Origin of the sequence: Dendrosporobacter sp. 1207_IL3150 (assembly GCF_036763085.1) — a bacterium.
Taxonomy (GTDB): Bacteria; Bacillota; Negativicutes; order DSM-1736; family Dendrosporobacteraceae; genus JBAIYU01.
Map to the genome: position 1 here is coordinate 173,014 of NZ_JBAIYU010000007.1, position 57,671 is coordinate 230,684.

59 protein-coding genes and 2 riboswitches (2 of these 61 only partly in view) are annotated in these 57,671 nt (G+C 39.6%); of the genes, 9 read left to right on the forward strand and 50 right to left on the reverse strand.

What is annotated here, in order from left to right; genetic code table 11:
* The 15 genes from V6C17_RS02110 to selD form a co-directional block, all read right to left on the reverse strand.
* Nucleotides 1–1,001 carry the beginning of a DHH family phosphoesterase gene (locus V6C17_RS02110; protein WP_333520889.1) on the reverse strand. The gene continues 1,006 nt to the left of window position 1, outside the view, so only the first 1,001 of its 2,007 coding nucleotides appear in the window; its start codon is at nucleotides 999–1,001; the stop codon falls past the left edge of the window.
* Between the two features lie 33 nt (nucleotides 1,002–1,034).
* On the reverse strand, nucleotides 1,035–1,988 hold the full coding sequence (locus V6C17_RS02115) for a YybS family protein (protein WP_333520890.1): 954 nt from the start codon (nucleotides 1,986–1,988) through the stop codon (nucleotides 1,035–1,037).
* 5 nt (nucleotides 1,989–1,993) lie between these two features.
* Complete coding sequence (locus V6C17_RS02120; protein ID WP_333520891.1) at nucleotides 1,994–2,302, reverse strand: MazG-like family protein; 309 nt, start codon at nucleotides 2,300–2,302, stop codon at nucleotides 1,994–1,996.
* 170 nt (nucleotides 2,303–2,472) lie between these two features.
* Nucleotides 2,473–2,703: a 30S ribosomal protein S18 gene (gene rpsR, locus V6C17_RS02125; RefSeq protein ID WP_333520892.1), complete on the reverse strand. Its 231-nt coding sequence runs from the start codon at nucleotides 2,701–2,703 to the stop codon at nucleotides 2,473–2,475.
* Between the two features lie 17 nt (nucleotides 2,704–2,720).
* Nucleotides 2,721–3,119, reverse strand: coding sequence for a single-stranded DNA-binding protein (locus V6C17_RS02130; protein WP_333520893.1), 399 nt, complete (start codon nucleotides 3,117–3,119; stop codon nucleotides 2,721–2,723).
* Nucleotides 3,120–3,136: 17 nt separating this feature from the next.
* The gene (gene rpsF / locus V6C17_RS02135) at nucleotides 3,137–3,421 is read right to left on the reverse strand and encodes a 30S ribosomal protein S6 (RefSeq protein ID WP_333520894.1); all 285 of its coding nucleotides are present in this window, start codon (nucleotides 3,419–3,421) and stop codon (nucleotides 3,137–3,139) included.
* Nucleotides 3,422–3,597: 176 nt separating this feature from the next.
* On the reverse strand, nucleotides 3,598–4,551 hold the full coding sequence (gene fliB / locus V6C17_RS02140; protein ID WP_333520895.1) for a flagellin lysine-N-methylase: 954 nt from the start codon (nucleotides 4,549–4,551) through the stop codon (nucleotides 3,598–3,600).
* Between the two features lie 422 nt (nucleotides 4,552–4,973).
* Nucleotides 4,974–6,077: a redox-regulated ATPase YchF gene (gene ychF, locus V6C17_RS02145; protein ID WP_333520896.1), complete on the reverse strand. Its 1,104-nt coding sequence runs from the start codon at nucleotides 6,075–6,077 to the stop codon at nucleotides 4,974–4,976.
* A 166-nt stretch (nucleotides 6,078–6,243) separates the two neighbouring features.
* Nucleotides 6,244–6,975 carry a pyruvate formate-lyase-activating protein gene (gene pflA / locus V6C17_RS02150; RefSeq protein ID WP_333520897.1) on the reverse strand — a complete coding sequence of 244 codons (732 nt, stop codon included), beginning with the start codon at nucleotides 6,973–6,975 and terminating at the stop codon, nucleotides 6,244–6,246.
* Nucleotide 6,976: 1 nt separating this feature from the next.
* Nucleotides 6,977–9,199 (reverse strand): formate C-acetyltransferase, encoded by a 2,223-nt coding sequence (pflB, locus tag V6C17_RS02155; protein ID WP_333520898.1) that lies wholly within the window; start codon nucleotides 9,197–9,199, stop codon nucleotides 6,977–6,979.
* A gap of 116 nt (nucleotides 9,200–9,315) precedes the next feature.
* Nucleotides 9,316–9,393, reverse strand: a riboswitch (ZMP/ZTP riboswitch).
* A 51-nt stretch (nucleotides 9,394–9,444) separates the two neighbouring features.
* Entirely contained in the window at nucleotides 9,445–9,660 is a 216-nt protein-coding gene (locus V6C17_RS02160) for a DUF951 domain-containing protein (RefSeq protein ID WP_333520899.1), read from the reverse strand.
* 15 nt (nucleotides 9,661–9,675) lie between these two features.
* Nucleotides 9,676–10,485 (reverse strand): mechanosensitive ion channel family protein, encoded by an 810-nt coding sequence (locus V6C17_RS02165; protein WP_333520900.1) that lies wholly within the window; start codon nucleotides 10,483–10,485, stop codon nucleotides 9,676–9,678.
* Nucleotides 10,486–10,508: 23 nt separating this feature from the next.
* Nucleotides 10,509–10,832, reverse strand: coding sequence for a DUF3343 domain-containing protein (locus V6C17_RS02170; protein WP_333520901.1), 324 nt, complete (start codon nucleotides 10,830–10,832; stop codon nucleotides 10,509–10,511).
* The gene (yedF, locus tag V6C17_RS02175) at nucleotides 10,795–11,385 is read right to left on the reverse strand and encodes a sulfurtransferase-like selenium metabolism protein YedF (RefSeq protein ID WP_333520902.1); all 591 of its coding nucleotides are present in this window, start codon (nucleotides 11,383–11,385) and stop codon (nucleotides 10,795–10,797) included. The genes V6C17_RS02170 and yedF overlap by 38 nt, the downstream gene beginning before the upstream one ends.
* On the reverse strand, nucleotides 11,375–12,403 hold the full coding sequence (gene selD / locus V6C17_RS02180) for a selenide, water dikinase SelD (protein ID WP_442891421.1): 1,029 nt from the start codon (nucleotides 12,401–12,403) through the stop codon (nucleotides 11,375–11,377). The genes yedF and selD overlap by 11 nt, the downstream gene beginning before the upstream one ends.
* 168 nt (nucleotides 12,404–12,571) lie before the next feature.
* Between selD and V6C17_RS02185 the strand changes: the two genes are divergently transcribed.
* Complete coding sequence (locus V6C17_RS02185; RefSeq protein WP_333520903.1) at nucleotides 12,572–13,201, forward strand: hypothetical protein; 630 nt, start codon at nucleotides 12,572–12,574, stop codon at nucleotides 13,199–13,201.
* 60 nt (nucleotides 13,202–13,261) lie between these two features.
* Here the strand turns inward: V6C17_RS02185 and V6C17_RS02190 are convergent, their stop codons facing one another.
* From V6C17_RS02190 to selA, 14 genes are all read right to left on the reverse strand, one after another.
* Nucleotides 13,262–14,188, reverse strand: coding sequence for a cation diffusion facilitator family transporter (locus V6C17_RS02190; RefSeq protein WP_333520904.1), 927 nt, complete (start codon nucleotides 14,186–14,188; stop codon nucleotides 13,262–13,264).
* Between the two features lie 95 nt (nucleotides 14,189–14,283).
* Nucleotides 14,284–14,364, reverse strand: a riboswitch (NiCo riboswitch).
* A gap of 53 nt (nucleotides 14,365–14,417) precedes the next feature.
* A complete protein-coding gene (locus V6C17_RS02195) occupies nucleotides 14,418–15,062 on the reverse strand; it encodes a CBS domain-containing protein (protein ID WP_333520905.1) in 645 nt (214 codons plus the stop codon).
* Between the two features lie 296 nt (nucleotides 15,063–15,358).
* Nucleotides 15,359–16,063, reverse strand: coding sequence for an ABC transporter ATP-binding protein (locus V6C17_RS02200; protein WP_333520906.1), 705 nt, complete (start codon nucleotides 16,061–16,063; stop codon nucleotides 15,359–15,361).
* The gene (locus V6C17_RS02205) at nucleotides 16,063–16,830 is read right to left on the reverse strand and encodes an ABC transporter ATP-binding protein (RefSeq protein WP_333520907.1); all 768 of its coding nucleotides are present in this window, start codon (nucleotides 16,828–16,830) and stop codon (nucleotides 16,063–16,065) included. Before V6C17_RS02205 ends, V6C17_RS02200 begins: the two co-directional genes overlap by 1 nt.
* Nucleotides 16,817–17,770 carry a branched-chain amino acid ABC transporter permease gene (locus V6C17_RS02210; protein WP_333520908.1) on the reverse strand — a complete coding sequence of 318 codons (954 nt, stop codon included), beginning with the start codon at nucleotides 17,768–17,770 and terminating at the stop codon, nucleotides 16,817–16,819. Before V6C17_RS02210 ends, V6C17_RS02205 begins: the two co-directional genes overlap by 14 nt.
* Before the next feature lie 10 nt (nucleotides 17,771–17,780).
* Nucleotides 17,781–18,677, reverse strand: a complete 897-nt coding sequence (locus V6C17_RS02215; RefSeq protein ID WP_333520909.1) for a branched-chain amino acid ABC transporter permease — start codon at nucleotides 18,675–18,677, stop codon at nucleotides 17,781–17,783.
* A 397-nt stretch (nucleotides 18,678–19,074) separates the two neighbouring features.
* Complete coding sequence (locus tag V6C17_RS02220) at nucleotides 19,075–20,232, reverse strand: ABC transporter substrate-binding protein (protein ID WP_442891427.1); 1,158 nt, start codon at nucleotides 20,230–20,232, stop codon at nucleotides 19,075–19,077.
* A 259-nt stretch (nucleotides 20,233–20,491) separates the two neighbouring features.
* Entirely contained in the window at nucleotides 20,492–21,661 is a 1,170-nt protein-coding gene (locus V6C17_RS02225) for an ABC transporter substrate-binding protein (RefSeq protein WP_333520911.1), read from the reverse strand.
* Nucleotides 21,662–21,898: 237 nt separating this feature from the next.
* Nucleotides 21,899–23,068, reverse strand: coding sequence for an ABC transporter substrate-binding protein (locus tag V6C17_RS02230; protein ID WP_333520913.1), 1,170 nt, complete (start codon nucleotides 23,066–23,068; stop codon nucleotides 21,899–21,901).
* Nucleotides 23,069–23,451: 383 nt separating this feature from the next.
* Nucleotides 23,452–25,779 carry an FAD-dependent oxidoreductase gene (locus V6C17_RS02235; protein ID WP_333520914.1) on the reverse strand — a complete coding sequence of 776 codons (2,328 nt, stop codon included), beginning with the start codon at nucleotides 25,777–25,779 and terminating at the stop codon, nucleotides 23,452–23,454.
* 12 nt (nucleotides 25,780–25,791) lie between these two features.
* A complete protein-coding gene (locus tag V6C17_RS02240) occupies nucleotides 25,792–27,426 on the reverse strand; it encodes a glutamate synthase-related protein (protein ID WP_333520915.1) in 1,635 nt (544 codons plus the stop codon).
* Nucleotides 27,414–28,520: a glutamate synthase gene (locus V6C17_RS02245; RefSeq protein WP_333520916.1), complete on the reverse strand. Its 1,107-nt coding sequence runs from the start codon at nucleotides 28,518–28,520 to the stop codon at nucleotides 27,414–27,416. Before V6C17_RS02245 ends, V6C17_RS02240 begins: the two co-directional genes overlap by 13 nt.
* A 427-nt stretch (nucleotides 28,521–28,947) precedes the next feature.
* Complete coding sequence (gene selB / locus V6C17_RS02250; RefSeq protein WP_333520917.1) at nucleotides 28,948–30,816, reverse strand: selenocysteine-specific translation elongation factor; 1,869 nt, start codon at nucleotides 30,814–30,816, stop codon at nucleotides 28,948–28,950.
* Nucleotides 30,813–32,213 carry an L-seryl-tRNA(Sec) selenium transferase gene (gene selA / locus V6C17_RS02255; protein ID WP_333520918.1) on the reverse strand — a complete coding sequence of 467 codons (1,401 nt, stop codon included), beginning with the start codon at nucleotides 32,211–32,213 and terminating at the stop codon, nucleotides 30,813–30,815. Before selA ends, selB begins: the two co-directional genes overlap by 4 nt.
* A gap of 199 nt (nucleotides 32,214–32,412) precedes the next feature.
* Between selA and yyaC the strand changes: the two genes are divergently transcribed.
* Entirely contained in the window at nucleotides 32,413–32,979 is a 567-nt protein-coding gene (yyaC, locus tag V6C17_RS02260) for a spore protease YyaC (RefSeq protein ID WP_333520919.1), read from the forward strand.
* Between the two features lie 56 nt (nucleotides 32,980–33,035).
* On the opposite strand, the gene V6C17_RS02265 is transcribed toward yyaC, so the two are convergent.
* From V6C17_RS02265 to V6C17_RS02320, 12 genes are all read right to left on the reverse strand, one after another.
* Nucleotides 33,036–33,272, reverse strand: a complete 237-nt coding sequence (locus V6C17_RS02265) for a YkuS family protein (RefSeq protein WP_333520920.1) — start codon at nucleotides 33,270–33,272, stop codon at nucleotides 33,036–33,038.
* Nucleotides 33,273–33,318: 46 nt separating this feature from the next.
* Nucleotides 33,319–33,555, reverse strand: a complete 237-nt coding sequence (locus tag V6C17_RS02270; protein ID WP_333520921.1) for a YkuS family protein — start codon at nucleotides 33,553–33,555, stop codon at nucleotides 33,319–33,321.
* A gap of 73 nt (nucleotides 33,556–33,628) precedes the next feature.
* Nucleotides 33,629–34,549: a M23 family metallopeptidase gene (locus V6C17_RS02275; RefSeq protein ID WP_333520922.1), complete on the reverse strand. Its 921-nt coding sequence runs from the start codon at nucleotides 34,547–34,549 to the stop codon at nucleotides 33,629–33,631.
* Between the two features lie 225 nt (nucleotides 34,550–34,774).
* Nucleotides 34,775–35,152, reverse strand: coding sequence for a bactofilin family protein (locus V6C17_RS02280; protein WP_333520923.1), 378 nt, complete (start codon nucleotides 35,150–35,152; stop codon nucleotides 34,775–34,777).
* A 56-nt stretch (nucleotides 35,153–35,208) separates the two neighbouring features.
* Entirely contained in the window at nucleotides 35,209–36,129 is a 921-nt protein-coding gene (locus V6C17_RS02285) for a M23 family metallopeptidase (protein WP_333520924.1), read from the reverse strand.
* Between the two features lie 69 nt (nucleotides 36,130–36,198).
* On the reverse strand, nucleotides 36,199–36,726 hold the full coding sequence (locus tag V6C17_RS02290) for a DUF4446 family protein (protein WP_333520925.1): 528 nt from the start codon (nucleotides 36,724–36,726) through the stop codon (nucleotides 36,199–36,201).
* Between the two features lie 26 nt (nucleotides 36,727–36,752).
* Nucleotides 36,753–37,433, reverse strand: coding sequence for a DUF554 domain-containing protein (locus V6C17_RS02295; protein ID WP_333520926.1), 681 nt, complete (start codon nucleotides 37,431–37,433; stop codon nucleotides 36,753–36,755).
* Nucleotides 37,430–38,581: an aminotransferase class V-fold PLP-dependent enzyme gene (locus tag V6C17_RS02300; protein WP_333520927.1), complete on the reverse strand. Its 1,152-nt coding sequence runs from the start codon at nucleotides 38,579–38,581 to the stop codon at nucleotides 37,430–37,432. Before V6C17_RS02300 ends, V6C17_RS02295 begins: the two co-directional genes overlap by 4 nt.
* A 17-nt stretch (nucleotides 38,582–38,598) precedes the next feature.
* Nucleotides 38,599–39,825: a [FeFe] hydrogenase H-cluster maturation GTPase HydF gene (gene hydF / locus V6C17_RS02305; protein WP_333520928.1), complete on the reverse strand. Its 1,227-nt coding sequence runs from the start codon at nucleotides 39,823–39,825 to the stop codon at nucleotides 38,599–38,601.
* Nucleotides 39,826–39,855: 30 nt separating this feature from the next.
* Complete coding sequence (locus tag V6C17_RS02310) at nucleotides 39,856–41,238, reverse strand: aspartate ammonia-lyase (RefSeq protein WP_333520929.1); 1,383 nt, start codon at nucleotides 41,236–41,238, stop codon at nucleotides 39,856–39,858.
* Between the two features lie 61 nt (nucleotides 41,239–41,299).
* A complete protein-coding gene (locus tag V6C17_RS02315) occupies nucleotides 41,300–42,202 on the reverse strand; it encodes a ParB/RepB/Spo0J family partition protein (protein WP_333520930.1) in 903 nt (300 codons plus the stop codon).
* Nucleotides 42,195–42,965: a ParA family protein gene (locus V6C17_RS02320; protein ID WP_333520931.1), complete on the reverse strand. Its 771-nt coding sequence runs from the start codon at nucleotides 42,963–42,965 to the stop codon at nucleotides 42,195–42,197. Before V6C17_RS02320 ends, V6C17_RS02315 begins: the two co-directional genes overlap by 8 nt.
* A gap of 275 nt (nucleotides 42,966–43,240) precedes the next feature.
* On the opposite strand from V6C17_RS02320, the gene V6C17_RS02325 reads away from it, so the two are divergent.
* The 3 genes from V6C17_RS02325 to V6C17_RS02335 all read left to right on the forward strand — a co-directional run bounded on the left by V6C17_RS02325 (nucleotide 43,241) and on the right by V6C17_RS02335 (nucleotide 46,748).
* Nucleotides 43,241–43,936: a methionine synthase gene (locus tag V6C17_RS02325; protein WP_333520933.1), complete on the forward strand. Its 696-nt coding sequence runs from the start codon at nucleotides 43,241–43,243 to the stop codon at nucleotides 43,934–43,936.
* The gene (locus V6C17_RS02330) at nucleotides 43,920–46,292 is read left to right on the forward strand and encodes a homocysteine S-methyltransferase family protein (RefSeq protein WP_333520934.1); all 2,373 of its coding nucleotides are present in this window, start codon (nucleotides 43,920–43,922) and stop codon (nucleotides 46,290–46,292) included. The genes V6C17_RS02325 and V6C17_RS02330 overlap by 17 nt, the downstream gene beginning before the upstream one ends.
* Nucleotides 46,293–46,415: 123 nt before the next feature.
* On the forward strand, nucleotides 46,416–46,748 hold the full coding sequence (locus tag V6C17_RS02335; protein WP_333520936.1) for a DMT family transporter: 333 nt from the start codon (nucleotides 46,416–46,418) through the stop codon (nucleotides 46,746–46,748).
* A 107-nt stretch (nucleotides 46,749–46,855) separates the two neighbouring features.
* Here V6C17_RS02335 and noc read toward each other — a convergent pair whose 3' ends face one another.
* The 9 genes from noc to rpmH all read right to left on the reverse strand — a co-directional run bounded on the left by noc (nucleotide 46,856) and on the right by rpmH (nucleotide 54,016).
* Nucleotides 46,856–47,764 carry a nucleoid occlusion protein gene (gene noc, locus V6C17_RS02340; protein ID WP_333520937.1) on the reverse strand — a complete coding sequence of 303 codons (909 nt, stop codon included), beginning with the start codon at nucleotides 47,762–47,764 and terminating at the stop codon, nucleotides 46,856–46,858.
* A 75-nt stretch (nucleotides 47,765–47,839) separates the two neighbouring features.
* On the reverse strand, nucleotides 47,840–48,556 hold the full coding sequence (gene rsmG / locus V6C17_RS02345; protein WP_333520938.1) for a 16S rRNA (guanine(527)-N(7))-methyltransferase RsmG: 717 nt from the start codon (nucleotides 48,554–48,556) through the stop codon (nucleotides 47,840–47,842).
* Complete coding sequence (gene mnmG / locus V6C17_RS02350; RefSeq protein WP_333520939.1) at nucleotides 48,556–50,433, reverse strand: tRNA uridine-5-carboxymethylaminomethyl(34) synthesis enzyme MnmG; 1,878 nt, start codon at nucleotides 50,431–50,433, stop codon at nucleotides 48,556–48,558. The genes rsmG and mnmG overlap by 1 nt, the downstream gene beginning before the upstream one ends.
* A gap of 12 nt (nucleotides 50,434–50,445) precedes the next feature.
* Complete coding sequence (gene mnmE / locus V6C17_RS02355) at nucleotides 50,446–51,828, reverse strand: tRNA uridine-5-carboxymethylaminomethyl(34) synthesis GTPase MnmE (RefSeq protein ID WP_442891423.1); 1,383 nt, start codon at nucleotides 51,826–51,828, stop codon at nucleotides 50,446–50,448.
* Nucleotides 51,829–51,950: 122 nt separating this feature from the next.
* The gene (jag, locus tag V6C17_RS02360; RefSeq protein WP_333520940.1) at nucleotides 51,951–52,577 is read right to left on the reverse strand and encodes an RNA-binding cell elongation regulator Jag/EloR; all 627 of its coding nucleotides are present in this window, start codon (nucleotides 52,575–52,577) and stop codon (nucleotides 51,951–51,953) included.
* Between the two features lie 4 nt (nucleotides 52,578–52,581).
* Nucleotides 52,582–53,229: a YidC/Oxa1 family membrane protein insertase gene (locus tag V6C17_RS02365; RefSeq protein WP_333520941.1), complete on the reverse strand. Its 648-nt coding sequence runs from the start codon at nucleotides 53,227–53,229 to the stop codon at nucleotides 52,582–52,584.
* Nucleotides 53,230–53,261: 32 nt separating this feature from the next.
* Entirely contained in the window at nucleotides 53,262–53,471 is a 210-nt protein-coding gene (gene yidD, locus V6C17_RS02370; RefSeq protein WP_442891424.1) for a membrane protein insertion efficiency factor YidD, read from the reverse strand.
* Nucleotides 53,472–53,485: 14 nt separating this feature from the next.
* Nucleotides 53,486–53,833, reverse strand: a complete 348-nt coding sequence (gene rnpA / locus V6C17_RS02375; protein ID WP_333520942.1) for a ribonuclease P protein component — start codon at nucleotides 53,831–53,833, stop codon at nucleotides 53,486–53,488.
* Nucleotides 53,834–53,881: 48 nt separating this feature from the next.
* Nucleotides 53,882–54,016, reverse strand: a complete 135-nt coding sequence (rpmH, locus tag V6C17_RS02380; protein ID WP_092074531.1) for a 50S ribosomal protein L34 — start codon at nucleotides 54,014–54,016, stop codon at nucleotides 53,882–53,884.
* Nucleotides 54,017–54,516: 500 nt separating this feature from the next.
* Between rpmH and dnaA the strand changes: the two genes are divergently transcribed.
* From dnaA to recF, 4 genes are all read left to right on the forward strand, one after another.
* Nucleotides 54,517–56,007: a chromosomal replication initiator protein DnaA gene (dnaA, locus tag V6C17_RS02385; protein ID WP_333520943.1), complete on the forward strand. Its 1,491-nt coding sequence runs from the start codon at nucleotides 54,517–54,519 to the stop codon at nucleotides 56,005–56,007.
* A gap of 248 nt (nucleotides 56,008–56,255) precedes the next feature.
* Nucleotides 56,256–57,365 (forward strand): DNA polymerase III subunit beta, encoded by a 1,110-nt coding sequence (gene dnaN / locus V6C17_RS02390; protein ID WP_333520944.1) that lies wholly within the window; start codon nucleotides 56,256–56,258, stop codon nucleotides 57,363–57,365.
* Between the two features lie 32 nt (nucleotides 57,366–57,397).
* Nucleotides 57,398–57,613: an RNA-binding S4 domain-containing protein gene (locus tag V6C17_RS02395; protein WP_333520945.1), complete on the forward strand. Its 216-nt coding sequence runs from the start codon at nucleotides 57,398–57,400 to the stop codon at nucleotides 57,611–57,613.
* Nucleotides 57,614–57,625: 12 nt separating this feature from the next.
* A protein-coding gene (gene recF / locus V6C17_RS02400) for a DNA replication/repair protein RecF (RefSeq protein WP_333520946.1) crosses the window boundary here: on the forward strand, nucleotides 57,626–57,671 show its beginning. 1,052 nt of this gene lie beyond the right edge of the window; 46 of the gene's 1,098 nt are visible here — the first part of the coding sequence; it begins with the start codon at nucleotides 57,626–57,628; the stop codon falls past the right edge of the window.

Sequence of the window (57,671 nt, forward strand, 5' to 3'; positions counted from 1 at the left end):
GTGTGAGCAACCGTTCTGGCTTTAACGCGGGTGTTCTTTTCGACCGCTTTAGCTTTACCACCATAAAACTGGACTTTGCCTCCAGCATGAACTGCAGCCTGGTCACCGCCTCGTCCAAGGGCCAAGTCAAGCCCCGCCTGAGCACGGTCTCCTAAATCAGCCATTGTTATGCGGTCAGCGGCTACACCTATACTTAAAGTGACGGGAAATTTATTTGTACCATGAATGGCACGGACTTTATCGAGAATATCAAATTTATCATGCAAGACCTTTTCAAGAGCTCTGCGACTGAAGATAGCAAAATACATATCATCCGCATAACGCTTGATAAAGCCCTCCAGCGATGTCATCCACTCAGTCAATAGTTTATTAACCTCGACAACAATAGCTGTCCGCTGCTTATCATTTAAGCCCTGTAGAACGTCATCATAATTATCTATTTGAATATAAGCTAACACCGGCATGTTTTCGCAGCATTCGGTACGCAATAATTCGGTAGACGTGACGTCAGAAATATACAATGCTAAAAACTGATCGTCTTGTTTTATTTCGTTCAGTACTTTAGGAATTACCTGGTAATGACGATCGTCATGATGAAAAGTATGCTTTTCCTGTTTAAGCCATAATGATTCAAGCGGCAGCGACGGCCATGATTTTAATATTGATTCGCTCAGCCTAGCCTTCCCATCTGTCCATTTAGATAGCTCTTCATTACCCCAATTTATTCGACCGTCCGAATCTACAAGAGCAATCGCCAGGGGCAGATTTTGTATTGCATAAGCTGATAATTCACCAACATTTTGGATCATGCTGGCAAGATAGGCATTTAATTCTTTTTGCTGTTGAATATGTCTTTCTCTACCATATAGGTATAAAGCAATTAATAGTATTATCCCTAATACAGCTACCGATTTATTGTAAAACATGATTATTAACAATAGTACTGCGGCTACAGCAAGGTATATTCGTGTATCCAGCCATAAAGAAGGACCTTGAGGCATAGTTTAAACCTCCAATTTGCTTAAAAGCGCATACTAACGGGGTCTGCGCAGCTGACGATAGTCAAAGGCCATATCGAACGCACCGGCAATTATTAACATCTGTGTGAATAAACCATTAGTAAATATTAAGAATAGTATAATACCACGCACAAGCCTTGACAAATTGTATTTATCGGTAAGGTAGTAAAATAACGCCAGCCCTTGAATGAATAAAAGTGTACTTGTTATTACTTGGAAGTTTACTGCAATATGGTACAGCGTAGTCATCTGCCGGCTGTTGCCCCAATACATTGCTACTAAAGCAAGTATAAAGATATAAGCAATATATCCCGGAAAAGTCCAGTCTTTAAATTTAGGGAAAGACTTCACCTGATTACCGAGTTTCTTGAGCACAATTTTTGCGATTTGGAAATTCAAGAAGGTATCTACTATCGCAGCTAGCACAAAGCCGGCTGGCAGGATAAGTTTCATAAATTGTACCATCGACTGCATATTGGTAGATATTACGGCTATATCTTCTTCTTTCATGCCAAGTTTTCTATACATCTCGACAGCTTGCTCAAAGGCTTTTGAAAGCGCTTCTGTTTCCATGTTTAAGGGATTAATACCCAATACTACTGCACTTATAGCCAGTACAGCAACTTTTGAGATAAGTGATGCTGCTGAACCCCAAAGCAAAGTCTTCACTGGTTCAAAATTTGAACGGAAAGCGTGACCTAAGACAATGCCGATTAGACCAAAACCAACAACTACACCTACCGCACTTAATGGATGCATAAGCATAGCTATAATTATGCCGGCTACAAAGGTTGCCATTATGCTCCACTTATACCCATGACGCACACCTAAAAGAATTATTGGCACAGGCCAGACTAAATTTACAAAAGGCCCTACTAAAGGCATATATGCACTAATTAGGGCAAAAAGGACAGCAATAGAAGCTAATATTCCACCTTCCACCATAGGCCTTACACGATTGTGCTGCATACATATCACCTCTTATTGCGGAGATGGCGCTGGTATTCGGAAAAATCACCGAACCACTTCTCCACATCATTTTCTCTTTTAATATTTTGATTTAGCCGTGTTATTATAGCCTCATCCAAATCTGCAAAATTAATACCCAATCTTCGCCCTAGAATAAAACATGATATTATAACATTAGCCAAGCCATCTTTAATAGCCTGTTCACTGTTTTTGGCCATAGCTTGATACAGCTGGCCGACATTAGCAACCAACTCTGCTTTTAGCCATTCTATTAAACGCATCTTCCGCAAAATTTCTGATTCATGGGAAAACAAGAGTAATCCCTCCTTAAACCTTCCCATTTATATTCGCCAGTCTATAGCACTTGTTCCTGCTTGAAAATATATGAAATTAGCACTCTCAGACTATACCAAAATACAACATAATATGATTTGCTGATGGAAATAGAAAAAGAGAGGCAATAACCTCTCTTTTATCGAGCAATCTATTCTGCAGTAAACGGCAGTAACGCGATGTTACGAGCACGTTTAATAGCAAGTGTTACTTGACGTTGATGTTTAGCGCAGTTACCGGAAATACGGCGTGGAAGAATTTTTCCACGTTCAGTCGTATAACGGCGAATTTTGCCAACTTCTTTATAGTCAATTGCTTCTACTTTATCAACGCAGAAACTACAAACTTTTTTCTTAGGCTTTCTGCCTCTTTCGCGTCTCATTTAGACTTAACCTCCCTTTAAAATGGTATTTCTTCTTCAGGGAAGACTTCACTACCAAAGGAACTAGCATCATACGGAGATCCGGAGCTGCCTCCAGCCGCCTGCTTGGTGTCTAGAAACTCGATGTTTTGCGCTACTACTTCAGCGATACGACGTTTTTGACCGTCATTTGCTTCATAAGAACGAATTTGTAATCGGCCTTCAACCAGCACTCGGCGTCCCTTGGTAAGGTTATTTCCACAAATTTCGGCCAGTTTTTCCCACGCTACGATGGGTATAAAATCAGCAGCCTCCTTTTGTCCCGATCCTGCAAAACGATTAACCGCAATACTAAAAGAAGCAACAGCTTTACCATTTTGCGTATAACGCACCTCGGGATCCTGAGAAAGACGACCAACTAATATAACCTTGTTCATGGCATTTCCCCCTGGCCTTATTCGTCTTCTTTAACGATCATGTGTTTCAAGATCTCATCGGTAATCTTCATTACACGGTCAAGCTCAGTAACTACTTTAGGCTCGGCTGTAATGTAGAATAGGCAGTAAAAACCTTCATTAATGTCTTTTACTGGATAAGCAAGACGTTTCTTGCCCCAACGATCAACCTTGTCAATATTGCCGCCGTTGTTTTTTACGATATTCTCAAATTTAGCAATAGTGCTATTGATAGTATCTTCATCAACCGGCTTAATAATGAATATGACTTCGTACTTTCTCACGAAAACACCTCCTCCTGTGGACTTATGGCTCCCTTTTGGGAGCAGGGAAGGTTCAAAATAAAATTTGAAACCTTAGATTGTCCTTAGACTTCAATATTATAGCATTGTTTCTGATGAATCCGCAAGCAAATACAATAAAAAATCGACATATTTATCTGGGAATTTTTTACGTATCTCTATATATCACAAAAACCATTTTTAAGGGCGCTACGATTATGGCCATATTCCACTTCTAAGTCCATTATCACCTTTTTAGCATAGTCCAACTGATCTCCATCGGCGGCCCCACTTATCGCCTGATTAAATGTATGGTGAAAATATTTTAACCAGTTGAAAGCAGTTTTTAAGCCATATGAATAAAAAGGCTTTTTAAAAATATAATTTACCATAAAATGTTCCATCATAAAATCGACAGCGTGGTTTTGCACTTCATTCTTGCCATTTTCGTCTTCCATCAGGTCGTAGTTTCTATTTATTAACTTATTAAGTTGCATTCCAATATCGCTGCTCATCGAAATGCTCTCAAGCTTCTCTATCGTTTTTTCCAGTAAATCTATTCTTTCTTTCAACATCATATTGCGGCATTGTATTATATCAATAAAATGCTGTTCGACTTCAAAGTAATAGTGCAATATATCAGATGTCCGTTTCTGCTTGGGAAAGACTTGCTCTACATAGGTTTCGGGCAAAAAGGATAGGGGTGGACGATTATTTTTGATAAGCTTAAGCGGCTCCTCGCGGTTAAGCTGCTCAAGTACACTTGGACAGCTCATACTTAATGTAAGCTCAATACCTCTCGAGCTATTAATGGGATATCTTGGGAAAGTTTGACAAACAGCATCCAAATGGCTATGCCCAGCCATACTATGAAGAGTACATAGGTTAGCATCTGTTAGAAACCAGCACTCGCCACTAGTTTTTTTAGTAATACAAGCAAACTCTTCGGGTAGGCTTCGATCGCTATTTATAGCGAAAGCCTTTTTAAATTCCAACTGCCGCCCTTGCCTCTTAAAAAGCTCCCAGTTACGCTGGTAAGAGCGCTCATCAATTGTTACCAACCAATTTCGCCGACAGCAGGTGCCACACATTTTGCATTCGAAGTTCTCAACTAAGTCTAAATAGATATACATGGGTTTGCCTCTCAGTTTTTTTAACGGTGAAACCGTTAGCAATTTTCAAAATAACTGCATATCATAATCAAATTAATATTTCGTAGCATTATTTCAATGCCAACACTAAAAATCCTGTTTTAGTGGTATTTAGATTTGATATTATCTCACGATAAATAGTCTGATTAATCCCAATATTAAGATTGTATTTTGTATACTGAGTAGGGTATAATATTATTAAGAGTTAATCGGAAATATTTGTTAAGGCGGTGAAGAGAAATGGGCGCACAAGAAATATGGGTAATTTCTAGAATTCTGCTTCTAACAGTACTAGGCGCACTTTTAAGTGTCTTCTAAGCGAGTACCTACCTCTACAACATGAATTTAGCTGCCAAATGAAAAACACTACCGCTATAAGTTTAGAGCGGTAGTGTTTTTTGATATTATACGTTAAAGCGGAAGTACGTAACGTCTCCGTCTTTCATAACATATTCTTTTCCTTCAAGACGAACTTGGCCTTTTTCGCGTGCAGCATTATGGCTTCCCGCTGCCATTAGTTCGTCAAATGATACAATCTCGGCTCTAATAAAGCCACGTTCGATATCACTGTGAATTTTACCGCCTGCTTGCGGAGCCTTAGTGCCTCTAGTTATTGTCCAAGCACGCACTTCTTGTTCTCCTGCAGTTAGGAAGGTTATCAAACCAAGAAGTTTGAACGATGCTTTAATCAGCTTATCTAAGCCTGATTCATCTAGGCCAAGTTCTCCTAAGAATTCTTTAGCGTCTTCTTCAGGAAGTTCTGCTATTTCAGACTCAACTTTAGCCGATACTGCGATTACTTCTGCGCCTTCTTGTAGGGCATATTCCTTAACCTTTTGCACATATGGATTATTATCAGGAGTAGCTACTTCCTCTTCGCCAACGTTAGCTACGAATAATATTGGCTTTAATGTCAATAAGCTTAGATCACGAATAAGAGCCGCTTCGTCATCAGTCATCTCTACACGGCGAGCAGGCAAAGCCTGTTCAAGCATTTCCTTAATGCGATGTAACAGATTAAGCTCGGTTTGAGCCTTTTTGTCCCCGCCTTTAAGCAGCTTTTGGGTACGCTCTATTCTTTTTTCAACTGTATCTAAATCAGCCAAGCAAAGTTCGGTGTTGATTATTTCGATATCACGAAGAGGATCAAGCGCACCCTCAACATGAGTGATATTTTCGTCGCTAAAGCAGCGAACAACTTGAGCAACAGCATCTACTTGACGGATATGTGCTAAAAATTTGTTGCCTAAGCCTTCGCCTTGGGCAGCACCTTTTACCAAACCAGCAATATCTACAAAGCGAACAGCTGCCGGGATAACCCTTTTGGAATTATACATTGCCAAAAGTTTTGCTAAGCGCTCGTCAGGAACATCGACAACGCCTACATTCGGCTCAATGGTACAAAAAGGATAGTTTGCAGCTTCGGCTCCTGCCTTTGTAATTGCATTAAATAAAGTACTCTTACCAACGTTAGGAAGTCCAACAATACCTACTTCTAAATTACTCATTACTTTCTATTCCACCTTATCTTAATCTATAGTAATTTTAATTTGCCAACTTCACTTGGCAAATCCCTACAAGAAATGCCTTAAAGAAAGACTTGGTTATCACCAAGTCTTTCTAATTGTAGAATATCTAGTTGTGAATTGCAAGACCTGCAGTTATATTGTCACCTTAAACATGATGCTCCAATACATTAATGCCCTGATTTATTAAAACTTTTTTGGCTTCATTAATATGCTTTAGTTCAGCATCAGGCACATCACTTAGCTGATAAGGCATGCCAAGTTTATCCCATTTTTCCCGCCCTAAGCTATGGTATGGCAGCAGGTCCACCGGTACTTGCTTTGGCAGGCTTTTGATTAATTCGGCCAGCTTAATCATATCTTCTTCTGAATTATTAATATCAGGAATTATGACATAGCGAATATTAAGTTCTGTACTTGCCGCAAAGTGATTAAGATTAGCTAATATTTTAGTATTATCAGCTAAAGTCAATGATTTGTAGCTCTCGGCTGTCGCAGCTTTCAAGCAAAACAAAACTTCATCGACATAAGGTAGAACAAGCGCGGCGTTTTGCTCTGAACAATAGCCCGACGTATCAAGTGTTGTATGAATGCCTTGTTCACGACAAGCTTTAAATAGCTCGGCAACGAATTCGGCTTGCAGCAAGGGTTCTCCACCGCTGACTGTTATTCCGCCGCCAGATGAGGTATAGAAACTTCGGTATTTCGTAAAATCCTTAAGAACTTCTTCAACCGTAATAGTCTTGTCACCACTTGCCCAGGTGTCAGGATTGTGGCAAAAGATACACCCGAGAGTACAGCCTGACAAGAAAAGAACATATCTGATTCCACGCCCATCTACTGTGCCAAAGGTCTCTACTGAATGGTAATAAGCTTTCATATCATACTACCTGATAAAATGTCCGCTTTATAACTTCACGCTGGTGGTTCGGACTGAGTTTTACAAAATTTACAGCATAGCCTGAAACACGGATAGTCAGCTGTGGGTATTCCTCTGGATGGGCCATTGCATCTTCTAAGATTGATCGATCAAAAACGTTTATATTAATATGATGTCCATTATTGGCAGCATAGCCATCAAGGACGGCAGCAAGATTACGTATACGAATATCACGCGTCTTCCCTAGAGCGCCAGGCACAATTGAAAACGTATAAGAGATACCGTCACGGCAGTTATCATAGCACAAGCTTGTTATTGAACTAATAGCTGCTAATGCTCCGCGGCGATCACGGCCATGCATTGGATTGGCGCCAGGGGCAAAAGCTTCCCCTGCTGGACGTCCATCAGGAGTTGCACCTGTTTTTTTACCATACATAACATTAGAAGTTATTGTTAACACAGATAAGGTATGAACAGCATCACGATAAGTCTGGTGTTTTCTGAGTTCACGAATAAACTCTTCCGTCAGCTCATGCGCAATACTGTCTACTCTTTCGTCATTATTGCCAAAGCATGGATACTCCCCGCTTACCTCAAAGCCAGTAGCAATTCCTTGTTCATTGCGGATCGCGCGAACTTTGCCGTAACGTATAGCACTTAAAGAGTCAGCTGCAACTGATAAGCCTGCTATGCCAAAAGCCATAAGCCTTTCAATCTTACTGTCATGTAATGCCAGCTGTGATGCTTCATAAGCGTACTTATCATGCATAAAGTGGATTAAATTCATGGTATTAACATATAATTCCGCCAACCACGCAATTACTTTTGAATAATTTAGGCGAACAGTATCATAATCTAAATCACCGTGTGGTATCAAGAGTGCCGGAGCAACTTGCTCTCCTGTGTTCTCGTCACGACCGCCGTTAATTGCCATTAATAGTGCTTTGGCAAGGTTGGCGCGGGCTCCAAAAAACTGCATCTGTTTGCCGACCTGCATAGCTGATACACAGCAAGCAATCGCATAATCATCACCATACACTGGTCGCATGATATCATCATTTTCATATTGAATTGCACTTGTATCAATTGAAACTTGAGCGCAAAACTGCTTAAAGTTTTCCGGCAAGTCTGCTGACCAAAGAATAGTTAGATTAGGTTCAGGTGCTGGCCCTAAATTATATAGAGTGTGAAGCATCCTGAAAGAAGTTTTGGTGACAAGAGTCCGTCCATCCAGCCCCATTCCACCGATTGCTTCAGTAACCCATAACGGGTCTCCGGCAAATAGCTCATTATATTCAGGGGTTCTTAGGTGACGAGCCAGTCTTAACTTAATGACCATTTGATCAATTAGTTCCTGCGCCGCTGTTTCGTCAATAGCTCCTGCTGCCAAATCGCGTTCTATATATATATCAAGAAAGGTTGAAACTCGGCCTAAGGACATCGCTGCACCATTTTGTTCTTTAATACCGGCCAAATAGCCAAAGTACAACCACTGAACCGCCTCGTGAGCAGTTTCTGCGGGCCTTGTTATATCAAAACCATAACTTTTTGCCATTACAGCCATATCGCGCAAAGCGATAATTTGCTTTGCAAGTTCTTCTCGGGTTCTTAATACTGACTCACACATTGGCTGAGCTGCTAACGCTTTTAAGTCAATGTGTTTTTCTTCTACAAGACGATTTATCCCGTATAATGCTACCCTGCGATAATCACCAATGATACGCCCACGGCCGTATGCATCTGGCAAGCCAGTAATTACACCTAGTTTACGCGCTTGGCGCATTTCATCAGTATAAACATTGAATACAGCCGAATTGTGAGTTGTGCAGTGATTATGATAGATATCGCTTATTTGAGGATTCAACTTATAACCATACTCTTCACAAGCTTGCTCCGCCATTCTGACGCCGCCATTCACAATTACACCGCGGCGTAAGGGAGCATCGGTTTGAAGTCCGAAAATTACCTCATTTTGCTGTTCAATATATCCCGGCTTATGGGAAGTAATTGTACATACAACTTCAGTATCTATGTCAAGAACACCCTTAGCATTTTCTTCAATTAATAATTTTCGGCACCTATCCCAAACTGCTTCTGTCTTAGCTGTAGCTGTAGTTAAAAAGTCGCCGTTATTTGTGTACGGATGATAGTTATTCTGGATAAAATCTCGTACATCTATATTTTCCTGCCACTTGCCAGCCTTAAATCCGTTCCATGCCTTCATGGCAATCCCCTCCATTATTGTAATAAACATTGCTATCAGCTAAGTCAGAAATTGCTCACAAATAAGAATTTATAATTATAATTCCCTAAAAGGAGACAAAAAACCGCCTGAGCAAAAAACACTGCCCAGGCGGTCGGCTTTACACAATACAGTCCACGTGGTGCTCCACTAATCCGCCAGTTCTGTATTGCTTTTATTTACATTTAATATTTATAGTTAAATTATAAAATACCGCTCATGTTACGTCAAGACGGAGATTCGTTATTATTCGACTTTTTTTCCAGAATAGCTTTTACAGCTTTTTCAAATTTAGGTCGAGGAACCATTACCCACCGACCGCAACCTAGGCATTTTATGCCAAAATCAATTCCTGTGCGTGTAACCTCCCACCGATCAGAGCCGCAGGGATGTGTCTTTTTCATCTTAACTATATCGCCGACTTCATACCGAACTATACTCATATTGCCACTTCCAATCTATTTTGCTGCTGGACTAGCCATCCGTATACCAGCTGAATCAAACAACTCTTTAACGCGGTATCTCAACGCTGTTTCCACCTTAGCTTGCTGTAACGGAACAGTTTTAGCTGATACCTTTATAATTAATTCTGCAGGCCGAAACTCCACAACTCCTACAACTTTTGGTCCCTCGATAATTTCAGGCATACTGCTTCCTACCTCTATGCAGGCCTGCTCTAGCAGCTTAAACACATTGCTAAGATCTGCATCATAACTTAGTGGCAGCGTAACAACTGCTTGCATATGCCCTCTGCTGTAGTTAGTCGTTTTTGTAATCAGGCCATGCGGAATTGTGTGTAATACACCATTAGCATCCCTTAACTTAGTTACGCGAAAACCAATCTCTTCAACGGTTCCACTCATATCACCACTGGCAATATAGTCTCCAACAGCATATTGGTCTTCCAGAATGACGAAAAAACCTGTGATAAGGTCTCTAATTAAGCTTTGGGCCCCTACACCTATCGCCAAGCCCAATACCCCAGCACCAGCAACTAGCGAAGTTGTATCAATATGAAACTCTTGCAGTACTAATATAATCGCAATAAAGTAGATCACATACCGGATAATGCTTTGCAGTAAAATACTTAGCGTCCTGGCTCTTCTTTCATCAAAGTAAAACGTCCGACCGCCAACCTGGGGAACAAAGAGCCGCTCAACAATTATTCGGAAAAACCTCAGGACGAGAGTTGTCACAACAAGGATAATAACTATCCTTAAAGCTTTATTTCCGGCGGATAATAGAAAGTCCGTACTTAGTGTATCCAATACCAATACCTCTCTTCCTGCCTTTAGCCTTTATCCCCAAAATCGGCTAATAAAATATAACTGCCGCCTGCCTGTCTTGAAAATAATTTTGACCAGAGAATGTCATTTTGCTGAATTACCTCGAATACCTTCAGCTTATCTTGGCTTTTAAACAGCAGGCACTGTCCGCAACTGACACTAATTTCACGCGGAGTAGGAATTGCGGCAACTCTTATTCCGGCGTTTTCCAACAGTTTTTCCGTCCTTATAGCATGATGGACCGAAGAAAAAGTAACTAAATGGTCATATTCTGAAAAAATCTTGAACACCTCACAGGGTAATTGCTTTTGAAGCAGCAGACAGCTCATCTAATATCGTGTACATATTTGTTACTGAGCCTACGCTAAGTTTGTCCTTGAGCTGATAATAATCAAGGCACGTACCGCAAGAAAGAATCTCAACCCCGGCTTTTTCAAGCTGCATCAGATGTTCTATTACCGGTGAGTCACTTACAGTAAGCAATACCGCAGAGTTTATAAACATTATCGTTTTAGGATATGGCTTACGTTCAATAAGCGTGTACATAAATGCTTTAATTAGAACCGCGCCAAGCTCGTCCTTACCTTGTCCCAGAGTATTTTTAGTAAATAAATATACTGTTTCAGTTAGTTTTTCTTTGTTTAATGGCGCTGGCACATCCGAAGCATTACCTTTGGCTATTGATATGTAATAATGCTCCCCTTGCTGATCAATGTTTACTTCACACTTATTAGCAAGAGCTAATTTTTGAACATTTTCTTTAGCTACTAAGTTATCGACTATGACAATAACTTGACCATCCGAAACACTATCCAAAGCCTTCTTTGCAGCTATTACTGGCTGGGGGCAGGCTAGTCCTCTTGCATCAATATTAATAGACATATATCTCACCTTTTCCTGTTGCTGTAATTTCACCTATAACTTCAGCTTCCTCTATGCCAGCTTGCCTAAGCTCACGTAGCAGCTCATCTGCTTCTTTTTTCGGTACACTCAGCAGCAGCCCCCCTGAAGTCTGTGGATCAAAGCATAAATCACGGAGGTATTCGGGTACGCATTTTTCGAAAGATACCTTTTTTAAGTATTCGCGGTTTGTATATGCTCCTCCTGGAACAAATCCCATTCCTGCAGCCTCATCTGCCTCAGGCAGTAGGGGTATTGCTGACGAATTTATATTCACCTTAACTGCGCTTCCAGCTGCCATCTCATATACATGACCTAACAAGCCAAAACCAGTTACATCGGTGCACGCATTTATATTATATTTGGAACATATTTCAGCAGCAACTTGATTTAATGCTGCCATACTCTTTATAGCTGCAGCTACACCATTTCCGAACATATCAGCCTTTGCTGCAGTGGCAAGCACTCCTGTACCGATTGCTTTAGTAATAATTAGCATATCACCTGGTTTCGCCCCAGAGTTGGTTAATATCTTATTCGGATGAACTACTCCCGTGACACTTAGGCCATATTTGGGTTCCTTATCATCTACAGTATGCCCACCGACAATAATAGCTCCTGCCTCAGCTACTTTATCCTGGCCGCCTTTTAAAATTGCTAATAACACTTCACCCGGCAAACTGCACATTGGAAAGCCAACTATATTCATAGCGGTAAGCGGTTTTCCGCCCATTGCATAGACATCACTTAAACTATTGGCGGCAGCAATCTGCCCAAACATATATGGATCATCAACAATCGGGGTAAAAAAATCGAGGGTTTGGATTAAAGCGGTACTGTCGTTTAGTTTATAAACACCAGCATCATCGGAGGTCTCAAAACCTACTAGTAAATTGGGGTTAGTTTGTTTTGGTAACTGACACAGCACGTGTGCCAAGGCCCCTGGGCCAACTTTAGCGGCTCAACCACCACTGCGAGTAAATTGCGTTAACTTAATCATCCTTACCCCTCCTTGCATTACCAAATATAGCATAATAATATCCTTCAATTATTAGCTATTCTTTCATAATTATACCATGATCTAAAAACTCCTCTTAATGAATTTCCTAAAACAAATTTGCTTTGTTCTGCATATAATGGCGTAGCAATTCCAAAAGAGGTGGTTTATATGGCAACACCAATCCTTAATACAATTATAGCTGATGTAAACGCAATTGTGCCAAACCTAACTTCTATTGTAAGCTCATATCGGCTCTTAGTTGGGTCGGCTGAGGAAATTAGTCGAACTCCGGGTGTGCCTTTTGAGGTTTTTGAGCGGGCCGTTATTAGGTATGACCGTACGGGTACCCTTATTGATATATTGCTTGAGCTACTATGCTGCAAAATTAAATTTCTTGCCGAGTTTTTGAGTGTTACCTGCGCACCGATTGATATTTTCAGCTTAGCTCAAGACCCAGTCGAGGAAACAACGGTTGAACAGATTATTGAACTTGAGGTACTTAGGCGAATTCTAAAAACTTGCTGTTATGAACCCCCCTGCTTTTGCCCTCCTGTCCAAGTTGACCCATCATGTATTGTCCCTTGCCCTAAACCCGCTGCTCCAGCACCTGCTACAACAGCGGTTTCAACTGAACCCATTCCTCCCGTTGCAGCAACTCCGACAGCGACTACTAAAGGTGAATGCTTCACAATTGACAGTGAAGTTCTTAAAGATATTCTTATTCAAGCCGGACTTATTATTCCTGTTCAGGATAGTAATTTAAATACATATCAAGACCAATGCAGTGATGATCTATAGGTTTCCTTACATAACGATTAAAGGCGGTCCTTCCAAAAGGAGGGGCCGCCACTTTGTTACTTAATCATCCTTCGGTTTAAGACTGCCAGGAATAGGACAATACCCAAATCCTTCGTGATAATCACAAGGTTCGATATGAATTACAACATCACATAGTCCCAATTGGTTCTTTATTTCAGCCTCTATCTGATCGCAAATGGCATGCGCCTTGTCTAAGTGCATATCTTTATGCAGTACTAAATGCATATCTATTAGCCGATAGCTTCCCGATCTACGGGTACGAAGCTGATGAAAGGCAAGTACTCCGGCATGCCTGTTAACAATATCGCCAATAAGCCTTTCTTCCTCATCTGGTAAACTTACGTCAGTCAGCTCTCTCACGCTTTTCACAGTCATACTATAGCCAGCCTTAAACACTATTATTGCTACTACAATCGCGATAACAGGATCCACCCAGCTCCAACCGGTAAATTTAATAACTGCTAATCCTATCAACACACCGGCAGAAGTCCAAATATCGGCACGTAAGTGCAGAGCGTCAGCTTCCAGGGCTTGAGATTCAGTTTCACGTGCTACCTTTAGAAGCTTTCCTGATACCCAGTAATTTACCACTATTGATATTATCATTATTATAATGCCATACTCCAGATATTCAGGAACTGTTGCCGCGTGGAATTTTTCTACCGCTTCATATACAATCCATATTGCCGCAAACACAATAAGCAGAGCTTCAACGGCCCCTGACAAGTTTTCGAATTTACCATGCCCATAAGCATGATTACCATCGGGTGGCTGACCAGACTTTTTAACCGCGTAATATGCGACAACAGCAGCAACTAAGTCAACAGCCGAATGCGCTGCCTCAGAGATAATGCTAACAGAACCAGCAAGTAAACCTACAATTAGTTTTAAGAACACTAATAAAGTATTAGATATTATTGATAGTCTTGCAGTGTTTTTCTTTAACTCTGTATTTACTCCAACCAATAATCTCCCCCCTATGCCGACGAACAACCCGCTAGCAATAATATTCCCAATATTAATAAACACATGAATTTGGACATAAAAAACCTGCGAAACCATTAGGTCCCGCAGGTTGATAACTGCTGCTTACGCGCCCGGCTGCACCGATAAACTCTGGCCGCCTGATCCTATTACATTATATTATCATACAGAGAAATTGGTGTAAATATATTACACTTACAATTCTTAGTTTTTACCCGATTTTTACAGCGTGATTCACCGGATATCCTTTGTCTGAGAGTTTTTGCAGTAAATTCTCAATATGATCAGCGTCAGCACGAATAACCAATTCACCTTGCCCACCAGGAAGAGTATATGTAGCCATACTGCTGATATTTACGCCCATCTCAGCAAACACCTCGGTAATTTCATGAATGACACCGATTTTATCAGTAACGTCAATAGTTATCCGAGTTTTGCCACTCGGCAGTCCCATAATATCAACAAAGCATTTGAATATGTCTGTCTCTGTTATTATGCCCACTACCTTACCGTCGCTATCAAGGACTGGAAGTCCGCCAACTCTTGTATTATACATTACCAAAGCGGCTTCTTCGACCGTGGCATCAGAAGCAATCGTCACAACCTCTTTAGTCATTATATCTTTTACCTGCATTTTGGCCAGCAGATAGTTTAGCTCAAATATTGAAAGCGTGGTCGCCGGCGATGGCGATACCTCCATTAAGTCACGGTCTGTTACTATGCCGACAATTTTACCTTTATCTACTACCGGCAAACGGCGAAATTTATTTTTACGCATAAGTTCGGAAGCATCGGCTACTGTTGTCAAAGGTGATATTGTAATAGGATTTGCTGTCATTCTATTAGCTATAAACATAACTATCGCTCCTCTCGCTATTACCTGAATTTTCTTAACTTTATTATATAATACATGGATTATATTGTCATTATAAAATTAGAAAATGCTCTTTTCGTAACCCCCTTTCTTTAGATTTTATTTATCCGATGACCAGAAATTCAGATGGAGTTCCACCCTCATGGCATAGGCAACCAGAATTAAATTCAAATGATATAAATATATGTTCAATCAAAGCAAAATAGGCTTAGCGATAAAATGATATTGGCTATAAAAAAAGCAGCAGCTGACTGAGCAGCTGCTGCTTACCATTAAGGCTATCCGCCCAAATATGCTTTTCTAACTTCTTCACTGGCAGCCAATTCTTTTGCATCGCCCGACAGTGTTATTCTGCCTGTTTCAAGAACATAAGCGTTGTTAGCAATTGAAAGAGCCATATTTGCATTTTGCTCAACCAATAGTACTGTTGTACCCGTAGCATTTATATCTTTGATAATCGAGAAAATTTCTTTTACTAAAAGCGGAGCCAAGCCCATAGAAGGTTCATCCAAAAGTAAAAGACGCGGACGGCTCATTAAGGCACGCCCCATTGCCAGCATTTGCTGTTCGCCGCCACTAAGTGTTCCGGCCAGCTGAGTAAGACGCTCGGACAAACGCGGGAAACGTTTAAAAACGACTTCCATATCTTCCTTGATGCCTTTTTTGTCAGAGCGAATATACGCTCCAAGCTCAAGGTTTTCAAGAACTGTCATATTGGCAAACACTCGGCGTCCTTCTGGCACTTGGGAGATGCCAAGTCGGACAATATCTTGAGCTGGTATACCAGCTATGTTTTTGCCTTCAAAATTGATTTGACCAGACTTAGGCTTCAATAAGCCAGAAATAGTTCTCAAAATGGTACTTTTTCCTGCACCATTAGCCCCAATTAGGGTTACTATTTTGCCCTCGTTTACCTCAATGCTGATCCCCTTTATTGCATGAATCGCACCATAGTATACATTAATATTATCTACCTTAAGCATCAGTGCACCTCTTCCCCAAGGTAAGCCTCAATAACCCGTGGATTATTTTTAATTTCGTGTGGCGTACCGTGAGCAATAATACTGCCATATTCAAGTACGTAAATACGCTCACATACTCCCATAACCAGGCTCATATCGTGCTCGATAAGCAAGATAGTTAGATCAAACTCTTTACGTATCCAGCGAATCATTTCCATGAGCTCATGAGTTTCTTGTGGGTTCATTCCGGCAGCCGGCTCGTCAAGAAGCAGAAGCTTTGGCTGAGCCGCTAGCGCACGGGCAATTTCCAGTCGGCGTTGTTCACCATAAGGCAGATTTTTAGCAATCTCATCTTTCTTATGGGTCAGTTTAAAAACATCTAAAAAGCGAAGAGCTTTTTGTTCGATTTCTTCTTCTTCACTAAAATAACGCCCAATACGCAAAACTGATTCCAAAAGGCCATATTTAACATGAGAGTGGTATGCAATTTTTACATTATCAAGAACACTCAATTCAGAGAAAAGACGAATGTTCTGAAAAGTTCTAGCAACACCAGTTTGTGTTATTTGGTATGGTTTAAGGCCGAGCAGACTTTTACCGTCAAAATCAATGGTACCAGTAGTCGGTTCATAAACTCCAGTCAATAGGTTAAAGGCTGTTGTTTTGCCCGCGCCATTCGGACCAATAAGACCAACAAGTTCGCCTTGGTTAATTTCGACATCAAAATTGGATACTGCTTTTAGACCGCCAAATACTTTCGAGAGCTTACTTGCTTTAAGCAGCGTCATGTTTGGCACCTCCTTTAGCACGAGTAAACATTTTCAGGCTGAGTTCTTTATTGCCAAACAGTCCTTGTGGACGATAAATCATAAGAATTATCAATACAATCGAATAGATAATCATCCGGAATTCTGGGTAGCTTGCTAATGCTGCCGACACAAAGGTCAATAGGATAGCTGCCGTAATTGAGCCTGTAAGACTGCCCAATCCGCCTAAAACAACCATTGTTAAAATATCAAAAGATCTCATAAAAGTGAATGATGCAGGGTGAGCAATATAGAAGTAATGCGAGAATAACGCTCCGGCAACACCGGCAAATGCAGCACCTATAGTGAACGCAAGCACTTTATATTTTGTAGTATCGATACCCATAGCCTCTGCTGCTATCTCGTTTTCACGAATTGATATGCAAGCACGACCATGAGATGAGTTTATCAGGTTTTTAATGAAGTACACTGTAAAAACTGCCAAAATGAAAACCCACATAAAGTTAGTGTAGCGTGGTATTCCCATAAAGCCTGACGCACCGCCAACATAAGGAATGTTTAATATGGTAATGCGGATAATTTCTCCTAGACCAAGAGTAGCTATCGCCAGGTAGTCACCTTTTAAGCGTAAGGTCGGTAAACCAATTACAAAGCCGAGGAAACCAGCTCCTAATGCTCCACCAGCAATTGCTACAAGGAACGGAAGCTGCATTTTAACTGTCAGCACGGCACTAACATAAGCGCCAACTGCCATAAAGCCGGCATGGCCGATAGAAAACTGACCAGTAAAGCCGTTGATTAAGTTGAGGCTTGTCGCCAGGATAATATTTATACCGATTAATACTAGATTAAGCTGCCAGAATGGCCCTATGATGTCGAGTTCCATTAAAGTCTGAAATACTGCAAATACAACTACACAGGCGCCCAGGGACAGTAAATCTTTTTTAGTTGTTGCCTTCATTAACTGTCACCTACACTTTCTCACGCACGTTCTTGCCAAAAAGGCCTGATGGCTTGAACAGCAATATTATAATCAGAATGGCAAAGGCCGCGGCGTCACGGAAAGTAGATGAAATAAATCCGCTCACTAAAGCTTCAATAACGCCAAGAATAATTCCACCTGCCATAGCCCCAGGTATTACGCCGATACCGCCTAATACTGCTGCTACGAATGCCTTAAGACCAGGCATAATTCCCATTAAAGGATCTATAGAGTTGTAATATACACCTACAAGAACACCAGCTGCTGCCGCTAAAGCTGATCCTATACCGAAAGTGAAGGATATTACGCGGTTAACATCTATCCCCATCAAGCGAGCCGCATCGGTATCAAAAGATACTGCTCTCATTGCTTTTCCTACCATAGTTTTATTAACAACATAGGTTAAGACAACCATTAAAATAATTGATACCGCTAAAATTACAACCTGTTGATTGTTAACGATAAATCCGCCAATATTATATGTTTGAGCTTCAAATACTGCCGGGAAAGTACGAGGCTGTGGTGATACCAGCAGCATTCCGCCGTACTCTAGAAGTAACGAAACGCCAATCGCAGTGATAAGTACTGCTATTTTCGGAGCGTTTCGAAGCGGTCGATATGCAAGCCTTTCAATAATCATTCCTGCAGCTGCTGCCGCAATCATTGCCGTTATGAGAGCTGGGATAAAAGACATTTTAAATACAGCTGTTGCAAAGAAACCTACATATGCACCTAGCATGTAAATATCGCCGTGTGCGAAATTGATAAGTTTAATGATTCCATATACCATCGTGTAACCCAGTGCAATTAAGGCGTATATACTGCCGAGTGAAACGCCGTTAATAAGCTGCTGAATTAGTTGATGCGTAAAAGATGAGTAATCCATTTCTCTCTTCCCTCCGTTACATCAATTATTAATACATTAAATATGTGCTGATATCATGCATTAGTACATTCTTACTCGAATGTCTAACCCGACAGGACCACTGTAACAAAACAAGAGACCTTAAGCACGCATTGTTGTCTGGCGCCAGGTCTCCATAAACTACAGCTATCCCTCTGAACTTCCTTGTTCTTTGCTACTATGCTATTCGTGTTTATTATAACGGCGTTGTCCTTAACTGTCAATACATTTTAGCAATATTAATATTTTTTGTCTCTCTTGTAAACACATAAGTCTCGTTCAGGTGGGGAGCTAAAAGGTCAGGCATTGATAGTTTATAATCCTGTTAACATACATAAAGGGCAAGGCGATCGCCTTACCCTTTACTTGCCATCGTTAATTAAGGATTAATCTTTTCTTTGAAAGTTTGCTTTCCATCTTTCATTTCGATAATTACCGCACTCTTAACAGCGTCATGAGTTGCATTTAAAGTAATTATACCAGATACTGCCGGGTAGTCTTTTGTCTTAGCCAGCTCATCTTTAATTTTCACAGGATCAGGGCTGTTAGCGCGTTTGATTGACTCAATTACCATCATTGTCGCATCATACGCTAAAGCAGCGAAAGCATCAGGTGTTTGCCCATACTCTTTTTTGTATGCTTCTACAAAAGATTTGATAGCTGGGCTGTTATCATCTGGTGAGTAGTGGTTAGCGAAATATGTGTTATTCAGAGCTTGCCCTCCAGCAATTTCTGGAAGTTTTGCTGAATCCCAGCCATCTCCACCAAGAAATGGTGCGTTAAGACCTAATTCACGACCTTGCTTAATTATCATTCCTACTTCCTGGTAGTAGCCAGGCACAAAAATTACATCAGGGTTAGCCGCTTTAAGCTTAGTTAAAGTTGCTTTAAAATCAGTATCTTTAGCAAGATAAGCTTCTTCAGCAACTATAGTTCCGCCATTCTTTACAAACGTTTCTTTAAAGAATTGACCTAAACCTTTTGCGTAATCACTGGAATTATCGATATATAATGCTGCTTTTTTCGCAGTCAAAGTTTTCGTTGCGAAGTTAGCCATTACTGATCCTTGGAACGGATCAATGAAAGCTGCTCGGAACAAGTAGTCACGAACTTTTCCGGTATTAGGATCAACTGTAACCTTAGGGTTTGAAGCTGTAGGACTAATAGCCAAAACCTTATTGTCCATATTTACTTGCGCACCTGCGATTACGCTGGAAGAAGCAATAGGGGCAATCACTGCAGCAACTTTATCTTGAGTTATAAGTTTTTGCATTGCATTGGCAGCCTCAGCTGCTTCACTTTTGTTATCAGCAACAACTAGGCTTAACTGCTTACCTAATACGCCGCCTTTTGCATTTACTTCTTTAATAGCAAGTTTAGCACCATTTGATGCTGATTGTCCGAACGTTGCATTATTTCCGGTCATTTCGAGGTTAGCGCCTAGCTTGATTACGTCAGCAGACTGCTGACCGCCGCATCCTGATAGTAAGACTGCAAACATAGCAATCGCTACAAAGATACAAACCGTTCTCTGCATTTTTCCAGTAAACATTCTTTTCCCTCCCGTTTCGATTGAATACACCGTTGTACATCTTGGCAAGACACTAGCGGTGCATGTCCACTACACACGTATATATGTGTGCGTATATTTGTAATTATAGGGAGGATTGTTCACTCTGTCAATACATTTACAGAGTATATTCTATGTATACCAGATTCCCCTAAGCTTTTATAATTTAGTGTTTTAAGTGGTAAAAAGGATAAGCAGCTGCTTATCCTTTTACCTATTCATAATCTTATGGATTGATTTTTTCTCTGAACGTTTCAACACCGTTTTTGCGCTCTAATATAAACGCTGTTTTAACCGGATTATGATTTGCATCTAGAGAAAGTATGCCAGTGCTAGCTTGGAAGTTCTTAGTCTGCTCTAAAGCATCACGGATTTTTTGCGGATCTGCACTTCCTGCACGTTTAATTGCATCTATCATTAGTAAACCTGCATCATATCCTAATGCTGCGAAAACGTTTGGCTCTTTACCATATTCTTTTTTGTATGCTTCAACAAATTTAGCTACATTTGGGTCAGTATCTTGTGCCGAAAAGTGATTGCTGTAATAGCTGTTGTTTAATGCATCTACGCCAGCGATTTCAACTAATTTGCTATCTGTCCAGCCGTCTGTACCCAATAGCGGAACGTTAATTCCCATTTCGCGGGCTTGTTTTGCTATTTTTCCTACTTCTTCATAGTAGCCAGGAATAAAGATCGTTTCAGCATTTGCTGCTTTAAGCTTAGTTAGAGCTGCTCTAAAGTCACTGTCTTTTTGTAAGTAAGCTTCCTTGGCAACTATTTTACCACCATTTTGAGTAAATACTTTTTCAAATACTTCAGCCAGACCCTTTGAGTAGTCTGAGCTGCTGTCAATATATATTGCAGCCGTTTTAGCTTTTAAGGAATTGGCTGCAAATGTTGCCATAACTGTTCCCTGGAATGGATCTGTAAAGCAAGAGCGGAAACTATATGGTCTTACTTTTCCATTTTCAACAGTGATTTTGTCATTAGTACCAGTAGGTGTTAATGCAGGTATTTTGTTATCCTGAGCTACTTGGATAGCTGCTAGAAAGTTCGAACTTACTGCCGGCCCAACTATAGCAACCACTTTATCTTGAGTAATCAGTTTGGTTGTTGCATTTGTAGCTTCGGATGGCTCTGATTTATTATCTGCCACAACTAGTGTAACTTGCTTTCCGTGAACGCCTCCCGCAGCATTAACTTCCTTAACCGCAAGTTTCAAGCCAGATAACGCCTGCTGCCCGTAGTTTGCTACACTTCCAGTCAACTCGATATTTGCACCAATTTTAATATCGGTCGAATTAGTTGCAGTTTTTCCACCGCAGCCTACCACTAAGCTGCTAATCATAACAATGATACAAATAAGTCCAACATACGATAACCACTTTTTAGACATTTCCTTGACCTCCTAAATAAAAATAAGCATTTTGTGTAACTTATACTATCACACAGCAGCCGATTCATTTTACAACATTACAATCCAAGTGACTATTCCAGAAACACTTAGCAGAGTAATGTTTATCCATAGAACACATTATAGTGTTAATGTGTAAACATGTCAACATGTAATTCGTAAAAAATAAAACCAGGGATAAGGCATATGCCTTATCCCTGGTTAAATCACGTAATCTTGTTATGGATTAACTTTTTCTTTAAAGGATTGTTTACCGTCTTTCATTTCAATAACAACAGCACTCTTAACTGGGTTGTGGTTAGCATCTAGAGTTATCAAACCAGTGCTAACTTGAAGATTCTTAGTTTGCTCAAGAGCTTCACGAATTTTAGCAGGCTCATCGCTTCCAGCGCGTTTGATTGCATCGATAAGCATAAGAGCTGAGTCATAACCAAGAGCGGCTAAAGCACTAGGCTCTTGACCATACTCTTTTTTGTAAGCTTCAACGAATTTCACAACGTTTGGATCTGTATCTTGTGGAGAATAGTGATTGCTGAAGAATCCATTATTTAGAGCCGCAGCACCAGCGATTTCAACAAGTTTAGGATCATCCCATCCATCAGTTCCAAGCAATGGTTGGTTAATACCAAGTTCACGAGCTTGCTTTACAATCTTACCAACTTCTTCATAGTATGCTGGGATGAAGATTACATCAGGGTTAGTTGCTTTGATTTTGGTTAAAGTAGCTTTGAAGTCTTGGTCCTTTTGTAGGAACGCTTCTTTAGCTACGATAGTACCACCATTTTTAACAAAGCCCTCTTCGAAGAATTGCGCAAGACCTTTTGAATAGTCAGAGCTGTTATCAATATAGATTGCAGCTGTTTTAGCCTTAGCGGATTTAACTGCAAAATTTGCCATCACAGTACCTTGGAACGGGTCAATGAAGCAAGAGCGGAAGATTTGCGATTTCACTTGACCATTGTCAAAAGTAACTTTTGGGTTAGTAGCTGTTGCAGTAATAACTGGTACCTTATTATCTTGAGCAATTTGAGTTGTTGCCAGAACATTAGAACTGGACACAGGGCCCAAAATTGCTTTTACCTTATCTTGGGTAATAAGTTTCGTAATTGCATTAGCAGCTTCAGATGGCTCAGATTTGTTATCGGCCGTTACCAGCACAAGTTGTTTTCCTAGAACTCCGCCATTAGCATTTACTTCTTTAAAAGCCAGCTTTATACCATTAAGTGTCTGGTTACCGAAGTTTGCAATACCTCCGGTAAGCTCGTAGTTGGCACCAATTTTAATTTCTTTTGCGTTTGTAGAGGATGTACTGCTGCAGCCTGTTACTAAGGTGCCCAGCATTGTCACACCAGCTAGCAGGCTAATCATTTTTACCCACTTTTTCTTCATCTTTTTCTCCCCCTAGTTTAGTATTAGTCCGAAATAAACACATAATTACATTGCATTAATACAGGATTAAGACATCCTTGTGCCTTTACAAATTTACATACAGATCTTTACTTGCCGTTCTCTCTGTTTGTATTTTTGTCTATGGATTTTATTATAAATTCCCCCATATATCCGTGTCAACAATATTTTTTCGACTTTTTTTGGATTTTTGTAATGCATTCGAATACATCAGTGCTTCTCGGGTGTACATTAGCTATCTTATTTTAATCCATCTTACACTAGTTAGTAGCATAATATTCCTTTAATATTGTTAAATTTACCAATTAAAATATAAAGGCCTGGCTTAAACTACTTTAAAAGTTTAAGCCAGGCCTTTCTGGCAGTTATATTTTATTATATGTTCGGTACATATTAACCGGTTCGTTATTAACATACATAGTCCAGATACCGCAAGGACAAATTCCAGCACATATGCCGCAGCCAATACATTTATTGGCATCAGTCACATATTCAAAGCTGCCATCAGCCAATACCTTACGTGAGATTGCATTCTCAGGACAGGATTTGTAGCACATATGGCAATCACGGCAAGTACCACAGCTAATACAGCGATTGTAATCTTCGGTAGCAGCAGGTACATCGCAGCTATGGCACTTTTTAAAGTATGCGGTACTGAGTTTTCCAGCAGGCAATAGTGTTTTTTGTTTAGTTTGATACTCACTTGCGACAAGATACGCATCTGCTGCAAGTGCGGCTTCACGACCTGCACCAATTGCATCTACTAATCTGCCTGGTTTAATTGTATCACCGGCCGTAAATATACCTTCGCTGATAAGATAATTCTTACCAGGTACGAGGTGCCCACGCTCAACCGAAACACCTTCTGGGAGGAAATCAAATTCTGGAGTCTCACCGATACAGATGATAACAGTATCTGCTGGTATAAGATCGCCGTTTTGAGTAATGATTCCTTCACTCGTAATCTCTTTTGTCATAACAGGCCATTGAATGACTCCACCCATTTCTTCGACATGGGCAATTTCATTAGCAAACGCAGCCGGGCGCTGTACGTCAATACAAGTCACTTGCTCAGCTCCCATTTGGTATGCTCCGATTGCGGCATCCATACCGGAGTTACCGCACCCAATGACAACAACCTTTCGGCCTACCGCTGGGTTTTCGCCACGATTGACAGCCTTTAAAAAATCTAAGCCTTTAACAATCCGCTCATAACCAGGCCATGGAATAACACGAGCATTATGACCGCCTGTTGCGACAACTACAGCATCATAGTTAGCTTTAATTTCTGCGAATTTCTCTTTATTAACTTTATAGTTATTAACTAGTTCAACTCCCATATCAGCAATACGCTGAATTTCACGAGTTAATGTCTCTTGAGGCAGACGTGAGCGCGGAATAACCTGCTCCATCTTACCACCCATCTTAGCGTCTGCTTCAAATACAGTTACTGCATGACCCTTACGGGCAAGCTGCCAAGCAGCAGTTAGACCTGCAGCACCGCCACCGATAACTGCAACCTTTTTATCTGTCGCTGCAGTAGTTTTATCTAATGTCACATCACCAGAATGACGACCTAAAAGACCAATTTGAGCAGATATATCTATATTTTTACGGCTGCAGTCATCCATACATAGGTTAGGACAAACAGCACCGCACACCGAACCTGGGAAAGGAGTGTATTCTAGTACAAGTTTATATGCCTCTTCTATCTTGCCTTCACGTAGCAAGTTGAAACGCTGTTGTGAAGGAATTGATGCTGTACAGTTGAATTCACACGGCGCAGCGTATCGCGCGTTTTCCCATACCGGTATGCGCTGACGATAAAGGCCTGAGTTTACAAGACCGATAACGGCAAAATCATCACTGCATACATCGCTAAAGATACCACCATCAATCCATTGCTCATTGCGGAACGAATAAATATTAGTATTAGCTTTCTTAGGACGCTCGTCATAAGTTAAAGGCACAGCCTTATGCCACTCATCCCATTTGCTTAGCTCACTACGCAACTCTGGACGACCTATCGAATTAAGGAAATCATCCATTTTGCTATCAAGATAATCAATATCTGAATCGTTTAATGGCGTAATTTTTACGTCTTTATTAGAAACCCCGCCAGCTTTTCCACGGAAGTATAGAGTACCGCCAACCATACCCATACAGGAACGGTCACCAAGCACTGAATCAAATTGGGCGCTGTCATAACCACAAACTACACCAATACCGCCGCCCATAAATTCGAAAGAGAAGCTGCCGACATTTTTAAGAATCCACATTTCTGGTGCTGAATAGAGTGGGTCATGTTTCATCAGCGAGCCGGAGCGAGTTCCAGCACGGCCTCCGATATATATTGTACCAGCAGCAGCACAATGCCCGGCTGTATCGCCCGCATCGCCTTTGACAACAATCTTACCACCGGCATTTAACCAGCCCACATCGGCTGATGCAGAGCCTTCTACAATAATTTCGGTATTATCTAGACACATTGATCCGACGCGCTGGCCGGCGTTAGTTACATGAAACTTTAAAGTTTTGCCTTCCGGATGCCATAATGGACCGCCAATATCATGTTGACCGGAAGCTTCTATATAAAATTCTGTTTCGCCATTTGCCAACGCTTCATTAATAGCCATAAGCAAATCTTGCGTAGACATACGGTTGTTAGTTTCAATTGTACTTATTTTAAACATTCAGCTTCCCTCCTAACATACATATTGAATGCCCAGTTTATTTGCAACAGCATTATCCATAGTTACTAAAGCATCGGAGCGGCCTACAGGCAACGAACTATTGCCAATTGGCGCCATTAATTTGCGAAGTTCGCTGTCAAGGGCCAGCATATAATCAACAATATTTTGCGCACCCTTATCAATATCAAGGCGCTTAACAAGTCTAGGATCTTGCGTACAGATACCTGTAGGGCATTTACCTGTTGAACAAGCATTACAACGTCCGCGTTCATTGCCTATACAGCCTAAGAGCTGAATCAAAACTTTGCCGATAAATACTCCATTAGCACCTAAACAAATCATTTTGAAGGCATCGGCAGCAGCATTACCAGTTAAACCTATACCGCCGCCAGCCCATAGAGGTATCTGACCTTGGCGACCTTGTTTAACGGCAGCAAGATAACATTCACGAACCTTTGATACCACCGGATGACCGGTGTGATCAAGCGATACTTCGTTAGCAGCGCCAGTACCACCCTGAATACCATCAAGGAAGAAGCCCCCGCAAATTCTATATGGGTCACGAAGCAAGTTATTATATACCGATACTGATGTAGCCGAAGCGGCACACTTAATTGCAACAGGCACACGAAACCCAAAGGCTGCATTTAACGATAAGTGCATCTTTTGAACCGATTCTTCGATTGAATATAACCCTTGATGATTTGGTGGTGAGTTAAGGTCAGCCTTAGGTACACCGCGAATAGCCTGAACATGCTCGGCAACTTTGGCTGCAGGCAAAAGTCCACCATCTCCTGGCTTCGCACCTTGACCTATTTTAATAAGAATACCAGCAGGGTCAACCTTCATATTGGGCATTGCTTTTATTATTCTGTTCCAACCGAAGTGGCCGGACGCAATTTGAAGAATCATATATTTAAGCTGCTCTGATTCCATCAGCTTAACAGGCATACCACCCTCGCCAGAACACATCCGTACCGGAAGATTGTATTTCTCATTAAGGTAAGCCGTCGCAAGAGCTACAGCTTCCCACGCCCGCGTTGATAACGCTCCAATTGACATATCACTAAAGATAACTGGATATATCCAATGCACTGGAGGTGTCTTAGAGGTCATTTTAAGTTCGCCGTTCTCAGCAGCAAAAGGAAGTTCTTGTGGTAACAAAACCCGTCCAAATGGTGCTAGAATATCGAAAGTATGACGCTCAGAGTCTAGTGATGGGTCAGTCATCTGAGAGATACGACCAACGACAATATTATCAAGAGTACGCTGAGCATTTAGATTAGTACGTCCGCCGCGTTTTAGCGGAGAACCACCACTGCGAGCTAAGAGATTATGGCGAGTATCTTCATTGCGTACAGGCTTAATTGCTTTGTTAGGACATACCTTTTCGCACATCGCACAGCCTACACAGGCATCAGCAAGGTTTGTTTTCTGTCTAATGATCGGTACGGCTAAATGGCGCTGAGATGGTTCAGGCTGGTGACCTGTAGAAACAGTTACCGAACGGCGTTCCATAACAACCTCAATGGCATTGAATGTACAGGCTGCAACACAACTGCCGCACATGGTACAGCGATCATGGTCATATTGGATTTTAAAATTCAAATCATTAACAGTAACGTCTTGTGTTTTTACTGTTTCCATCTCTGCACCTCCAAATCATTTGTTATTACTACTACTTCCCGCTCATTCGGATATATATCGTTTTCGTGGTTACGATTAGGCAATATTACATTAAGACCGCATACTTCGGAGGCGATCGCGATTGTATTCTCATCTCCACCCACAACAACCGGGCGAAGTTTTTTGGAGTCACAGCATGTCATCATATGATTATTAGGCATAAGGGCAATAATGGTGTTAGGTCCATTAATCTCAAGATGACCTAATGACTGACGAATGGTTTTTAAAACTTCCTTGTCAGAACGCTGTTCGATTTCATCAAACGGCAGAGGAGTGATTACATGCTTGTAATATTTAATCGGCCAGTTAAGCTGATGAAGAACATAATGGAGTGTATATAGGAAGTTTTGTGAATCGGACTCAAACCCAATATATCCACGATGCAGAGATTTCTGATACTCTTTATTTTTAGTATAAAAGGTGTTCTCACCATTAGCGCAAAGAGTATACCCTTGCAAAAAGAATGGATGGGCGGCATAACGGACAATATCATAGTTGGTGTTCTGACGGCATTGAACTACAACATTCTTAGCCATAAGATCACCATTGTCATCCCATAGTTTAAAATAGGTTGCTATATCGCGTGGATCACCAATTTCCTTTAATGTCAACACGTCTGGCCAAAAAGAATAAACATACCCTTGCTCATCTTTTTCAAGAAGCTTTCTTAGTGCCAACCTTGTGTCCAGCAAGAGCTCTTCCTTCTGTTTGTCAGAGGCATCACGATAATGCTCTGGATAGTCATAATTTCGGAAAATATAATACGGCATTGCCTTTATATCTAAACCTTGCTTCTTGCTTCCTTTAGGAATCCATTCGCTTATTTGAACGAAGTTGTGCGTTTCCATATAGTCTTCGACCAGTTTTGCTCCGTTCTGTGTACAGGCTAAAGACAATAACGGCTTATCTTTATAATTACCGAATACCCCGGCTAAATCTTGCATAACCATCGCAAAACCCGAATTATCATGCCCCTCCTGCTGAGGAAGCATTAAATGCAGAGCCTTCGAAGGATGAAACGGTATTTTACTTTTTATAGCGCCTATTCTGCACATGTTATCCCCCACCTCTTATCCATAATTATCAAATAAAGAAAACACGTCTTGCGCCGAGCCTAAGCGACAGCACAAGTCGATGTTGCCCTTATGCATGTAAGAAAGTTTTATACTTTCTTATCGTACAAAAAAATAAAAGACCCTGCGTAAGTACCGGAACCTTCTCCAGGAACTTCCGCAGGGCCGATTAGCCCACGGTCATCGAGTGCTTCAATGCACCAATATCTTAGCAAATCGCACTCTCTTTGTGTTTGCAAAATTGCCAGATACTTTCCTAGTTGTCTCTCCTTAACGGATCGATTTGGTCGGTCTTATAATATAAATACATTTGTTCACCTGTAAAGAACTGATTGTTAATGTACCTTTATTATAAGAACGAAAAGTTATACTGTCAATATGCATATTAAAAATTAATTTTTTCTGAAAACTAGCTGATTTTACAGCCTGCCCGTCGTATATCCCCTTCTCTTTCTGTATATTTATGCAAATCTAGGTACTCCAGAAGGGGTAGGGCATATTTGCGTGAAGTGTTAATCATATCGCGAAATTCGCCTACTGTTAGGGTACTATTGTTGCAAAAATGTACTCTTAATAGGTCAACAATGTATTGAATTGTTTTTCGGTATACATACATATCTCCAGCCTTAACTAACAAACCATGCCTACAAAGTGTTTCAAATGCAGCCTTAGAAATTTTAGACTGAAGCTTAAGTTTAGCAAAAAAATCCTCAATATTTAATGGTATAATGTGGTTATTTCCTAGCACCTTTTCTGCTTTTGACAGAAGATCCTGTTCCCACTCAATTTGATTTTCTGCATGCTGTTTATATGCTAAATAGCCTTCTGATAATATAATTTTATTCGTCTCCTGCCAATAAGTCAGATATTGATGGAAAACTTTTGTACTAACTTTTAACTGCTGTTTTACTAATTCCTGTGATATGCCAGTTTTCTCAGGAAACTCTTTATGATAAGTTCTCAATAACTCTTCAATTTGAGATGTAACATTCTGTAGCAAATTTGCATCTATATAATAATTGTTTATAGCAACTATTTTGTTTTCGGCTTCTAGTTCTTCAAGAGTTTCCTTAATCCCACGCACCGATCTAAAACCGATCATTTTATTTAAATCTTCAACTGTCATAAAACTTGAAGTTTGCTTTAGGGCATGACCTATAATATCGTTAAGGTTTTCACTATTCAAAGCCTGCGCAAATAGTTTTCTTGATTCTTCAATTTTCCTAGTCCGCTTTGAAACTCCGATTAGCTTGACACTGCCTAATAGAGTTTGCGGCGAGTAAAGTCTTATTATCCCGGTATCACCCGCAGCTGCACCAATTGGTTCTTCGAGAATTAATTTCATATAACCGTCATCGGAATTCTTAAATTTATAGATCCGCCCGATAAATTCCCCTGTACCAATATGAAGTCTAATTCTAGTACCAGTTTCCACTGCACAAAGCCACTTCACTACTACATCCCATTCTGTGCTTACCTGGGTAACTGCATGTGAGCTTAAAACCATCCCTCGGCGAATCTCTTCAAATTCTGCTCCTGTAATATTTATTGCAGCTCTTTGCCCCGCCTCAACCATCTCTACTTTATTACCATGTGTCTCCAAACCTCTTACTCTTACCGAAGCTTCCTTTGGATATAACACTACATTATTTCCAGCTACAATTTTTCCACTTAGAACAGTGCCTGTTACGACAGCACCATAGCCTTTTACCGAAAAAACTCTATCTATCCATAATCTAAATGGCGCTTCGCTGTTACGGGCATCTGCCGTTTGAGCTACCTTAAGCATGCTTGCGCGTAGTTCATTTAAACCCAAACCTGTTGTTGATGAAACATGACAAATAGGCGCATTTTCAAGAAAACTATCTTTCACTGCTTCACATATTTCTTCCTGTACTAGTTCCAGCCAGTCTGACGCGACCTTGTCTACCTTATTTAGCACAATTAACCCATGCTTAATCCCGTATAAATTAAGCATAGCTAAATGCTCAGTTGTTTGCGGCATGATTCCTTCATCTGCAGCTATAACCAGCAATGCAGCATCAATACTACCGCTTCCAGCAAGCATATTTTTTAAATATCGCTCATGCCCAGGAACATCAATAATACCCGCCATGTTACTATCTCCGAGCTCCATTGCCGCAAAACCAAGATCAATTGAAATACCACGCTTCTTCTCTTCAGTTAAGCGATCGGTATCAACTCCTGTTAAAGCTTTTATTAAAGCGGACTTACCATGATCAACATGTCCTGCTGTGCCAAAAACTATATACTTCAAATACCTCTTCCTTTCGCTAACGCCAGGCAGGCTTCCTTAATCACTGTCATATCCTGTTCAGTTAAACATCTTACATCAATAATTACCCTGTCTGATTGAACACGGGTTATTATTGGTATCGTCCAATTTCTTAAATGCCGCTCTAAAGTTGCTGTACTTACCTCAGCAGCTTTTAAACTTACCCCGTAACTCGTAAAGCCCATTTCCGGCATTGCTCCACCGCCAGCTTGTGAATCAGTTTCAACAATATTAGACTGCCACCAAAATTCTGATAGTCCTGATAACATAGAGCTCAATCTTGTTGCTTTACCTTCTAGTTCTTCGCGGCTAGTGCACAACATTGATTGCACAGGTACATCTGTTTTTGGATTTCCCGATATATAATCTATTAGTGTCCCTTCGAGGGCAGCCAATGACAATTTATCTACGCGAATTGCCCTCATAAGAGGATGCTTTTTCATAATTGATATATACTCTTTTTTGCCGGCAATAATCCCGGCTTGTCCTGCACCTAGTAACTTATCGCCGCTAAAGGTAACAATATCCACTCCATCCTTGATAACCTCAGCTACCGATGGCTCATCCCATTGTCCAGCAGTTATCGGATTTATTGTTCCACTGCCTAGATCCTCTATAACAGGTAAGTTGCTTTTTGCTGCCAATTCAACTAATTCTTTATTATCCGGTTCTGAGGTAAAGCCGATAATTCGATAATTACTGGTGTGCACTTTTAAAATTGCAGCAGTATTTTCACTGATTGCATTTGCATAATCGCGCAGATGAGTTTTATTAGTAGTTCCTACTTCTACTAGTTTAGCCCCGCTTTGCTTTAATACATCGGGTATTCGAAATGATCCGCCGATTTCTACAAGTTGCCCCCGGCTGACAATTACCTCTTGCCCGTATGATAATGCGGAAAGTGCTAGCATAACCGCAGCAGCATTATTATTTACAACAATAGCATCCTCAGCACCAGTAAGTGCAGCTATTTTAGCTGCTATGTGTGAATAACGGCTGCCACGCTCTCCACTATCAATTAAGTATTCTAAGTTGCTGTAACCGCCTGCAATCTCAACAACTCTTTCAATTGACCTTTTACTCAAGGGCGCTCTGCCTAAGTTAGTGTGTAGTACTACGCCAGTAGCATTAATCACTCGTTTTAAACTAGGCTTTACTAGCTTGACTAATCTTGACTTTATTTTCATTAACAAAACCTGTGTAGATATTTCTTCGTCAAGACCAGCTATAATGTTTTGCCTTGCAGCTTCTGTAGTTTCCTGTACACACTTTAAAAAAAGGCTATGGGGAAGTGTGGTCAGTTCTTCATTTTTCCTTAATTCTCCAATTAATTTATCAACCGAAGGAATATTACGTAGGTTATTTTTACTATTATCCATCATTAACTCCCAAATATTTTATTGGCAAAGCTCGTCGAGTAACTGGTACGCTCTTATATATACAAATTTATATATATGAAAAATCATCAGTGTTAATATAATATTCCATAATTACCCTTTATATCCTATTGAGCTGTATAAAGATTATCATAATTACACATAATGGTAATAGCTTATACAACTAGACAGGAGTTACTATATGTTGGAGAATATTATCAAACTAAAAAAACCTGAACTCAAGTTTTCTGTACATAATCCTCAAGCAATGTATGATATTGCAATTAATCTTAGGACCCTGATTGCAGATGCAAAATCTACAGGTCATGAAATTGTCGTCGTTTGCATTGGTACTGACCGCTCTACAGGCGATTCGTTAGGCCCCTTAACAGGCAGTAAACTCCACTCTCTAAATCTTAATTCCCATGTATACGGTACTTTAGACGACCCGATACATGCAACCAACCTTGCTGATAAGGTAACCACAATTGGCTCAAGTTACGAGAAGCCTTATATTATTGCAATAGACGCCTGTTTAGGGCGTCTAGAAAGCGTCGGCTGCGTATCGCTGGGGCGTGGATCCGTAAAGCCAGGAGCTGCCGTCAATAAAGATCTTCCAGCCGTAGGTGATGCCTATATTACCGGTATTGTCAATGTAGGAGGATTTATGGAACATTTGGTACTGCAAAGTACAAGATTAAATCTCGTTATGAAAATGGCTGATACAATCGCAAATAGTCTTTCTTTCGCAATGCGAACAGTTCATTAAATATAAATACCTATAATAGAAATAAGTACCAGGAATTATCCTGGTACTTATTTCTATTATAGGCGTTCTAATTCTTCTAATATTTCTTCAGTACTTTTTCCTGCTGCATTGATTATCGGAACATGCACCTGGATATCTTGCATATTCATTATATTATTATCTACCCCGCTTAGAACGATAGCGTCAACTGAATCAATATTAGTATTCTCTAAATCGACAACGTCATATCCTTCTGTTTCCAACAAATCAGCTAATCGTGATAAATTTTTTTCAATCGCAATTATTCCTTGCATTAGTTCACCTCCTTATTATTAATTTTGCCAAATTCAGTCTTAATCGTTACAGTCTTTCATCTAGACATGATGCAACCTGCTCTGCAGTAAGGCCTGCGGCATTAATAACGGCAGTACCGCGAGCAGCTTTTGCTGCGACTGAGCTATTGGTTGGTGCGCCCATATAAATAACAGCCTCGACTGGACGCAAGTTTTCTGCCATATCAACAACCTGATAGCCACAATCATTAAGATGCGATTTAATGTCTTCAAGGCCAGTTTCAATCGAAACTAAACGCAACATAAAAAGCACCTCCTAATTTTATTGTTTGCAGAGGTGCTTTTTTCATGTCTGTTAAGTTTTGCGAAAAGTAATTTTACAAAAATTTGGCTGGATTAACTGCATTATTGTTAACTCTAATCTCATAATGAACATGAGACCCTGTACTATTGCCCGTACTTCCCATATAAGCTATTATTTGTCCTTTCTGAACCCACTCTCCTTCATCCACAAGATTAAGAGAATTATGACCATATAATGATTCAATCCCATTTCCATGGTCAAGCTTTACAAGCTTCCCATAGCCGCCGAACCAACCGCTGAATGCCACGTTACCAGCTGCCGTTGCGTATATTGGTGTGCCATAATCGTTTGCGATATCAATTCCAGGATGCCAGTCACTGCCGTCGCCGCCCCATGGGGAACTACGCCAGCCAAACCTAGATGTTATTTCGCCTGCTGCTGGCATCATTGAAGGTGTCGCCGCCCTTTTAGCGTTCCTCTCGATAAGGGCATCTTTTAACTCTAATAGGCTTTCTTCTCGAATAGGCACAATTGTTTGTAATTGCGATACTGTACTCATAATTTCTGTTAAGGACGGCTGTACACTGGGGCCTCCTTGTCCGCTATTGTGAGATAAGCGCGATACTGCTGCGCGAGAAACAGAAGTAACATTAGACTCATTGTTAAATAAATGACGGATTTCAGCGTCTAGATTATTTAATCTGTCTATGTCCTTCTGCAATACCGTTGTAGTTTTTGCTAGTTCTTTTATTTGTCCGCTTTGAAAATCATTAATTTGCTGCAAATTCTGAATCTCTTGTTTGTATAAAACAGTTTGCTTAACTGCTGATCGATAATCTATAAAAAACATACTGAGGCATACTACAATAAAACAAATTGCTACAGTACTATAGCGTAAATACCTTGATGGTATATGAATAATGCGATGATTATTTGCATCTCCGGATGATAAGGTGAGAGTATATCTTTTACCTTCTGTTATATCAGACTTCACTTCGTATCCCTCCGAAATTCTCTATTGGCATTTATTTTATATTCTGTAAATTATTGTAAATCCCTTCTCTATGTCCACATTTGATAATAATAAATATTCGATTGTCCAACTTTTTAAGCACTTAATAAAGTATCATTAATCGTCATGCAAATGAAAAAAGACATCTCCAGAACGTCCGGAGATGTCGTATATTTTTAAGTTGTGATTGAATTATTTACTTTAACACTATGCTATATTTTCATTAGCATAGCTATCTAACATATCGCTGGCCCCTTTAAATAATGCACCTTCGCCTATTATCAGCGAATTCGCTTTTATATCACCAAACAGCTTTCCGCTTGCCATTAACTCCAGTCTGCCGGTGGCACTAATATTTCCTTGTACAGTTCCGGAGATGATAACATTTCGAGCCTTAATTGTAGCAGTAACCTTTCCGCCCTCACCAATAATAATATCGTGTGAGGATTCTATTTCGCCGTCAAAATCACCGTCTATTCTTATTGTACCATTTGCTTTAACTGAACCCTTTAGTTGAGTATCTTTACCAATGATAGTTTCGACTTCTCCGATGGAGGCGGCTTTTACTTTTTTTGTACCAAACATATTTCACTCTACCTTTCACATTTATCATTAGTCGATTTTCTAACTAGAGAATTTAGTTACAAGAAACTGGCAGGATTCACAGCATTACCATTAACTCTGACCTCATAGTGTAAATGCGGCCCAGTACTATATCCGGTGCTTCCCATATAGGCAATAGTTTCACCTTTTTTTACGAAACTGCCTACACTAACTATATTTCTAGAATTATGAGCATATACAGTAGCAATTCCATTACCATGGTCAATTTTAACCATTTTGCCATAGCCGCCGTTCCAACCACTTTCCACGACTTCACCATCAGCAGAGGCAATAATTGGTGTACCGTAACTATTTGCTATATCTATACCAGGATGCCAATCTCTCCCCCAGCCAATAGGAGAATCCCGCCAGCCAAAGCGTGAAGTTATATCGCCCTCAGTTGGCCATATTGATGGAGTTACCGCCATTCTGGCATTCTTTGCAATAACCTCATTTCTGAGCTGTTCTATACTTTGCTCACGAGCTTTGACATCGGACTTTAGCAGCTCAACCCACTCAGAAATTTCTGAGATTGCAGGCTTTGCCAATGGTCCTCCCTGCCCACTGTTCATTGGTACTGAACGGCTGATGCCAGACCTTGAAACACCAGATGATTGTTCGCTATTTACTAGACGACGAAGTTCAGCTTCTAGACTAGATAATCTATTAAGATCCTCTTGAAGACCTGCCGCGTCTTTAGCTAATTGCTCAATTTGAGCTTCTTGCGAGCCTTTATTACTTCGCAGAACATCGAGTTCAGACTTCTGTACAGCGGCTACATTTAATTGGTGTTGATAGTTTACATAAGTACCAGTAAGTAAAAGTGCACCCGCACACAATATTGAAACACCGTATTTTATTACTTTAGCTCGAATACGAAAACTACGTATACCTTGTCCTTTATGAGGTACTATCATTATTGTGTACTCTTGCCTTTCAGGTTTTTTTACATCATTCAAACCAAACCCTCCTCAGGCAAAAAGTATATTCCATAAGTGTAAATTACTTCCTTTTATATAAAATTCCTGCTATTGGGTGATTTTTTTTTCACACGCTTGTGCTATAGCTTGTTTTTCTTCTTCAGTCAGAAAATATGAAGATTGACCTGCTACAACTGGTTTTCCATATGATCGCGACTCACTTCTGCCAAAAATACTTGATATAACTACACCATTATTGTTCGCGTCAAGAAGAGCTACTGCGAAACTTAAATCACTACCTGTATCTTCGAAAGCATTAAATCTAACAACTCCTAGCTTTTGAATACAAGCTTTGGATACTTTGTCAATACGTTTATATTCGGTGGATAGATACTCTACTTTGTCTACAACCTGTCGAACTTCATCTATATGGTTCATTAAGAGCTGTTCAAGATTTGCACCTTCAGCCCCCTGCATCATTTTGCGATATCGTTTGTTCATCTTGGACAATTTAAGATTTATGCTTATAAATATAATAAGTGCAACTAGTATCATTATTGTCATTGCCAATAGCATATATTGTATATTGTTCATAATAAATGTCGATAAAACTGTAAGATCAATATTAAAATTCATTACTAATCAGACCCCTTAATGATTAATTATAACGGCCATAGAGCTGTTATTATTGCAGCTGCTGGTATAGCCGGCAAAAGGTTAGCTACTTTAATCTTCTTTATTTCCAGCATTAATATACTAATTGCAATAATCAAAATTCCGCCGGTTGCTGTTAACTCAGTTATCATTGCTGTTGATAATAGAGTTGTAAATGTTCCAGCTAATAGCGTTATCGTACCTTGGTATAAAAATATTGATACACTCGAAAGCGCAACACCGATACCTAGCGTGGAAGCAAAAACTATAGCTGAAATTCCATCAAGCATAGATTTGGCATACAGCGTACTTGAGTCACCAGTTAATCCATCTTGTATAGATCCAACGACAGCCATAGCACCAACACAGTACACCAGGCTTGCAGTTACAAACCCCTCACCAACATTTCCATACGTAGTACCCAACTTGACAGTCAGCCAGTTCCCTATTCGGTTTAACAGCGAATCTATATCTATTAGTTCTCCTATAACAGCTCCCATTACTAAACTTAGTATTACAATTAATATATTCTGTGTCTTAAATGCCATTTGTAAACCTATTATTCCAACTGCTAACGCTAAGCCTTGCATAATTGTCTGCTGATATCTCACAGGCAAACCGCTCTTAAGCAGCAATCCGACAGCTGAACCAGCTAAAACCGCAGCCGAGTTTACTAGTGTTCCTTTCATGCTCCTCTTTCCTCTCCCGCCAAACTCCTAACAGCTTCTAAAACTTGAGCAATGTCCTCGGTACTGTTAAAAAAGCCTGGGCTAAATCTAATAGTCCCTGTATTAATTGTTCCAATTGTATTATGAGCCCATGGCGCACAGTGTAATCCTCCGCGGCAGGCTATACCATAATCCCTATCCATACGATAAGCTATCGCTCCACTGTCATTACTTCCAATTAAACAAGAAACAACTGCTGTGCGGTTTTGCTCACTAGTCGGACCATAAACTTTTACATTTTCAATTTGAGATAAACCTTTAATAAGAATGTTCGTAAGCTCAGCTTCTTTTTGTTTTATAACATTTTGTCCGATTGATTTTATAAACCGAACTCCTGCTAGTAAACCTGCAATACCTGGTGTATTTGCTGTTCCGCTTTCCAGTCTGTCCGGCAAAAATTCCGGTTGAAGATCTGATTCAGATAAACTTCCAGTACCGCCATATCTTAAAGGATTAATTAGAATATCTTCTTTAATATACAGACCGCCAGTACCCTGAGGCCCAAATAATCCTTTATGACCACTAAATGCTAGCATACTAATGTTCATTTCAGCGACATTAACATACTCTATGCCCGCTGTCTGAGCAACATCAACAATTAACGTTGTTTGATACTTTTTTGTTAATGCTCCGATAGCATGAAGTGGAACAATTGCACCATTTACATTAGAGGAGTGACTCAGTACAAGTGTTTTAACTCCGCTTTGCAGTATTTCTTCCATTCTATTTAGGTTTATCTTGCCTTCACAATCAGCTTCTAAGATTAAAACTTCGACACCTTTTGTTTCTAGGTAGCGCAGCGGACGAGCTACAGCATTATGCTCCATCGAGGTTGTTAAAACTCTATCACCCGGACTAATAGTTCCTAACAGCGCTAAATTCAAAGCTTCTGTCGCATTCTGTGTAAAAACCAATTGTGTTGGATTTTTAAAACCGAACAAGCCCGCAAGTTCCTCTCTAGCTTCATAAAGAATATGTGTTGCTTGTCTGGATGCACCATGCCCACCCCGTCCAGGATTGCCAGCTACTGACCGCAGGCACTCATCTACTGCTTTGTAAACACAGTCTGGCTTAGGCCAGGTAGTCGCAGCATTATCAACATAGATCATAAATTACCCCGCTTTACTTAATCGTCTTCTAGCAGCATCTGAGCGAGTGGAAACGGTGCTAGGGCTCGATAAAGAATTCCATGAATGTGAGCAATTAGAACTCCATAATTAACTATTGGAACATTTTTCTCGCGTGCTTGGGCTAAACGATATAAAACCTCACGACGGTTTAACATACATGAACCGCAATGAACAATTAATTTATATTTATCTAGATCTGAAGGGAAACTCCCCCCTGATACCCATTCAAAATTCAAATCACCACCGACCGATTGTCTCAACCAGCGCGGTATCTTTACTTGCCCTATATCATCGGCTTGCCGGTGATGAGTACAACCCTCAGCGATTAGCACCTTATCTCCCGGTTTAAGTTTATCAATAGCTTTTGCGCCAGCTACTAAAGTTTCTAAATCTCCTTTATATCGTGCAAAGAGTATTGAAAACGACGTTAGCATTACATCAGGCGGAGTATCTGCTGCCACTTTTAAAAATTCTTGAGAGTCCGTTACCACTATTTTAGGTTTTTTTCGCATATTATCTAAGACATCTTTTAGCTCGCGCTCTTTGACAACCGTACAGTAGGCATCATGATCAAGCACATCTCTGATAGTCTGCACTTGAGGCAATATTAAACGTCCTTTAGGAGCAGCTAAATCGATTGGCACAACTAGTACAACGTTGTCTCCAGGATTAAGAAGGTCCCCAATTACAGTATGGGTATCCCAGCTTTCCGGGGCATTTTTTATAATGCTTCGTTTTAGTTCTTCAATACCAGTACCACTTTTTGCACTAACAGCCGTTATAGGGATTTTTAAGGCTTCACTAACGGACTTAATTTCTTCATCATTTACAGCATAAACGTCAGACTTATTTATTACGCCAATAGCCGCTATTTTTCTTTTAGTTATTTCTTCTAATATTTCTTCATCAAATTCTGTTGCGCCAACACTTGGATCAATTACAACAATAGCTAAGTCTGTCTTATTTAAAACCTGCATGGTACGTTCTACTCTAAGAGCACCTAAACCGCCCTCATCATCGATGCCAGCAGTATCTATGACCATTACAGGACCAATCGGCAGTATTTCCATCGCTTTATAAACAGGATCTGTTGTTGTACCTGGAATTTCTGAAACTAGTGCTATATCTTGATTTGTTAATGAGTTTATTAAACTGGATTTACCAACATTTCGCCTACCGAATATCGCTATATGCAGTCTATTTCCCTTTGGGGTCTCTTGCATGTCTAACCTCCTCATTACGTATAATTCAAGCTATATCCCTGGTTTTGTTAATACTTTTGGATTTGTTACTTGTTGCAAGCGTTCTTCTGTCATTAACTTCATTGCCATTACTGTATCAGCAATACTCATGCCTGTAAGAGAGGCATTTCGAGCCACCTGGGTTGCTTGGTCATACCCGATAATAGGTATCAATGCAGCTACTGTAGCTAGACTTTTCTCTAGGTTTGCAAGGCAATTTTGGTCATTAGCTTTTATTCCATTAATACAATTATCGCTAAACATATGAATACAATTTGTTAATATTTCTAAACTACCTAAAAGATGATGAGCAATAAGCGGCAAGAAAGCATTTAATTCCAACTGCCCTGATTGTGCTGCTAGGGTAATTGCAAAGTCTGAAGCCATTACATGAAAAGCTGTTTGGTTGACAGCTTCAGGAATTATTGGATTTACCTTGCCTGGCATAATTGAAGATCCGGCCTGACGCTCTGGTAAACTAATTTCACCCAATCCAGCCTTAGGCCCTGACGACATTAAGCGAAGATCATGCGCAATTTTTGACAAATTAACCGCTAAAGCCTTGAGCAAACCAGAAACTTCTACAAATACATCAGCATTTTGCGTCGCATCAATAGTATTTTCTGCTCGAGCTAGACCTACGTTAGCATATTGACGCACTTTTTCTGTAACCATATAAATGTATTTTTTAGGGGCATTCAATCCTGTACCGACTGCCGTACCTCCTAAATTTACCTGCCTTAATCTCTCTTCGACTTTATATAATCGCCACCGATCCCTTGCTATTGCTTGGGCATATGCACTAAACTCTTGCCCTAACATTATTGGTACCGCATCTTGAAGTTGAGTTCTCCCGACTTTTATTACGCCAGCAAATTCAGCCTCTTTAGTTTGTAATGACTGTTGCAATTTCGCACATGCATCGCTAAGATCTTTTAATAGCCAAATTGCAGCTATTCTCAAAGCCGTAGGATACGTATCATTTGTCGACTGATGTAGATTAACATGATTTATTGGGTGTACAATAGTATAATTACCCAATTCCCCACCCAATATTTCAATCGCTCGATTTGCAATAACTTCGTTTACATTCATATTAGTGGAAGTACCTGCGCCACCTTGAAACGCATCAACAACAAACTGTTCCTGCCATTTACCTTCTGCAACTTCATCAGCTGCCTCAATTATTGCTGAACCGACTTCTTTAGGTAATTTACCTAAGTCCATATTGACAGCTGCTGCCGCTTTTTTTATGATGGCCATGGCTTCAATTAATTTTTTATGGGTTTTAAAATCAGTAAGCGGGAAGTTGTTAACCGCCCGCATAGTATGTATCCCATAATAAACTTGTTTTGGTACTTGACATTCACCTAGCAAATCTTTCTCTAAGCGCATCAAACCACTTCCAGTCGAAATTAAAATTGATGTTTCACGTGAAACATTGCCGCTTTGCGTTTTATACTACCATATTGCTTCGGGGTTTAATTGCAGTGGCCGTTTGCGGTGTAGTTAGAACTTCAATAATTCTATCTAAATCTTCTGCAGAATAAAATTCAATCTCGATTTTACTTTTTAGCTTGCCGGGTTTTATTTTAACTTGGGTTCCTAATACTAACTTTAAGCGATCCTCTGCTTCAACCACAAAAATCTCTTTTTCGGATTGTTGAGCTACGTCTTCTTTTGCCTTGCGTGGGGCTATTGATAACCGCTTAACTAATTCCTCGGCGTCTCGTGCCGATAAATCCTCGGCAATTATTATCTCGGCTGCCTCTATTTGTAGTTCGATGTTATCTAAGGCCAAAATTGGTCTAGCTTGGCCCATCGATAATGTTCCACGTGAAACATACTCTTGAACTATCGACGGTAAATTTAATAAACGAATGAAATTAGCGATATGAGATCGACTGCGTCCAATCTTTCTAGAAACTTCCTCTTGAGTTAAACCAAATTCCTCCATTAATCGTCGATAAGCCACAGCCTCTTCAATAGCATTCAAGTCTTGGCGTTGAATATTTTCGATCAGAGCTATCTCGGTCATTTCAGAATCTGTGTAGTCTTTTATAAGTGCTGGAATCTCAGTAAGTCCAGCTAACTTAGACGCCCTCCATCGTCTTTCGCCTGCTACAAGTTCGTAACCGCTTAAAGTTTTCCGTACTACAATTGGCTGTAAAACCCCATACTGCTTTATTGATTGGCTTAATTCAATTAATGCTTCGTCATCAAATATTCGCCTCGGTTGAAACTTGTTAGGAGTTACTTCATTTAAAAGAACGCTATTTGTTTGTTCCGATTCTTTGCCAGCATTGGTTGATATAAGAGCATCTAAACCTCGCCCTAAGCCTCGTGCCTGCTTATTCATCTCCAACTACCTCCCTAGCCAAATCAAAGTATACTTCAGTGCCTTTAGATTTTGGATCATAAGTTATAACAGGTTTACCATAACTTGGGGCTTCACTTAAACGTACATTGCGAGGAATAATTGTCTGATATACTTTCTGTCTGAAGTGATTCTTAACCTCATCAACAACTTGAATAGAAAGATTCGTGCGGGCGTCGAACATTGTTAAAACGACACCTTCAAGTGTTAAAATCGGATTAAGATTTTTCTGAACAAGCGATACTGTTCTCATTAGCTGGGATAAACCTTCTAAAGCGTAAAATTCACACTGAATTGGCACTAATACAGAATTTGCAGCAGTTAAAGAATTGATTGTCAATAATCCTAGCGACGGTGGACAATCAATAATTACGTAGTCATACTCATATTTCGCCCTATCAAGAGCCCGCTTAAGTTTATTTTCTCGGGACATTATAGATACAAGCTCAATTTCTGCTCCAGCCAATTGTATGGTTGCAGGTAAAAGCTTTAAATTTTCTATTTGTGTTTGAACTACCAGTGTCTCAATCGGTACATCATTTACTAGGGCATCATAAACACATCGTTTGATTTCTGATTTATTAAACCCATAACCACTAGTAGCATTACCTTGTGGGTCTATATCAATTAATAGAACTTTTTTTCCAAGTTCAGCCAAACAGGCACTTAGATTAACCGAAGTTGTAGTTTTTCCCACACCACCCTTCTGGTTGGCAATTGCAATAACCTTTACCAAAGTGTTCACCTCATTTTAAACTCGCTAGATTACTTCATTCCACGCCCCTTTAAAATTTCCTGCCAAAAAATATCAATAGAAAGAAAATGAGGTTTACATAATTATCGTTTAATTGAAATAATCTTGACTTAAGTTTACAAATATGTTAGGGTACTAAGAAAACTTCAATATTAATTTACATTTTTATGCTGTTTTTGGGGCTATTTTTATAACCAAATTCTCAATGAAGCTTATCTTTTTATTTGTAAACTCAGCTCGAATATAAGCTCTAATAGGAGGTGTCCATGATGCCGCTATTTAATGCCCAGTTATTAAGTATTGATATTAATGAAACAAGACGCTATGCTGGCCTTAGTAAAGCAAAAGATTTTTCTCTGAAATTATTGGAAGATGCATGTTTGGAGGCTCAGCTATTAGGGCAAGCAAAAGGAACATGGCAGTTATATGACTATGATAATATAACTGGTACTGTTTTATCTGATAAACCCCTTGCTCTAAATGGTGAAAAAATTAAAGCATATTTAAAGGAAGCTTCTAAGTTAGCAGTACTCGCAGTGACTATAGGTGAGGAATTAGAAAAAGCTATAACAGAACATTTTTCAAAAGGAAACTACTCTTATGCACTGCTATTAGACGCTGCAGGAACAACCGCGGTAGAGATGGCTGCCGATCAAATATCAAAAGCTATTGGTCAACAAGCAAATAGTATTGGTTATACTACATTAACTAGATTTAGCCCTGGATATGGAGACTGGGATATAACAGCCCAACCTGATGTATTAGCCCTTGCCAAAGGCATTGAAGCTGGTATTAATGTGACAACTAGCTGTATGCTAATACCCAGAAAATCAGTAACTGCCGTAATAGGCTTTGTAGCTGGAAATAAAGATATAAATTTAATTACCAAAGAAAAATGCAGTTATTGCAATCAACTTAACTGCGTATCACGGAAAGGAGAAATCAATGTTTCAGATATTTGACGGAGCAATGGGGACGATGCTTCAACAGGCTGGTTTACAGCCTGGACAGTGCCCTGAAATAATGAACGTAGAAAAACCAGAGGTTATTACTAATATACACGCACAATATATAGCCCATGGTGCAACGATAATCGAAACAAATACCTTTGGGGCAAATAGCATTAAGCTGGCCCACTATGGCTTATCTGACAAAGTATCATTAATAAATACAGCTGCCGTAAAAGCAGCAAAAGCTGCTGCTGGGATAAGCGTAAAAATAGCAGGCTCTGTTGGACCAACTGGTAAGTTCATAACACCGCTAGGAGAACTTATCTTTGACGAGGCTTATGAGGTGTTCTTTGAGCAAATTAAAGCACTTGATGCAGCTGGCGTTGATATGATATTAATCGAAACTATCATTGATATCCAAGAAATGCGAGCAGCCTTGCTCGCAGCTAAAACTGCAACAACTAAACCAGTTATTTGCCAACTATCGTTTGGTTCAGACGGTCGTACAGTTACTGGTACCGATCCTGAAACTGCAGCAATAATACTTGAAGCAATGGGTGCCGATGTCATAGGCGCTAACTGCTCACTTGGCCCTGCTCAATTGCTTCCAATAGTTAAGCAACTTGCAAAATCTTGTTCCTGCCCGATTAGCGTTCAACCGAATGCAGGTATGCCTGAACTTATCAATGGCAAAACAGTTTTTCCAATGAGTCCTTCGGAAATGGCTGTCTGGGTACCAAAACTTATCGAGGCTGGTGCTACCTATATTGGCGGCTGCTGTGGTACAACTCCCGAGCATATAAGCGCTGTCAAATCTGCCGTCCTAAGTTGTGCTTTGCCAGTTAGACAGTCACCCAAAGAAGCTTTAGCTTTAACCAGTAGAAGCAAAACAGTCTACATATCACCTACACTTCCTACGGTAATAATCGGGGAACGTATAAACCCAACTGGCCGAAAACAGCTTGCCGCTGATATAAAAGCAGGCCAATTCCTCTCAGTAAAAAAAGAAGCGTTAGAGCAAGTTAGAGCCGGAGCTAAAGTACTAGACGTAAATATGGGAGTCCCAGGCATAGATCAAGCGGCGGCGATGAAACAAGCAATTCAAGAGCTATCAATGTTAGTTGATGTTCCACTCGCTATCGATACAAGTGACACCGAAGCCTTAGAAGCCGGCCTGAAGGCATATCCTGGTCGTGCCTTAATTAATTCAGTAAGCGCTGAACCTGAACGACTAGAGTCATTTTTGCCACTAGCTAAGAAATATGGTGCAGCAATCCTCTGCCTACCTATTTCACCTGCAGGTGTGCCAAAATCGGCTGTAGAACGAGTCGAAGTTATCAAAATAATCCTCGATGCTGCAGCTCTTGTTGGCTTAAGGAAAAACGATTTCCTACTAGACGCACTTGTTATGACTGTTGCTGCCGATGAACAAGCTGCTCAGCAAACGCTAGCAACTTTAAAATTGTATCGTGAACATTTTGGCTACCCTTCCACTATGGGTCTAAGTAATATATCATTTGGTTTGCCAAACAGGCAGTTAATGAATGGGGTTTTTTGCGCAATGAGCTTAGCTACAGGTCTGGACGCCCCTATTCTCAACCCATTCGATAAAACAATGCAAGAAACTCTCTCTGCCGGTGCAGCTTTGCTCGGACATGATAAAAACGGCCAATTATACAGCTCAAAATACGCAGCGAGCCTATCACCTATACAAACAGCACCTGTCGTAATAAACGATGATGATATACTTGCGTTTATTCGCCAAGCAGTAGTAAATGGAGAAAAAGAAGCTGTAATTCCCCTTGTTCAAAGAGCATTAGAAAAAGGTTTTAGTTCTGTGGACATAACCGAGCAAGCACTGACGGCAGCTATGAACGATGTCGGTCAAGCTTTCGGTTCCGGAAGATGCTTCCTGCCTCAAGTACTTTTATCTGCCGAGACAATGCGCTCAGCCTTTACAACTATTAAAGAAATACTGCCATCACAGTCAATCATAAGCAATGGAACAGTTATCTTAGCTACTGTAAAAGGTGACATTCACGACCTAGGGAAAAATATTGTAGCTGCACTGCTTGAAAACAACGGCTTTACTGTAATAGACTTGGGAAAAGATGTTGATACAGATGATATTATCGATGCGGCCAAAAATAATAAAGCTGATATCGTCGGCCTATGTGCTCTCATGACAACAACAATGCCTCAAATTGATATTGCAATCAAAGCTCTAAAAGATAACGGCTGTGCAGCTAAAACTATCGTAGGCGGCGCAGTGTTAACTGCCGACTATGCCCAGCAAGCCGGCGCAGATGCCTATGCTACAGATGGAGTAGCTGCTGTAAACTTGGCTAAAGACCTGATGAAACAATAATTAAATTAGCCCTCTCATTATGTACATGAAGAACAGCCGCTAACCAATTAGGTTAAGCGGCTTTCTTTTGAATCATTTTTACTTGGACTGTATAATATTCGCCTTAAATAAGGAGGAAGAATAATGAATGGATACACACTTTTAGGCTTGGCAATTGTTTTAGAAATTTTTTCTACATCCATGATGAAAGCATCAGAAGGATTCACAAAGCTTGTGCCAAGTATAATATTTATAACAGGTATGAGTAGCTCCTTTTACATTTTATCCCAAGCGCTTACTACTATTCCTTTGAGCATCGCCTACGCAATTTGGTCAGGAGTGGGAACTGCATTAACAGCATTAGTAGGTATATTAGTTTGGAAAGAACAGCTCAATATCAATAGCGTTCTCGGAATAGCACTAATTATAATCGGTGTAATACTCATTAACTTAAAGGGTTCTGGTGCTGGACATTGATAAAGAAAATAATAAAAAATAAGTAACGCCACATACTTTGCAATTATTTTATAGAATAAAGAGCTATCTTAATAGATAGCTCTTTTATTATGACAGTATATATCCAATTATTTCCTTTTAGGAATCAATAGTTTAACTGTTATAAACTCATCATCTTGCTCTTGGTCAACCTTAACGTTAAGCCCAGTTTTCTTCATTTCTCCAACTACATTGTTTATAGTATTTAGGAATATTCTAACATCTCGTATAATTCTGACAACATTCTGCCTTGGTGCTTTTTTCTCCATTTCCCGGGAAATATCGTCAAGAACCGCCTGAATTAAGGCTTCAGTTTCCCTTACATTAAGTCCCTTTTGTCGAACAGCGTCAAGAACTTCCATCTGTAACTTAGCATCCTCTACCTTGAGAAGCGCACGAGCATGCCGTTCTGTTAGCTGCTCTTTAACCAAAAGCTCTCTTACTTCTGGACATAGCTTTAGAATCCGAAGTTTATTCGCTATTGTAGATTGTTTTTTTCCCATCCGCTTAGCTAATTCGTCTTGGGTAAAACCAAAATTAGCTATAAGCTGCTGGAAACCTTCCGCTTCTTCTAAGTAATGCAGGTCCTCACGTTGGAGATTTTCGATCATGGCCAATTCGGCCATTTCCTTATCGGTCAGTTCTTTGATAATTGCAGGAACTTCTAATAACCCTGCTAACTTAGACGCTCGAAGTCTTCGCTCACCAGCAACGAGCTCATAGGCATTATCAATTCGACGCACTAATAGGGGCTGAATAACACCAAATTCCCTTATTGACGCACTTAAGTCTTGCAATGCTTCTTCATTAAAGGTTTTCCGGGGCTGAAATGGATTTGGTACTATATCATCAATTTTAAGATGCTGCACATCATTTACATTTAAAACTTCTTGTTCCGTTTGTTGTTCAATAACAGCTTCGATGATGTTATTTTCAGCCGGATTTAGAGTTTCGGGTTTTTCAGAATTAATCCCAAAAAATCTGGCTAAATTCTTCATTAGTACACCGCCCTAATACTTAATAACTGTATTAATTCGGCATAACTTATTTAAAATCCTCTAATTTTTCCCAATTTAAAGTGGCTTTTTTTCTGGTGTGCCAGGACGTCTTGGATAAACCTTAGGTGTTTTTTTTGTCTTTTTAATATAAACTACCGCTCTAACATCATCTAAGCCAGGGAGCTTTACTGGTTGAATTTTAAAAATCTCCCCGCCAAGTACTTCTAATGCTCTTTGTGCTTCTGAAACTTCTGACTGATATTGTGCACCTTTTAGTGCCACAAAATATCCACCCACTTTGACAAATGGCATACATAACTCACAGAGCACATTCAGCCTAGCAACAGCTCGTGATACAGCTACATCATATTGCTCACGATATTCTCTCTTATTTGCGCCCTCTTCTGCGCGATTATGAATTACCTTAACATTGTCAATTTTTAATATATCCACAACCGTTTGCAGAAAATTAACCCTTTTATTTAGAGAATCCAACAAAGTAAGCTTTAAATTAGGCTGCCATATCTTTAGAGGTAAGCCAGGAAAACCTGCCCCTGTTCCAACATCAATAATGTGAGCTCCTGGTTTAAATACTTCTTCGCTATAGCAAGAAAGCGAATCTATAATATGTTTCACGGCCACATCCTGTGGCTCAGTAATAGCAGTTAAATTAATTTTCTCATTCCATTCAATTAATAAATTAAAATAGCTATTGTAAGCATTTATTTGATCATTAGTTAAACTTATCCCATAATTTACAGCAGCTTGCTCTAGTGCCTCTGAAAACCCCATTAGTTTTCCCCCTTGCGGCGTTCTTGCTCTAAATAAATCATTAAAATAGAAATATCAGCGGGCGTAACTCCTGAAATCCTAGCTGCTTGACCTATAGATATGGGCCGTATTTTTCCAAGTTTTTGTCTAGCTTCTCCTGCCAACCCATGAATTTGACTATAATCAATATCTTCAGGCAGCATCTTAGCCTCAAGCTTCGCTGAGCGTTCAACCTGCTCTATTTGCTTTTTAATATATCCTTCATACTTTACTGTGATCTCAACTTGAAGTTTAACTGCAGAGCTTATATCAGGTAAACCAAATTGTTCCCTCAGTCCATCATAATTGATTTCAGTACGCCTTAATAAATCATAAAGCGTAGTTCCGGTTCTAAGCTCAGCAGAACCCAATGCCGCTAATTTAGCTTGATTCTCAGCCGTTGGAGTTATCATGGTTTCACTTAACAAATTTAGGGTTTTTTCAATGTCATCGCGCTTAGTAACAAAACGATTGTATCTTTCATCATTAACTAAACCAATTTGACGGCCTTTATCAGTTAATCGTAAATCAGCATTATCCTGACGTAATATTAACCGATACTCTGCACGTGAAGTCATCATTCGATATGGTTCATTGGTACCTTTAGTAACTAGATCATCAATTAATACACCAATATAAGCTTCCGCTCTAGTAAGTATGAACGGCTGCTCTGCTTTTATAATTCGGGCAGCATTTATTCCTGCCATAAGGCCTTGTGCCGCAGCTTCTTCGTAGCCAGATGTCCCATTTGCCTGTCCAGCAGAAAAGAGCCCTTTAATTGCTTTAAACTCCAATGAAGGCTTTAACTGTGTTGGATCTACACAATCGTACTCAATGGCATATCCTGGGCGCATTATTTCGACATTCTCTAAGCCTGGTATTGTTCTTAGAAACGCATGCTGAACATCAATAGGAAGGCTGGTAGACATACCTTGCACATACATTTCATTAGTATGACTGCCTTCAGGCTCAACAAATAACTGATGCGCTGTTTTTTCCGCAAACCTAACGACCTTATCTTCAATTGAAGGGCAATAACGTGGTCCTGTTCCCTCAATTATGCCAGTATACATAGGCGCTCTATGTAAATTAGATCTAATTATTTCGTGAGTATTTTCATTGGTGTATGTTAGCCAGCAAGGGATTTGTTCACGAGTCTCTATATCACTCATAAAAGAAAAGTTGTGAACATCCTCATCACCTGGCTGAATAAGCATCTTTGAAAAATCTACTGTCCTTCTGTCAACCCTTGCTGGAGTACCTGTTTTAAAACGCATTAACTTAACTCCAATTTCCTTTAGTGAATCAGAAAGCTTTTCAGCAGCTCTTTGACCATGCGGGCCACCGGAATAATTTAATTCGCCAAGTATTACTTTTCCACGCAAATAAGTTCCAGAAGCAATTATAATGCATTTTGATTCATATATCTCACCAGTCTCAACTTGTACACCTGTAACTGTATCATCAGAAGTTAGTATTTTATCAATAAGAAGTTGTTTTACTGTTAGATTCTCTTGGTTTTCAACAGTTTCTTTCATAGAGACATGATAGAGTTGTTTATCTGCCTGGGCTCTAAGAGCATGTACGGCAGGGCCTTTACCAGTGTTGAGCATTCTCATTTGGATACAGGTTTTATCGGTGTTTATTCCCATTTCGCCGCCTAATGCGTCTATCTCTCTCACCAAATGCCCCTTAGCAGGACCACCAACTGCAGGATTACAAGGCATCATAGCTATATTGTCCATGTTTAAAGTTGTTAATAAGGTATTGCAACCCATTCTGGCAGCAGCCAATGCTGCCTCAGAACCTGCGTGCCCTGCGCCAATAACAATTACATCATAAGAACCGGCTTTATACAAATTAATCTCCCCCTACTTACCAATGCAGAACTGAGAAAATATCTGATCAATTATGTCCTCACCCACGGTATCACCAGATATTTCTCCAAGTTTGTCCCATGCTGCTCTTAAATCAACCACTACGCAGTCCGGCGGCATAGCCGCAGAAATGGTATGTAATACTTCAAGTAAATAATTATCTGTTTGTCTTAATAGTTCCACCTGACGAACATTATTTACAAATGTGCCATCACTTTGCTGAACTTGTCCACCATAAACCATGTCGGCAATAATTTTCTCAAGTTCCGATAGACCGCTGCCTTCGATTGTCGATATTTTTAATACAGTTTTACCTGGCAGTCTATCTTGTATCTCATTTAAATTAATTACTGTAGGCAAGTCGCTTTTATTTACTAATATAATTGCTTTCTTATCTTTAAGAAGATGCAATACTTCAATATCTTCCTCTTCTAAAGGCTTAGACGCATCTAAAATCATTAAAATTAGATCAGCTCTGTTAATGAAATCCTTGGCCTTTTCAACCCCAATTTTTTCAACAACATCATCTGTTTCTCTAATTCCGGCTGTATCTATTATTTTAAGCGGTATGCCGCCAATATTCACAAATTCTTCAATGATATCCCTAGTTGTACCAGGTATATCTGTAACAATAGCTCGCTTTTCTTTTAACAGGGCATTTAGCAGGCTTGATTTACCGACATTCGGCTTACCGATTATTACAGTTTCTAGACCTTCTCTAAGTATTCTACCCGTATTAGCAGTAGATAATAAATAATTAATTGCTTGTCGAACAACTTTTACGCGCTCTTCTACATCCTGTGCTGCTATTTCCTCTATATCTTCTTCTGGAAAATCAATTGCTGCTTCAAGATGGGCGATCATTCCTAAAATATCATTTCTTAAACCGCGAATTTTCTCTGAAAGCTGTCCTGAAAGATTCCCTACTGCCATTCTAAGAGAAGCATCAGTTTTTGCTCTAATTACATCTATAACAGCTTCAGCTTGGGTTAAATCCAGCCGTCCGTTTAAGAATGCTCTTTTAGTAAACTCACCAGGTTCAGCTAGTCGTGCACCCGCCTTCAAAGTAAGACCTAATATATTTCGAAGTGGAATGGGTCCGCCATGACAATGAATTTCCACTACATCTTCACGTGTATATGAATTAGGCCCTTTCATTACTAAAAGCAACACTTCATCTACTACACTATTATCAAGACTAATAATATGGCCGTAAGCCGCTTTATGTGATTCAAGCTGCTCAGCCTTTTTACCCCTATAGCCCTGAAAAAGCTTATTAGCAATTTTTATTGATTCTGACCCGCTGAGCCGTATTATACCAATACCGCCTTCACCTACGGCTGTTGCTACAGCACTAATTGTATCTTCTTGTATCATTTATCCTACCTCCAATTTACCAGCGCAGGCATTTATTAGAGAAATATATACCTTTCGTATACTTTATTATCGTACAATAAAACCCAGTAATAATATTACTGGGTTTTAGGATATGCAGAAATCTACCTTTTTAAAGCTATAACCACTTTACGGAAAGGTTCTTCCCCTTCACTATAAGTAGAAATACGTTTATCATCCTGTAGCGCCATATGAATAATCTTTCGCTCATGGCGACTCATTGGTTCTAAAACAACCCTTTCGCCACGTCGCTTTACCTTATCGGCAAGCCGTTCGGCAAGTCGATATAATGTCTCTTCGCGGCGTTTACGGTAATCCTCAACATCAACTACAATTCTTACCCTATCCTGATCAACATCACGATTGGCTGCTAAATTAGTCAGATACTGAAGAGCATCCAAAGTTTGACCATGCTTACCAATAAGAATTCCTAAATCTTTACCACGTAAATTGAAAACAATACCTTCTTCACTGGTCATTTTTTCAATCAGTACATCTAACTTCATTTGCGAAAATATATCTTGCATAAATTCTTTAGCTACAGCAACAGGGTCGATCTTCTTTAAGGAAACGCGTACCTTAGCTGGTTTAGTCCCAATAAATCCAAATAAACCTTTGCTAGGAGACTCAATGACTTCTATATCAACGCGTTTTTCGCTGACACCGAGCTCTGCTAATGCTAATGAAACTGCTTCTTCAATTGTTTTTCCAATCTTTTCAACAGCAGTCATAAAATTAAGCAGCCTCCCCTTGTGGTTGTTGTGGACGATACATCCACCATTGCTGCAGTATTTGAACTAGATTACTAACAACCCAGTACAATACTAGTCCAGCTGGGAAAGTTATACTGATATAACCAATGAACAATGGCATAAAAATCATCATCATTTTAGTTTGTTGTGTAACTTCAGTCGTAGTTTGCTTTTGCTGTATGTAAGTTGATACAGCAGATAAAACTGGAAGTATGTAAGTAGCATCAGGTGCAGCCAAATCGCTCATCCACAAAAACTGTGGCGGCGGATTTAGATAAGTATAATCTCTAATAGCATAGAAAATACCAATCAAAATCGGCATTTGTACTATTAAAGGCAGACAACCAGCTAAAGGATTAACTCCAGTTTCTTTATATAGTGCAGTCATTTCCTTCTGAAGTTTTTCCGGGTTATCTTTATATTTCTCCTGCATTTCCTTCATTTTAGGCTGCAGGTCTTGCATTGCCTTCATGGATTTAATTTGCTTAACTGTAAGCGGGTACATCAGCATTTTAATTACAACTGTAAGAAGGATAATTGCAGCACCATAATTTGCTATTCCCAAACTAGCTGTAAGATTATAAAAAAACGTCAAAATCCCCTGTAGATAGCCAATAAAAGTATCGAACAAAATCTCACATCCTCGAATTATTCTAATTATATTTAAATAGGATCATAACCGCCAGGGTGAAATGGATGACAGCGTAATATACGCCTAATCGCTAAATACGACCCCCGAATAACCCCATGTTTCTCAAGTGCAAGTAATGCATACTCCGAGCAGGTAGGTATAAAACGGCAAGTAGGCGGTTTTAATGGGGAAATAAAATTGCGATAAAACTTTATTATCAAAACCAATAAATTTTTCAACATTAAAAACCGCCTGCTTAACTTAAAATACGAGCCTTATTACACAAATCCAAAAAAGCCCTGGCAACGTTATTATAACGCGATTTGACCATGGCTTGTCGGCCTACCAGAATTAAATCAAATTCAGCGGACAGCTTGTGCTGATTTAATCGATATGCCTCTCTTAACAGCCGTTTAACTCGATTTCGAATTACGGCATTCCCCAGCCTTTTACCGGCGGCAAATCCAATTTTCCTATTATCACCATCATTCGGCAGTACATAAAGTACCATAGAACGATTGGCATATGATTTGCCTGTCCGGTAAACAGCTTGAAAACTATTGTTTTTGCGCAGAATCCCCTGCTTTGACAGCTTATACATCACAATAATCATCCTACCATATGGAAAAAATAGGCCACTTAAAGCGGCCTACTATGCAGATAATTTTTTTCTGCCTCTAGCACGTCTTCTCTTAAGGACAAGGCGACCACCTTTGGTTTTCATGCGCTCACGAAATCCGTGCGTTCTTTTCTTCCACAATGTATTTGGTTGATAAGTACGTTTCATCTATCATAACACCTCCTTGCTAAAAAAGACGGAAAATACGTGTCAAAATAATCAATTTTAACTATAAAAATTATAGACTAGCAATCAATAAGTGTCAAGAAAATTGCACAATATACCTGAATAAGTATGTGGATAAATATTGTAATTTATTGGCACATATCATAAAAATATGTTGATAACTTCGTCACCTTTTGCTAATATAATTCTTGATAGTTATCCACAAATCCACTGTTAATATTATTTTATCTACATAAACTAAAATGTTATTAACAAAACACTCTACTTATACACATGTTTATCCACAGTAGTGTATAAGTCCCAGAATACTAGGAAATACAAGACTGCGGACCACTTTAAATTTCGCTGTTGTATTTTTTTTTCGTCTATTTTTACTATATTTACCAAAAACTTATTCACACCTGTTGATAGTTTTGTGGATAAGTTATGTGAATGTTTATAAATTTTGTTGATATTTGCGTTAATAGAAAGGATTGACATTAATGGACGACATCCGGTTAACGGCAATTTGGGAGCAAGTATTAAAGAAATTAGAGCAAGATCTATCTAAATTGGTCTTTGATACTTGGATCAAACCTATCATTCCTTTATCTATATCCGAAAGTATATTAGAAATTGGAACACCTAAACAAATTATGAAGGAATGGCTGGAGTCTCGTTATATGCCAGTCTTAATTAATGCTGTCCAAATTGTCACTCAGAGTCCTTTAAAAATAAAAATTACTAATTTAAATTTAGAGGTCGAACCCAATGAGGCAGCGTTATCAACTAACAATGCTCCAGAGCCTCCCCAAGAAACTAATAAACCAGTTACTACCGAGTATACCCAAAATAGACAGTCTTTTATTACAAATTCTGCATCTAAACCAGTTTCTTCCCAATTAATTATGCAAAGAAATACTGAAATTGCTACAAAAAATCAGCAATTACAATTTACAGGGGAAGAATCGCTTGCTTTAAATCCTAAATATGTTTTCGAAACATTTGTAATCGGCAATTCTAATCGATTTGCTCATGCTGCATCTTTAGCTGTAGCCGAAGCTCCAGCACAAGTATACAATCCATTTTTTGTATATGGTGGTGTTGGGCTTGGTAAAACGCACTTAATGCACGCTATTGGGCATCGTATATTAAAAAATCACCCTGGTCTTAAGGTTGTCTATATTTCTAGCGAGAAATTCACTAACGAACTTATTAATTCAATTCGTGATGGTAATCCCGAGAGTTTCCGACAAAAATACCGTAACATTGATGTATTGTTAGTGGACGATATTCAATTTTTATCTAAAAAAGAACATACTCAGGAAGAATTTTTCCATACCTTCAATACACTTCATGAAGCTAATAAGCAAATTATTATTTCAAGTGACCGGCCACCCCGGGAAATTCAAACTCTTGAGGATCGTCTCAGATCAAGATTTGAATGGGGCTTGATCACTGATATTCAGGCACCTGATTTAGAGACACGTATCGCTATTCTTCGAAAAAAAGCTATGATTGAAAATCTCAATGTTCCTAATGACGTAATGGTTTATATAGCAAGCCGGATTGATAATAATATAAGAGAACTAGAGGGTGCGTTAATTAGAGTTATGGCCTATGCATCTCTAACTAACCAGTCTATAGATATAGATCTAGCCACCGAAGCTCTTAAGGATATATTCCCTAATGGCCGTCCAAAACAAATAACGATGGAATTAATCCAAGATACTGTTGCATCATTTTTTAAACTAAAGATGGAAGAGCTTTTAGCTAAAAAAAGAACCAGGAATGTAGCATTTCCTAGGCAGATTGCAATGTATCTATGCCGAGAACTCACTGATACTTCTCTTCCACGGATTGGTGAAAAATTTGGCGGTCGCGATCATACCACAGTTATTCATGCCCATGACAAAATTAGCAGGGAAAGAAATGAAGATACTAAACTAAATAACACGATTAAAGAACTTATCAAGCGTATTGAGAGTCTTTAGTGTATAACTCTGTTTATAACCTTTTGATTAAGTTGTAGAGAAAGTGTTAATAACTTTTAAACAGTTTATACCTGTGGATTTGTTGATAACTGCTATTATATTTATCTACATCTTATCAACACTGTATATGTTGATTCGACATGAGCTCAATAAATTTATACACATATCTACAGGGCCTACTACTAGTACGACTATTTTTTTATTATATGTTCCATACAGTAATAATATGACAGCGGAGGTAATTTTTAATGAAAATCATATGCACGAAAGAGCTGCTTAGTCATGCTGTACAAATCGTTCAAAAAGCTGTAGCTACGAAAGCTCAACTACCAATACTAACTGGAATCTATTTACATGCAACCGAGAATACCTTAGAACTCCAGGCAACAGATTATGAAATAGGTGTAAGCTGCAAAATAGAAGCTGAAGTCGTACAACCTGGATCGGTGGTTTTATCTGGCCGATATTTCCAAGAGGTTGTTCGAAAATTACCTGGTGACAAGATCGAAATTTCATCAAGTCAGGAAGATCGAACAATTAAAATTACTTCAAATTTCGCCCAATTCAACTTACTCAGTTTGCCTGCAGAAGAATTCCCTGTGCTAAAGCCTCTTGAAGGCGATACGGTATTTAAAATCAGAGATAATATATTAAAAGAACTTATTAAGAAAACTGTATTTGCTTGTGCTAATGATGAAGCAAGACCAATTTTCACAGGTGGTCTCTTAGAAGTTAATAATCAAGATGTTACGATGGTTGCTACTAATACTCACCGTCTTGCACTAAAGAAAGATTTTATTGATCGCTTTGACGGTAATATAAAGATGATTATTCCTGCCAAAATTCTAAATGAATTAGCAAGGGTTATGGTTTCAGATGTACCGTCAAATGTAACGATAAGCTGTCAGCGCAACCAAATCGGATTCAGTTTTGATAATGTTTACATAATATCAAGACTAATTGAAGGTCAATTCCCTGACTACAACAGGGTAATTCCACCTAATTTTGCTACTACGGTAACTATAAAAACTGATGAATTTCTTGATGCCGTCGAAAGGGTCTCTTTGCTTGCCCGAGATGGAGAATACAATGTTATTAAGCTCTCCTTTAGGAATAATTCAGTCATAATCACATCTAACAATCCGGATATAGGTAAAGCAGAAGAAAACGTAAATGCACAAATTGACGGAAATGAATTAGACATTGCTTTTAATGCAAAATACGTTACAGACATTCTTAAAAATATTAATAGTGACCAAATGACCTTTGCATTAAATACCCCTCTTAGTCCCGCAAGTGTTAAACCTCTAGATGATGCAAATTACACCTATATAATTACCCCTGTACGTACAAACTAGTTTAAAGTCATTGCTACGGAGGTTTAAAAAAAATGGAAGAAATTACCATAAATACAACTACTATTAATTTAGACCAGCTTTTAAAATGGGCAGGGATTGCCGAAACAGGTGGTCAAGTTAAAATAATGATTGATGAAGGCATTATTACTTTAAATAATGTAACTGTTACAGAGCGGCGAAAAAAAATTCATCCAGGTGATATAATCGAAATTGAAGGCCTGGGTAAATGGCAAGTAACAAAAGAATAAGGATAATAATATATGCGAGTAAAACAGCTTGTTTTGCGGAATTATAGAAATTATGTAA

Excerpts from the sequence above, each read along its gene's own strand:
- V6C17_RS02265 (WP_333520920.1), bottom strand. The coding sequence starts at position 33,272 with ATGCAAGGAATAATTGCGATTGAAAAAAATTTATCACGATTAGCTGAT.
- V6C17_RS02310 (WP_333520929.1), bottom strand. The coding sequence starts at position 41,238 with ATGCGCTTAGAGAAAGATTTGCTAGGTGAATGTCAAGTACCAAAACAA.
- V6C17_RS02220 (WP_442891427.1), bottom strand. The coding sequence starts at position 20,232 with ATGCAGAGAACGGTTTGTATCTTTGTAGCGATTGCTATGTTTGCAGTC.
- fliB (WP_333520895.1), bottom strand. The coding sequence starts at position 4,551 with ATGTATATCTATTTAGACTTAGTTGAGAACTTCGAATGCAAAATGTGT.
- V6C17_RS02130 (WP_333520893.1), bottom strand. The coding sequence starts at position 3,119 with ATGAACAAGGTTATATTAGTTGGTCGTCTTTCTCAGGATCCCGAGGTG.
- pflB (WP_333520898.1), bottom strand. The coding sequence starts at position 9,199 with ATGAAGGCATGGAACGGATTTAAGGCTGGCAAGTGGCAGGAAAATATA.
- V6C17_RS02395 (WP_333520945.1), top strand. The coding sequence starts at position 57,398 with ATGGAAGAAATTACCATAAATACAACTACTATTAATTTAGACCAGCTT.
- V6C17_RS02215 (WP_333520909.1), bottom strand. The coding sequence starts at position 18,677 with ATGGATTACTCATCTTTTACGCATCAACTAATTCAGCAGCTTATTAAC.
- selA (WP_333520918.1), bottom strand. The coding sequence starts at position 32,213 with ATGGATAATAGTAAAAATAACCTACGTAATATTCCTTCGGTTGATAAA.
- V6C17_RS02195 (WP_333520905.1), bottom strand. The coding sequence starts at position 15,062 with ATGTTTATAGCTAATAGAATGACAGCAAATCCTATTACAATATCACCT.
- V6C17_RS02230 (WP_333520913.1), bottom strand. The coding sequence starts at position 23,068 with ATGAAGAAAAAGTGGGTAAAAATGATTAGCCTGCTAGCTGGTGTGACA.
- V6C17_RS02200 (WP_333520906.1), bottom strand. The coding sequence starts at position 16,063 with ATGCTTAAGGTAGATAATATTAATGTATACTATGGTGCGATTCATGCA.
- V6C17_RS02335 (WP_333520936.1), top strand. The coding sequence starts at position 46,416 with ATGAATGGATACACACTTTTAGGCTTGGCAATTGTTTTAGAAATTTTT.
- V6C17_RS02270 (WP_333520921.1), bottom strand. The coding sequence starts at position 33,555 with ATGTTGCGTTTAGTTTCGATTGAAACTGGCCTTGAAGACATTAAATCG.
- hydF (WP_333520928.1), bottom strand. The coding sequence starts at position 39,825 with ATGCAAGAGACCCCAAAGGGAAATAGACTGCATATAGCGATATTCGGT.
- jag (WP_333520940.1), bottom strand. The coding sequence starts at position 52,577 with ATGACTGCTGTTGAAAAGATTGGAAAAACAATTGAAGAAGCAGTTTCA.
- dnaA (WP_333520943.1), top strand. The coding sequence starts at position 54,517 with ATGGACGACATCCGGTTAACGGCAATTTGGGAGCAAGTATTAAAGAAA.
- V6C17_RS02300 (WP_333520927.1), bottom strand. The coding sequence starts at position 38,581 with ATGATCTATGTTGATAATGCTGCGACTACCTGGCCTAAGCCAGACTGT.
- V6C17_RS02295 (WP_333520926.1), bottom strand. The coding sequence starts at position 37,433 with ATGAAAGGAACACTAGTAAACTCGGCTGCGGTTTTAGCTGGTTCAGCT.
- yidD (WP_442891424.1), bottom strand. The coding sequence starts at position 53,471 with ATGTTGAAAAATTTATTGGTTTTGATAATAAAGTTTTATCGCAATTTT.
- yedF (WP_333520902.1), bottom strand. The coding sequence starts at position 11,385 with ATGTCTATTAATATTGATGCAAGAGGACTAGCCTGCCCCCAGCCAGTA.
- V6C17_RS02290 (WP_333520925.1), bottom strand. The coding sequence starts at position 36,726 with ATGAATTTTAATATTGATCTTACAGTTTTATCGACATTTATTATGAAC.
- V6C17_RS02205 (WP_333520907.1), bottom strand. The coding sequence starts at position 16,830 with ATGACGCTGCTTAAAGCAAGTAAGCTCTCGAAAGTATTTGGCGGTCTA.
- V6C17_RS02225 (WP_333520911.1), bottom strand. The coding sequence starts at position 21,661 with ATGTCTAAAAAGTGGTTATCGTATGTTGGACTTATTTGTATCATTGTT.
- V6C17_RS02170 (WP_333520901.1), bottom strand. The coding sequence starts at position 10,832 with ATGAGCTGTCTGCTGCTTCAAAAGCAATTACCCTGTGAGGTGTTCAAG.
- V6C17_RS02240 (WP_333520915.1), bottom strand. The coding sequence starts at position 27,426 with ATGGAAACAGTAAAAACACAAGACGTTACTGTTAATGATTTGAATTTT.
- mnmE (WP_442891423.1), bottom strand. The coding sequence starts at position 51,828 with ATGATACAAGAAGATACAATTAGTGCTGTAGCAACAGCCGTAGGTGAA.
- V6C17_RS02325 (WP_333520933.1), top strand. The coding sequence starts at position 43,241 with ATGATGCCGCTATTTAATGCCCAGTTATTAAGTATTGATATTAATGAA.
- V6C17_RS02280 (WP_333520923.1), bottom strand. The coding sequence starts at position 35,152 with ATGTTTGGTACAAAAAAAGTAAAAGCCGCCTCCATCGGAGAAGTCGAA.
- rpsR (WP_333520892.1), bottom strand. The coding sequence starts at position 2,703 with ATGAGACGCGAAAGAGGCAGAAAGCCTAAGAAAAAAGTTTGTAGTTTC.
- V6C17_RS02115 (WP_333520890.1), bottom strand. The coding sequence starts at position 1,988 with ATGCAGCACAATCGTGTAAGGCCTATGGTGGAAGGTGGAATATTAGCT.
- ychF (WP_333520896.1), bottom strand. The coding sequence starts at position 6,077 with ATGAGTAATTTAGAAGTAGGTATTGTTGGACTTCCTAACGTTGGTAAG.
- V6C17_RS02160 (WP_333520899.1), bottom strand. The coding sequence starts at position 9,660 with ATGAGTATAGTTCGGTATGAAGTCGGCGATATAGTTAAGATGAAAAAG.
- yyaC (WP_333520919.1), top strand. The coding sequence starts at position 32,413 with ATGTTGGAGAATATTATCAAACTAAAAAAACCTGAACTCAAGTTTTCT.
- pflA (WP_333520897.1), bottom strand. The coding sequence starts at position 6,975 with ATGAAAGCTTATTACCATTCAGTAGAGACCTTTGGCACAGTAGATGGG.
- V6C17_RS02235 (WP_333520914.1), bottom strand. The coding sequence starts at position 25,779 with ATGTTTAAAATAAGTACAATTGAAACTAACAACCGTATGTCTACGCAA.
- dnaN (WP_333520944.1), top strand. The coding sequence starts at position 56,256 with ATGAAAATCATATGCACGAAAGAGCTGCTTAGTCATGCTGTACAAATC.
- V6C17_RS02185 (WP_333520903.1), top strand. The coding sequence starts at position 12,572 with ATGGCAACACCAATCCTTAATACAATTATAGCTGATGTAAACGCAATT.
- noc (WP_333520937.1), bottom strand. The coding sequence starts at position 47,764 with ATGAAGAATTTAGCCAGATTTTTTGGGATTAATTCTGAAAAACCCGAA.
- V6C17_RS02210 (WP_333520908.1), bottom strand. The coding sequence starts at position 17,770 with ATGAAGGCAACAACTAAAAAAGATTTACTGTCCCTGGGCGCCTGTGTA.
- V6C17_RS02315 (WP_333520930.1), bottom strand. The coding sequence starts at position 42,202 with ATGAATAAGCAGGCACGAGGCTTAGGGCGAGGTTTAGATGCTCTTATA.
- rpmH (WP_092074531.1), bottom strand. The coding sequence starts at position 54,016 with ATGAAACGTACTTATCAACCAAATACATTGTGGAAGAAAAGAACGCAC.
- rsmG (WP_333520938.1), bottom strand. The coding sequence starts at position 48,556 with ATGGGGTTTTCAGAGGCACTAGAGCAAGCTGCTGTAAATTATGGGATA.
- V6C17_RS02330 (WP_333520934.1), top strand. The coding sequence starts at position 43,920 with ATGTTTCAGATATTTGACGGAGCAATGGGGACGATGCTTCAACAGGCT.
- V6C17_RS02245 (WP_333520916.1), bottom strand. The coding sequence starts at position 28,520 with ATGTGCAGAATAGGCGCTATAAAAAGTAAAATACCGTTTCATCCTTCG.